Annotated in this window: 46 protein-coding genes and 1 pseudogene; 17 read left to right on the forward strand and 30 right to left on the reverse strand. The window is 42.1% G+C overall.

The window, feature by feature from the left end:
- Nucleotides 1-572: 572 nt before the first annotated feature.
- From RMY32_RS17990 to RMY32_RS18000, 3 genes are all read right to left on the reverse strand, one after another.
- Nucleotides 573-1,199: a nucleotidyltransferase family protein gene (locus RMY32_RS17990; protein ID WP_322712854.1), complete on the reverse strand. Its 627-nt coding sequence runs from the start codon at nt 1,197-1,199 to the stop codon at nt 573-575.
- A 5-nt stretch (nt 1,200-1,204) separates the two neighbouring features.
- Entirely contained in the window at nt 1,205-2,362 is a 1,158-nt protein-coding gene (locus RMY32_RS17995; protein WP_322712856.1) for an XdhC family protein, read from the reverse strand.
- Between the two features lie 466 nt (nt 2,363-2,828).
- Nucleotides 2,829-3,191, reverse strand: coding sequence for a hypothetical protein (locus RMY32_RS18000; protein WP_322712858.1), 363 nt, complete (start codon nt 3,189-3,191; stop codon nt 2,829-2,831).
- 424 nt (nt 3,192-3,615) lie between these two features.
- Between RMY32_RS18000 and RMY32_RS18005 the strand changes: the two genes are divergently transcribed.
- From RMY32_RS18005 to RMY32_RS18035, 7 genes are all read left to right on the forward strand, one after another.
- Nucleotides 3,616-3,915 carry a metalloregulator ArsR/SmtB family transcription factor gene (locus RMY32_RS18005; RefSeq protein ID WP_322712859.1) on the forward strand — a complete coding sequence of 100 codons (300 nt, stop codon included), beginning with the start codon at nt 3,616-3,618 and terminating at the stop codon, nt 3,913-3,915.
- A 29-nt stretch (nt 3,916-3,944) separates the two neighbouring features.
- Nucleotides 3,945-4,793 (forward strand): phosphate ABC transporter substrate-binding protein, encoded by an 849-nt coding sequence (locus RMY32_RS18010; RefSeq protein ID WP_322712860.1) that lies wholly within the window; start codon nt 3,945-3,947, stop codon nt 4,791-4,793.
- Entirely contained in the window at nt 4,750-5,628 is an 879-nt protein-coding gene (gene pstC, locus RMY32_RS18015) for a phosphate ABC transporter permease subunit PstC (protein ID WP_322712862.1), read from the forward strand. The genes RMY32_RS18010 and pstC overlap by 44 nt, the downstream gene beginning before the upstream one ends.
- Complete coding sequence (gene pstA, locus RMY32_RS18020) at nt 5,621-6,475, forward strand: phosphate ABC transporter permease PstA (RefSeq protein WP_322712863.1); 855 nt, start codon at nt 5,621-5,623, stop codon at nt 6,473-6,475. Before pstC ends, pstA begins: the two co-directional genes overlap by 8 nt.
- Nucleotides 6,472-7,266 (forward strand): phosphate ABC transporter ATP-binding protein, encoded by a 795-nt coding sequence (locus tag RMY32_RS18025; RefSeq protein WP_322712865.1) that lies wholly within the window; start codon nt 6,472-6,474, stop codon nt 7,264-7,266. The genes pstA and RMY32_RS18025 overlap by 4 nt, the downstream gene beginning before the upstream one ends.
- A 28-nt stretch (nt 7,267-7,294) precedes the next feature.
- Nucleotides 7,295-7,912, forward strand: a complete 618-nt coding sequence (locus RMY32_RS18030; RefSeq protein ID WP_322712867.1) for a flavin reductase family protein — start codon at nt 7,295-7,297, stop codon at nt 7,910-7,912.
- Between the two features lie 246 nt (nt 7,913-8,158).
- Nucleotides 8,159-9,325, forward strand: coding sequence for a calcium-binding protein (locus tag RMY32_RS18035; protein ID WP_322712868.1), 1,167 nt, complete (start codon nt 8,159-8,161; stop codon nt 9,323-9,325).
- Nucleotides 9,326-9,369: 44 nt separating this feature from the next.
- On the opposite strand, the gene RMY32_RS18040 is transcribed toward RMY32_RS18035, so the two are convergent.
- The 4 genes from RMY32_RS18040 to RMY32_RS18055 form a co-directional block, all read right to left on the reverse strand.
- Complete coding sequence (locus tag RMY32_RS18040; RefSeq protein ID WP_322712869.1) at nt 9,370-10,941, reverse strand: MFS transporter; 1,572 nt, start codon at nt 10,939-10,941, stop codon at nt 9,370-9,372.
- Nucleotides 10,942-10,959: 18 nt separating this feature from the next.
- Complete coding sequence (locus RMY32_RS18045) at nt 10,960-12,276, reverse strand: Gfo/Idh/MocA family oxidoreductase (RefSeq protein WP_322712870.1); 1,317 nt, start codon at nt 12,274-12,276, stop codon at nt 10,960-10,962.
- A gap of 531 nt (nt 12,277-12,807) precedes the next feature.
- Complete coding sequence (locus RMY32_RS18050; RefSeq protein ID WP_322712872.1) at nt 12,808-13,485, reverse strand: DUF4142 domain-containing protein; 678 nt, start codon at nt 13,483-13,485, stop codon at nt 12,808-12,810.
- A gap of 287 nt (nt 13,486-13,772) precedes the next feature.
- Nucleotides 13,773-13,862, reverse strand: coding sequence for a twin-arginine translocation signal domain-containing protein (locus tag RMY32_RS18055; RefSeq protein ID WP_409883347.1), 90 nt, complete (start codon nt 13,860-13,862; stop codon nt 13,773-13,775).
- A 349-nt stretch (nt 13,863-14,211) separates the two neighbouring features.
- Between RMY32_RS18055 and RMY32_RS18060 the strand changes: the two genes are divergently transcribed.
- On the forward strand, nt 14,212-14,784 hold the full coding sequence (locus tag RMY32_RS18060) for a DUF3611 family protein (protein WP_322712873.1): 573 nt from the start codon (nt 14,212-14,214) through the stop codon (nt 14,782-14,784).
- A 337-nt stretch (nt 14,785-15,121) separates the two neighbouring features.
- On the opposite strand, the gene RMY32_RS18065 is transcribed toward RMY32_RS18060, so the two are convergent.
- Complete coding sequence (locus tag RMY32_RS18065; protein WP_322712875.1) at nt 15,122-15,514, reverse strand: DUF6632 domain-containing protein; 393 nt, start codon at nt 15,512-15,514, stop codon at nt 15,122-15,124.
- Between the two features lie 615 nt (nt 15,515-16,129).
- Here RMY32_RS18065 and RMY32_RS18070 point away from each other — a divergent pair.
- On the forward strand, nt 16,130-16,501 hold the full coding sequence (locus tag RMY32_RS18070; protein WP_322712916.1) for a hypothetical protein: 372 nt from the start codon (nt 16,130-16,132) through the stop codon (nt 16,499-16,501).
- Nucleotides 16,502-16,641: 140 nt separating this feature from the next.
- On the opposite strand, the gene RMY32_RS18075 is transcribed toward RMY32_RS18070, so the two are convergent.
- From RMY32_RS18075 to RMY32_RS18100, 6 genes are all read right to left on the reverse strand, one after another.
- Nucleotides 16,642-17,121: a cation diffusion facilitator family transporter gene (locus RMY32_RS18075; RefSeq protein ID WP_322712918.1), complete on the reverse strand. Its 480-nt coding sequence runs from the start codon at nt 17,119-17,121 to the stop codon at nt 16,642-16,644.
- Nucleotides 17,103-17,573, reverse strand: a complete 471-nt coding sequence (locus RMY32_RS18080; RefSeq protein ID WP_322712877.1) for a cation diffusion facilitator family transporter — start codon at nt 17,571-17,573, stop codon at nt 17,103-17,105. The genes RMY32_RS18075 and RMY32_RS18080 overlap by 19 nt, the downstream gene beginning before the upstream one ends.
- 316 nt (nt 17,574-17,889) lie before the next feature.
- Entirely contained in the window at nt 17,890-20,103 is a 2,214-nt protein-coding gene (locus tag RMY32_RS18085) for a xanthine dehydrogenase family protein molybdopterin-binding subunit (protein WP_322712879.1), read from the reverse strand.
- The gene (locus RMY32_RS18090) at nt 20,100-21,083 is read right to left on the reverse strand and encodes a xanthine dehydrogenase family protein subunit M (RefSeq protein ID WP_322712881.1); all 984 of its coding nucleotides are present in this window, start codon (nt 21,081-21,083) and stop codon (nt 20,100-20,102) included. The genes RMY32_RS18085 and RMY32_RS18090 overlap by 4 nt, the downstream gene beginning before the upstream one ends.
- Nucleotides 21,070-21,693 (reverse strand): (2Fe-2S)-binding protein, encoded by a 624-nt coding sequence (locus tag RMY32_RS18095; protein ID WP_322693204.1) that lies wholly within the window; start codon nt 21,691-21,693, stop codon nt 21,070-21,072. Before RMY32_RS18095 ends, RMY32_RS18090 begins: the two co-directional genes overlap by 14 nt.
- 502 nt (nt 21,694-22,195) lie before the next feature.
- Nucleotides 22,196-22,456 (reverse strand): hypothetical protein, encoded by a 261-nt coding sequence (locus tag RMY32_RS18100; RefSeq protein WP_322712919.1) that lies wholly within the window; start codon nt 22,454-22,456, stop codon nt 22,196-22,198.
- An 11-nt stretch (nt 22,457-22,467) separates the two neighbouring features.
- Between RMY32_RS18100 and RMY32_RS18105 the strand changes: the two genes are divergently transcribed.
- Nucleotides 22,468-23,316: a hypothetical protein gene (locus RMY32_RS18105; protein ID WP_322712882.1), complete on the forward strand. Its 849-nt coding sequence runs from the start codon at nt 22,468-22,470 to the stop codon at nt 23,314-23,316.
- 652 nt (nt 23,317-23,968) lie between these two features.
- On the opposite strand, the gene RMY32_RS18110 is transcribed toward RMY32_RS18105, so the two are convergent.
- The 7 genes from RMY32_RS18110 to RMY32_RS18140 all read right to left on the reverse strand — a co-directional run bounded on the left by RMY32_RS18110 (nt 23,969) and on the right by RMY32_RS18140 (nt 30,719).
- The gene (locus RMY32_RS18110) at nt 23,969-24,310 is read right to left on the reverse strand and encodes a cupin domain-containing protein (RefSeq protein WP_322712883.1); all 342 of its coding nucleotides are present in this window, start codon (nt 24,308-24,310) and stop codon (nt 23,969-23,971) included.
- A 20-nt stretch (nt 24,311-24,330) separates the two neighbouring features.
- The gene (locus tag RMY32_RS18115) at nt 24,331-25,515 is read right to left on the reverse strand and encodes a Gfo/Idh/MocA family oxidoreductase (RefSeq protein ID WP_322712885.1); all 1,185 of its coding nucleotides are present in this window, start codon (nt 25,513-25,515) and stop codon (nt 24,331-24,333) included.
- A 138-nt stretch (nt 25,516-25,653) separates the two neighbouring features.
- Nucleotides 25,654-26,823: a zinc-dependent alcohol dehydrogenase gene (locus tag RMY32_RS18120; protein ID WP_322712886.1), complete on the reverse strand. Its 1,170-nt coding sequence runs from the start codon at nt 26,821-26,823 to the stop codon at nt 25,654-25,656.
- Nucleotides 26,824-26,986: 163 nt separating this feature from the next.
- Nucleotides 26,987-27,376: a hypothetical protein gene (locus tag RMY32_RS18125; RefSeq protein ID WP_322712888.1), complete on the reverse strand. Its 390-nt coding sequence runs from the start codon at nt 27,374-27,376 to the stop codon at nt 26,987-26,989.
- Nucleotides 27,377-27,438: 62 nt separating this feature from the next.
- Nucleotides 27,439-28,608, reverse strand: a complete 1,170-nt coding sequence (locus RMY32_RS18130; RefSeq protein WP_322712890.1) for a zinc-dependent alcohol dehydrogenase — start codon at nt 28,606-28,608, stop codon at nt 27,439-27,441.
- A 125-nt stretch (nt 28,609-28,733) separates the two neighbouring features.
- Nucleotides 28,734-29,432 (reverse strand): SRPBCC family protein, encoded by a 699-nt coding sequence (locus RMY32_RS18135; protein WP_322712892.1) that lies wholly within the window; start codon nt 29,430-29,432, stop codon nt 28,734-28,736.
- A gap of 189 nt (nt 29,433-29,621) precedes the next feature.
- On the reverse strand, nt 29,622-30,719 hold the full coding sequence (locus RMY32_RS18140; protein WP_322712893.1) for a DJ-1/PfpI/YhbO family deglycase/protease: 1,098 nt from the start codon (nt 30,717-30,719) through the stop codon (nt 29,622-29,624).
- Nucleotides 30,720-31,198: 479 nt separating this feature from the next.
- Here RMY32_RS18140 and RMY32_RS18145 point away from each other — a divergent pair, with 479 nt between their 5' ends.
- Nucleotides 31,199-31,597: a DUF6335 family protein gene (locus RMY32_RS18145; RefSeq protein ID WP_322686197.1), complete on the forward strand. Its 399-nt coding sequence runs from the start codon at nt 31,199-31,201 to the stop codon at nt 31,595-31,597.
- On the opposite strand, the gene RMY32_RS18150 is transcribed toward RMY32_RS18145, so the two are convergent.
- Nucleotides 31,598-32,017 carry a response regulator gene (locus RMY32_RS18150; RefSeq protein ID WP_322712894.1) on the reverse strand — a complete coding sequence of 140 codons (420 nt, stop codon included), beginning with the start codon at nt 32,015-32,017 and terminating at the stop codon, nt 31,598-31,600.
- 917 nt (nt 32,018-32,934) lie between these two features.
- Entirely contained in the window at nt 32,935-33,738 is an 804-nt protein-coding gene (locus RMY32_RS18155; RefSeq protein ID WP_322712897.1) for a peroxiredoxin-like family protein, read from the reverse strand.
- A 264-nt stretch (nt 33,739-34,002) separates the two neighbouring features.
- On the opposite strand from RMY32_RS18155, the gene RMY32_RS18160 reads away from it, so the two are divergent.
- The gene (locus tag RMY32_RS18160) at nt 34,003-34,200 is read left to right on the forward strand and encodes an NblA/ycf18 family protein (protein ID WP_322712898.1); all 198 of its coding nucleotides are present in this window, start codon (nt 34,003-34,005) and stop codon (nt 34,198-34,200) included.
- Nucleotides 34,201-34,596: 396 nt separating this feature from the next.
- Here the strand turns inward: RMY32_RS18160 and RMY32_RS18165 are convergent, their stop codons facing one another.
- The 3 genes from RMY32_RS18165 to RMY32_RS18175 form a co-directional block, all read right to left on the reverse strand.
- Entirely contained in the window at nt 34,597-35,028 is a 432-nt protein-coding gene (locus RMY32_RS18165; RefSeq protein ID WP_322686557.1) for a GFA family protein, read from the reverse strand.
- 249 nt (nt 35,029-35,277) lie between these two features.
- Complete coding sequence (locus tag RMY32_RS18170; protein ID WP_322712899.1) at nt 35,278-35,646, reverse strand: hypothetical protein; 369 nt, start codon at nt 35,644-35,646, stop codon at nt 35,278-35,280.
- Nucleotides 35,647-36,068: 422 nt separating this feature from the next.
- Nucleotides 36,069-36,617: an AMP-binding protein gene (locus RMY32_RS18175; RefSeq protein ID WP_322712900.1), complete on the reverse strand. Its 549-nt coding sequence runs from the start codon at nt 36,615-36,617 to the stop codon at nt 36,069-36,071.
- Between the two features lie 367 nt (nt 36,618-36,984).
- Between RMY32_RS18175 and RMY32_RS18180 the strand changes: the two genes are divergently transcribed.
- The 3 genes from RMY32_RS18180 to RMY32_RS18190 all read left to right on the forward strand — a co-directional run bounded on the left by RMY32_RS18180 (nt 36,985) and on the right by RMY32_RS18190 (nt 39,267).
- The gene (locus RMY32_RS18180) at nt 36,985-37,965 is read left to right on the forward strand and encodes a helix-turn-helix domain-containing protein (RefSeq protein WP_322712902.1); all 981 of its coding nucleotides are present in this window, start codon (nt 36,985-36,987) and stop codon (nt 37,963-37,965) included.
- 355 nt (nt 37,966-38,320) lie between these two features.
- Complete coding sequence (locus tag RMY32_RS18185) at nt 38,321-38,800, forward strand: hypothetical protein (protein WP_322712904.1); 480 nt, start codon at nt 38,321-38,323, stop codon at nt 38,798-38,800.
- A gap of 86 nt (nt 38,801-38,886) precedes the next feature.
- Nucleotides 38,887-39,267, forward strand: a complete 381-nt coding sequence (locus tag RMY32_RS18190) for a DUF423 domain-containing protein (RefSeq protein WP_322712921.1) — start codon at nt 38,887-38,889, stop codon at nt 39,265-39,267.
- 240 nt (nt 39,268-39,507) lie between these two features.
- Here the strand turns inward: RMY32_RS18190 and RMY32_RS18195 are convergent, their stop codons facing one another.
- Nucleotides 39,508-40,269: a DNA polymerase beta superfamily protein gene (locus RMY32_RS18195; RefSeq protein ID WP_322712906.1), complete on the reverse strand. Its 762-nt coding sequence runs from the start codon at nt 40,267-40,269 to the stop codon at nt 39,508-39,510.
- Nucleotide 40,270: 1 nt separating this feature from the next.
- Here RMY32_RS18195 and RMY32_RS18200 point away from each other — a divergent pair.
- Nucleotides 40,271-40,360 (forward strand): annotated as a pseudogene (locus RMY32_RS18200) (class II glutamine amidotransferase); the annotation flags it as partial.
- Between the two features lie 502 nt (nt 40,361-40,862).
- A complete protein-coding gene (gene egtD, locus RMY32_RS18205; protein ID WP_322712908.1) occupies nt 40,863-41,897 on the forward strand; it encodes an L-histidine N(alpha)-methyltransferase in 1,035 nt (344 codons plus the stop codon).
- A 1,173-nt stretch (nt 41,898-43,070) separates the two neighbouring features.
- On the opposite strand, the gene ilvB is transcribed toward egtD, so the two are convergent.
- The 3 genes from ilvB to RMY32_RS18220 form a co-directional block, all read right to left on the reverse strand.
- A complete protein-coding gene (ilvB, locus tag RMY32_RS18210) occupies nt 43,071-44,966 on the reverse strand; it encodes a biosynthetic-type acetolactate synthase large subunit (protein ID WP_322712911.1) in 1,896 nt (631 codons plus the stop codon).
- A gap of 126 nt (nt 44,967-45,092) precedes the next feature.
- The gene (locus RMY32_RS18215) at nt 45,093-46,355 is read right to left on the reverse strand and encodes an MFS transporter (RefSeq protein WP_322712913.1); all 1,263 of its coding nucleotides are present in this window, start codon (nt 46,353-46,355) and stop codon (nt 45,093-45,095) included.
- A gap of 190 nt (nt 46,356-46,545) precedes the next feature.
- On the reverse strand, nt 46,546-47,118 hold the full coding sequence (locus tag RMY32_RS18220; RefSeq protein WP_322712914.1) for a hypothetical protein: 573 nt from the start codon (nt 47,116-47,118) through the stop codon (nt 46,546-46,548).
- Nucleotides 47,119-47,473: the final 355 nt, after the last annotated feature.

Raw genomic sequence — 47,473 nt, forward strand, 5'->3', positions numbered from 1 at the left:
TCATACTCCAGACCAATTAACCGCTTTGTTCTTTTAGGATTCTCTTCAATATGATTCAGTATGTCGCTCATGTTTCTGTGTCAAAAAAGCTATTTAATGTTCTTTTACCACAGAATGTTACTATTTTGGAGATGTCTAATATATTTGTAAAAAAAATTCCAACCAATTTGAGTAATTTCTCGATATTTCCAGTTATTAGCTGTTTTTCTTGGTAATTGCTTTAATATTGATGAGGAATATTGCAATGTTGATGATGAATATTGCAATGTTGATGACGAGTATTGCAATATTTATGAAGAACGTTGCAATGTTGATGAGGAACATTGCAATGTTGATGCAAATACAACCGACAAAATCTAGAAGTACAAAGTGCAAAACTCAGATACAACGTTTGCAGCCAGTACAAGGGACTTCCAAATAAAAAAGTAATCAATCGTTTTGGTAAGCTGTTCTTGAGCATGGGAGGCAGGGGGCAGGGGGCAGGGGGTTTGGGAACTAGAATCAAAGTCCCCCAATTTATCGGGGGATTGAGGGGGATATAAGTTCGTTTTTAGCGTTCTTGTTCAAGATGCTTAATAAATTCCTTTAGTAATTGATAGCAATTGTTCGTAATCCGTTGGTGTATCAATATCTATATCCCCTAATGGAAACGGAATAGAAAACACTTCATTAAGGTGATGATTAATAACTTTTTTCGCTCCTGAAGTTTCTTTTAAAGCGACAAGTTCTGAAAAAAATGTCTGACTGAAGAGAGCAGGTACACCTAATGTATCTCCATATTCACAAGCAATAATCGGTTTTTTTGTCGAATAATATGTATCAACAAGTTGATTGATAATTTGGGTAGAAACAAATGGCTGGTCGCAAAGTGTAATAACTACTGCTTCTATTTTTTGCGGAAGATTGTTTAACAATTCAATACCACTCTTGATTGAGGTACTCATTCCACAAGCCCAATTGGAGTTTTTAACTACTTTAACGGGAAGTTGTTTAATTTGGGGATGAATCTGTTCTGCATTGGCTCCAAGTACTACTACCACAGGTTGACAAACTGAAGCGATCGCAATGTCTGTAATATATTGTAAAAAACTACGCCCTTGGTAAAGTAATAGTTGTTTTGGTGTACCCATCCTAGTAGATGCACCAGCAGCAAGAATCATAACGGCTATGGTTGATTTCTCGTTGTCTGTAGCAGTCATAAAAACTATGGGGTAAGTAGCAAGTTTGAGTTGCTTTCATCGTATTGGTGAATCGGTTGATTGCGATTTTTTAAAAAATTACCATTGCGGTTTGTTAGCACTGCTTGAATTTCTGCAATAATCGCGATCGCTATTCCTTCAGGTGTATCTGCTCCGATATCAATCCCAATCGGGCCATGCAATCTGGTTAATTGTTCAGTAGTATAAACTATTCCTTGCGAACCTAAATCTGCAAGCAATCTTTCAGTACGTGCTTTTGGGCCTAAAACCCCTATGTAGCGTGCGGGAGATGGCAGCAATGTTTTCAAAATTTCCAGGTCATCAAGATAATTATGCGTCATCACTACGGCAACTGTCTTGGCATCTATAAATACCTGTTTTTGGACAATTTCTCGCTGAGTCAGAATCACGTCACAAGCTATCGGAAATCGCGCTTTAGTTGCCTCATTAGCCCGACAATCGACTACAGTAACGTCCCAACCTAATGCTTGAGCAAACTGTGCTACGGGTACAGCATCATAACCTGCACCAAATATTACCAAAGGTGTGGGTGGTTGGATAACTTCAATAAAAACTTCTGCACTGCCTAAAGGTAACTGATAGTTTTTTACACTAGACTTTTGATTCGTAAAAGCTGCTTGAGTATCTACTTGCAAAGATTGAATTAAATTTGGATCTTTGATGTCAGCAATAATTTTACCATCAGGATACAGCAGTAAACGCGACCCAAGTTTCACATCTACGTCGCCTTCAAAGGCAAAGACTGTAGCAATAATACCCAAATGTTTTCGCTCGAAGCACTCCTGCATAAAAGCGATCGCATTTGGTGAACTTTCTTTTTCCAGACGTTCTATCAGAACTTGCACTGTCCCATTGCATCCCAAACCAAAGCCCCAAAGAATATCTTCCGAGGCGGTGTTATCGTAAGTAACAACAATTGATTCGCCGTCCGACATTCGTTGTTGAGTATGCTCAAATACATCATTTTCCAAGCAACCAGCGCTGATTGTTCCGATCGTCCGACCTGTATCTGTCATCAACATTTTGGCACCTGGTCGGCGATAGGTTGAACCTTGAGTTTTGACTACAGTAGCAAGAAAAGTAATTTCACCATTTTTTTGACTTGACTGGAAGCCTTCTAAAATTGCTTGTAATTCGTTCATTTGTTTCTGTTTCTAGCAGTTTATGAAGTTGAGTAGGTAGTCTCAATGCAAACAATGCGATCGCTGTGCCATTGTGCATCGCTGCTAGCGTCAAACACTCCTTAAATTTGCTGCCTTTTAGCGATTACAGTATATAGATTAGATTGAGGTGCGTTGTTTACCGCCGCAGGCATCGCGGTGTTGTGCTATCCAAGATAAACGAAAACACCACTGAAATCATGCCCCACAGGATAGTTGTCAACTTTAGTCATTTATCTATCACAAGAATTAGCACGGAATAGTAATTTTCCCTAAATTACAGTTTTGGCAGAGGACTTTAAACTTATTCCAAAAGTTTTAATTTGAGATTCTTTATTTTTATAAGAAGTCTATTCTGTTTAGTTAAAATATCTATCTACAGCTTCAGGAGCTTGGCAGTACTCACAACGATGGTTGGCACGCCCAGCGATCGCAGTATAGTACGGATTCATGAATTCTCTGGCTGCATCAACGCAGCAGTACGGGCTGTCGCCGCTCTCAATTCAGCCTCAACCAAGTCATCCAGCTGTGCCTGTTGTTCTGGTAGCAATTCTTGTCCCCGATCCCGTGCCGATCGCCATAATCTCATCAACTCTGATAACCGTTCTTGTTGCTGGGCACTAAAGAATGTGTTAGGACAAAAGCTTTGAATGACTAGTAGCGCACTAAACTCAGTCTCACCCAACTGGGCAGTTAACGCATCTAAAGCTTGCCCCGCAGTTTTGCCAACCGAATGTTTATCTCCTGCAATCGCACGATAGGATTTCTCACCACTAGCGTCTCTTGTTGGTAAAATTGCTACAGTAGTCATACTTCTAGCCTCAAGTGCTGCCTCAAATTATAGTTTTCCACCACACTTTAGCTGATATCAAATAAATTGCGATCGCGCATAGACGCTGATTTTTATCGCAGTATGTAGCGGGTATTATCTTCTTTTTTGTTCTCCATATTTAAAAATACGGGGTTTATACCTTTTGGGGAAAAGTTTTTTCTTTTTCCTTTATCCGCAAATCCATTCCCCTCTTCTTCTTGGTAAATAGGATAAACATTAAGCTTTGGTTAAAAAATATAATTTTAATTGTAGAGCGTGACACTTTCTACCTTAAGATATGAATCGAATTTCATATGAATTGCTATTTATTTGCGAGAGCAGCAGTTGTTAATCTTCGCTGAACACGAGAGCGTTCGCTGCAACCTAACTTCAAAAACAAGAAAAACCTATTCCTTTAAAGGCAATGAAAAATAGCAGCGAGAAGCAAGTTGACTGCGTAGAAAAGCTGAAGGTACTGGCAGATGAAACTCGTCTAGCAGTATTAGAACTCTTAATCGACAGTCCCAAACACGTGGGAGAGATGAATGAAATTTTGGGCTTGGAACAAAGCCTACTATCCCATCATTTACAAGTTCTGCGTCGCTCCCAGTTGGTTGTGCGATCGCGTAATGGAAAAGCAGTTCTCTACCGTCTGGCTCCAGAAGTGGAAATAACTACAGGCAAAGCTTTGAACCTTGGCTGTTGTGTCCTCTGTTTTAATTAAAAACCCTAATTCGGGTTGAAAAGTAACTAATGAAAAATTCTCAAATTTTACCTCTGGCGATTGGGTTGGCTACCTGCATTTGGTTACAAGGCTGTTCATCAGCGAATCGAGATGCAAATAATCCAAATCAGCTTCAGGGAAAACTAGTACTTACAGGCTCCAGTACCATTGCACCGTTGGCGGCTGAAATTGGCAAGCGTTTTGAATCTCAGCATCCAGGTGCGCGAGTTGATGTGCAATCAGGGGGATCTTCGCGTGGGGTTTCTGATGCTCGTCAAGGTGTCGCTAATGTTGGCATGGTTTCCCGTGCATTGAAGCCAGAAGAAAACGATTTAAAAGCATTTTCTATCGCTCGTGATGGAGTGACGGTAATTCTTTACAAAGACAATCCAGTAAAATCGCTCAATGACAAGCAAGTTGTAGATATTTACACAGGGAAGGTAACGAACTGGAAACAAGTGGGAGGTAAAGATGCAACGATTACAGTTGTTAACAAAGCCGAAGGACGTTCCACTTTAGAATTATTTACCCATTATTTCAAACTGAAAAATACAGACATCAAAGCCCAAGTAGTAATTGGTGACAATCAGCAGGGAATTAAGACAGTAGCAGGAAACCCGAATGCAATTGGTTATGTATCGATCGGGTCAGCAGAAAATAGTGCAGCTAATGGAGTAGCTATTAAGCTGCTACCTGTAAATGGGATAGCTGCAACAACAGCTAACGTCCAGAATGGGACTTTTCCGATTTCTCGTCCACTTAATTTAGTAACCAAAACCCAACCTCAAGGATTGACAAAAGCATTTCTTGATTTCGCGCAATCACAACAGGTAAATGACATTGTTCAAAAGCAAAACTTTGTCGTCGTCTCCAAATGACTTTTGGTTAATTTGGATACTGCGTTTTCTAGGGGTAATAGCAGGGGCGATCGCACTTTTAATTATCGTCTTTCTGATTCTGGAGTCTCTACCAGTCCTCAATCATGTCGGAATAACACGTTTTTTTACAGACTCTTCCTGGAACCCAACCGCCGGGTTATACAATCTTTTCCCGATGTTATTGGGTACATTTTTGGCAATGGTTGGCTCAGTAGCGATCGCTACACCTGTAGGAATTCTATCTGCGGTTTTTTGTCAATTCTACGCCCCACCCACAATGGCTCGGTTATACCGTCGCTTAATTGAACTCTTAGCAGGAATTCCTTCTGTAGTCTACGGTTTTTGGGGATTAGTGGTGCTGGTTCCGATAATTGGTAGGATACATCCACCGGGGCCAAGTTTACTCGCGGGTATTGCCATTCTCACAGTGATGATTTTGCCAACAATAGCGCTTGTAGCCGATGCTAGTTTAGCGAAAGTCCCAACTTCCTATCTTCAAGGAGCAGCAGCTTTAGGATTATCCCGTTGGGCAACTATCTCTAGAATCGTGCTTCCTGCTGCCAAATCTGGATTATTCACAGGCTTAATTTTAGAAACAGGTCGAGCAATTGGCGAAACAATGGCTATTTTGATGGTGTGTGGCAATGTAGTCCAAATGCCAAAAAGTATATTTGACCCCATCCGCACGCTGACGGCTAATATTGCTTTGGAAATGGCTTATGCCACAGCAGACCACCGTTCGGCGTTGTTTGTTAGCGGTTTAGTTTTGATGGGAATGATTGTGCTGTTAGTTGCGGTTGCGGAAGTCATCAGTCAAGGAAAAATATATGGGTGAACCTGTTGTAAGTCCTAAAGATTGGTTGCCAACAATCATTGTTTGGACAACTGCTGCCCTAGTTACTGGTATCTTTCTTTGGATACTCAGTGATATTCTTTGGCATGGTATAGGACACTTGACGTGGCAATTCCTAACAACTGAACCAGAAAATGCTGGCAGAGAAGGGGGAATTTCCAGCATTCTGGTTTCCACTTTTCTGATTATGGCAGTGTGTATGGCGGTTTCTATCCCTATTGGTGTTGGTACAGCCGTTTTACTGGCAGAATTCACCCCCGTGGATAGTTGGTTTGGTGGGTTGGTGCGGCGTAGTTTAGATGTACTGGCAGGAGTTCCTTCTATAGTCTTTGGGTTGTTTGGCAACGTCTTCTTTTGTCAAGTTTTGGGGCTGGGATTTTCTATTTTGTCGGGAGGATTGACCTTGGGGTGTATGGTGTTACCAATCTTGATTCGCTCTACAGAAGAAGGATTTCGCGCTGTTCCCAATGAGTATAGATTGGGAGCCGCAGCCCTTGGTTTTTCCCGCACGACAACGCTATTTCAACTGTTGTTACCTGCTGCTGTCCCTGGTTTGGTAGTGGGATTAGTGCTGGGTATTGGTCGAGCGATCGCCGAGACTGCGGCTTTAATTTTTACTAGTGGTTACGTAGATAGAATGCCAGAATCACTGCTGGATTCCGGGCGTGCCCTCTCGATTCATATTTTTGATTTATCAATGAACGTCTCTGGGGGGGATGCCAATGCTTACGCCTCAGCATTAGTCTTGCTGGTATCACTGCTGGTGATTAATGGTACAGCAGCATGGATTGCAGATCGTTGGTTGCACAGGAGAATTTTTTCTGGATGAAATCGGCAAATATCGCTACTGGAATTGTTGCACCGTTGATTGAAACGGAAAACTTAACTCTGCAATACGGTCAAAAAACTGCATTTGCTAATGTCAATTTGAGTGTGAATCTGGGGGAAATTTTGGCGTTGGTGGGGCCTTCTGGTTGTGGAAAAACTAGCTTTTTGAGTTGCTTAAATCGGTTGACAGATATGATTCCCCAGTGTCGAGTCCAAGGGCGGATTCGTATAGGTAGTTTAGACGTGCTAAATGCCAAAACGAATGCGAACGCGCTGCGGCGGCAAGTTGGGATGATTTTCCAAAAGCCCAATCCTTTCCCTTTATCAATTTGGAAAAATCTGGAATTACCTCTGCGAGAACATGGTATCCGTAAAGAACAAATCGATGCGATCGTCGAGACAAGCCTGAAAGATGTTGGACTTTGGGATGAAGTCAAAGACCGATTGCAAACCTCTGCTTTAGCACTTTCTGGCGGACAGCAGCAAAGGTTGTGCATAGCTAGAGCCTTGGCTTTGCAACCAGAAATCCTGTTATTCGATGAACCTTGTAGCGCCCTCGATCCAATTGCCAGTGGAATAGTTGAAGACTTAATTACTAGTTTGCGTCAGCGTTATACCTTGCTGATTGTCACGCATAACCTAGCGCAAGCCAAGCGTATCGCTGATCGAGTTGCTCTATTCTGGGTACAGTCAGGTGTTGGACAATTGATTGAGTCAGGTTCAGTGCAGCAAATTTTTGAGTACCCCCAACATCCCTTGACAGCAGCTTATGTCACAGGTGCAAGGGGTTGATTTAAAAAATATAGAAATAGAGAATTTTATGTTATCATTCGTGCCGCAGGAAATGAAAGACCCTGCTCCTTACCATCTATTGACAAGCATTGTTGCTCCTCGCCCAATTGCCTGGGTATCTACAATTAGTGCCTCTGGAATTGCCAATCTTGCCCCGTATTCCTTTTTCAATGCAGTAGCAGGTTTTCCACCAACTATTATGTTCTCAGTCGCATATCGTAGACATGAGCCAAAAGAAAAAGACACGTTACGCAATATTCATGAAGTTGATGAATTTGTGTGTCATGTGGTGGATGAAACATTGTCTCAGGCAATGGCTCAAACCGGAACAGAATTTCCCTATGGAGTTAACGAGTTTGAAAAAGCAAACTTAAAAGCTATTCCTGCTACAGATGTCCGACCATTGCGGATTGAAAGCTCACCAGTGGCAATGGAGTGTAAAGTTACACAAATAGTTGCAGTGGAAGGAACCAATAATGTGATGGTATTAGGTCGAGTGTTAAGATTTCATGTGCGTGAAGACTTATACCGCCAAGATTTGGGGTTAGTTGATACTGTAAGGATGCAGCCGATTACGCGCTTAGGTGGCCCAGTTGAGTATACAAAGATTGGGAAACTATTTGAGATGACGACTCCAAAGGTATAAGCTGATGTTAATTAACAGGAGTTGCACGTAGGTTTTTTGTAACTTGTAAAATTCACCCTTGACTTATATTCATTATCCATTAGATATTGTTTTGGATAACGAATGAAATATCATCGATATAAACACTGAAAAGCCCTGATCATCGAGTGAACTCAGTTTCATCTTTATTTAGTATCTTGCGGTTGATAACATGTTACCATCACATTACTATACAGCAGTTGACTATTAAACACATCAAGCAAGATTATGGCACTAATTATAGGGACTGATGGAGACGACATTTTAGTTGGAACTGATGGAAATGACACATTTATCGGCAGTGCAGGTAATGATACCATTACTGGCAAAAAAGGTAACGATATCATTGATTACAGTGGCTTAGAACAACCGATAATAGTCCAGCCAGTGGTTATCAAAAAGGGTGCAGTTGGGAATGACACCTTTAAAGATTTCTTTGAAACTGCGATCGGTGCTACAGGACAGATTAACATTATTGATGCGACTTCTGACAGCACAAATGTATCAATAATAGCTGACTTATCTAAAGAAAGACTAGAAATCAGAGTTGTAGGTTCGCCGCCAATAGTAGTCAATGTGAAGAATTTTGTAAATATAATTGGTACAAATCAAAATGACGTAATTACTGGTGATGCTAAGGATAATGAATTATCTGGCAGTGGCGGCAATGACATTATTAAAGGCAGCGCAGGCAACGATACCTTAAATGGTGGAGATGGTACTGATACGGCTGATTACAGTAAATTGGGTCAAAACTCTACCATATTCATTGATGGAACTCTTAAAAAAGGTGGTGGACTAGGTACAGATTTACTTGGTAATTTTGAAAATCTTATTGGTGATGCTAATGCTGTAAATAACACTATAGACGCCTCAATGGCTCCTTCAATACCCTTTTCATTTTTATCCGATCTATCAGTCAACGCCAACCTTGAAACTCAAAGTTTCCTAGTGAATAATCTTCCTGGCGGAAACACAGCTAAGTTCACATTTATAAACTTTGATAATGTCAAAGGTACAAATCAAAGTGACACCATTGTTGGAGATGGGCAAAATAATTTTTTATTTGGTAATGGTGGTGACGATACACTTTCTGGCAAAAGTGGCAATGACATACTCACTGGTGGAAATGGTAACGATACTCTCACTGGTGGAGTAGGTGCAGATAAATTTGTTTTTACCAACGTATTAGAGGGTGTTGACATTATTAAAGACTTTAAGCCTACTGAAGGTGACAAAATTCAGGTTTCTCAAGCAGGTTTTGGCGCTATTTCAATCAGTGACTTTAGTTATGATGCCTTGACTGGTTCTTTGTTCTTCCAAGAATCTAGATTCGCTATTGTTGAAAATAAGCTTATTGGTTTTCAAGCCAATCTAGACATTCAACTTGCTTAAGAATATCCTGTTTTCAGTCTTTTTTAAGCTCGTGCTTCTTGGGATTAGCGAGCATAAATCATGTGAGAAATAACTGGGGGTTCATCGCCTTGATGAAAGGCAAAAACCCTTTCACGAATTTCTCGATCTGCCACCGTAAACCGCTCATATTGACGTAAATGATCTACCCAAGACTCGACGATAAATGTTTCTAAGTAGCGATTTGGCACAGATGTATCGTGAAAGATGCCCCAGCGAATCGCACCATCTCGTAGCCGCACCACGCGCAAAGCATGAATTGCTGTAATGAATTCCTCTGCTCGATCTGGGTCAATACAATATTCAAATGTGACTAAAACTGGCCCTTCTTCTGGTTGCAATTCAATTACTACCAGTGGTTCTGCTCGCCGTAATGCCGGGCCTAAATCAAGTTTTCCTGATAGCAAGCGGTAACGCCGCGCTGTGAACGTTCCCCCTACTAAGCCGATCGCAGCAACAAATAAGGCAGTCCGCATACCCCAATGCTCTGCTGCTACACCCCAAACAATACTACCAATTGCTGAACCTCCTTGAAATACCATCTGATAAGTTCCTAGTGCCCGCGCCTGCACCCAAGCCGGAACCGCAAGCTGCACTGTAATATTCAAGCTGGATGTCATACTTGTCCAGGCAATTCCCCCCGCCAGCAAAGCCAGCAATACCAAAGGTACGTTGTGAATGAATGCCAGAATTAAGGTCGCAACTGCAAACACCAGAGTTCCAGCAATCACAACTCCATCGGCTGTGAGATGTTGACGCACTCGTGGCAGCAAAATCGCACCGAAAATCGCCCCCAATCCAAAGCAGCCGAGTAGTAAACCATACCCACCTGCTCCTTGTCGCAAATCTTGTTGTGCTACCAAAGGCAGCAAGGCTAACAAAGCACTCGTGCAACTAGTTAAAACTGCGGCTCGAATTAACACGGCTTGCAGGGCGGGAGAAAAACGGACATAGCGAATACCAGCTCGCACAGAACCCAATGCTCGCTCTGCGGGCAGGGCGCTTTCATAAAGCGGTTGGCGCTGCCAACGATAGAGGATGTAAATCACCCCGATAAAAGAAAGGGCATCAATCAAAAAGACGACTCCCGCATTTGCCGCCACCAATATAAAACCTGCGATCGCCGGCCCAACTGCTCTGGCAATGTTAAACCCAGCACTATTTAATGCGATCGCAGCCATCAGTTCCGATCGCGGTACTAATTCTGGTACAATTGCTTGCCAAGCTGGGCCATTCATTGCCGCTCCCAAGTTAAGCAAAAACGTCAGCGCCAGCAGCGACCACGGTGTAATCTTACCTGCAAAAATCAATCCACTCAAAATCAGTGCCGCAACCAGCATCCAGACTTGCCAAAACAGCAGTAACCGACGGCGATCGAAAATATCTGCCGTTGCTCCGGCTGGTAATCCTAACAACAGCACTGGCAAAGTTGCGGCTGTTTGCATCAGTGCCACCAACAGAGGAGAGGTGGTGAGAGAAGTCATTAACCAAGCTCCCGCTGTGTCCTCCATCCAACCGCCAATGTTGGAGACAATCGAGGCAATCCAGCGATCGCGAAACAAAGATTTACGGAGCGGACTCCAAGCAGAGGTTGTCATGACTGCGGTATGCACATATTACTTCAGCATTCGCGGAGCGGGGCCACGAGTGGTATCTAATCTTGAGACACGAGGTAAGGTAATCGTTTTGCCTGTTTGTGCCGCTTCGTAAATTAACGCTATCAGTTTTTGGTCTTGCAAACTTTCTTCACCAGGCGTATGGGGTTGTTTATTTTGAATCACACAATCCGCCATGTGATCGATTTCTAAAGCGAACTGATTCTTCTCACCTATCCGCACTTCGCTAATGTTTTCTGCCATGCTGTTGGTTGGGGATTTGCGGGAAATCATCATTCGCAAACCGTTGTAGGAGAACGCCGGATCGAGTTGTCCCCAAGCATCAGAGCCGAAAACGCGAAACCGCCGCCCTTCGTGAAAGCCGTAGCTAGTGGAGCAAATCCCTAATATGCCACTGGGAAACCGCAGCTGGAAGGTGACACTTTCTTCAACTTCTTTGAAGCGCGGATCGCCGGGAGTACTAAAGATTTGGGCGCTAATTGCGATCGGTTCCTCTCCCGTTAAATAGCGAGTTGCATTCAAGCAATAAATTCCCACATCCGGTAAAGAGCCACCTCCAGCTAAGGCGCGTTTCAATCGCCACTGATTTAAGTCACCTCCCTGATTTTGTCCGTTATCTGCCTGAATCACCTTCACAGTTCCCAATTCTTTGCTACGGATCATCGCAATCATGGCGCGATGGTGCGGCTCATATTGGCAGCGATAAGCAATCATCAGCTTGCGATTCGCTTGTTTGCACGCGTCGATCATTTGTTGAGCATCTTCGACTGTGGTTGCCATCGGCTTCTCACACAGAATATGCTTTCCAGCTTTCGCACCCCGCACCGTATATTCCCGGTGCATACTGTTGGGCAGTACAATATAAATCACATCAACGTCTGGATTGTTGCGGAGATTGTCGTAATTCTGATAGTTGTAAACGTTCTGCGGTTTAATACCATACTGCTGGGCAACAAGATTGGCTTTGGCAGCATCACCACTAACTAATGCAGTTGGCTTTGCTAGTTTACATTCTGCAAACGCAGGCATGATTTCTTCTAATGTCAGTCTGCCAAGTCCAACGATCGCAAATCCTAAGCGTCGCTCTGGAGGTAATGCAGTTGGTGGGCCACCCGTATCAACCTCAGTTTTTTCTGAGATGGGTGGAAACTCAATCTGTGGCGGCAACTCGCCTCCGCGGGGAGTGGTTTGTCCCGTTGGCTGTTGGGCAGTAACCTCTTCGCCCATACTACCAATTGCGGCGGCTGAAACGGCTCCTAATCCAGTTGTAGTTAGAATCTGACGACGAGAAATTTTTCCTTTAAACAATTTAGACATCGTGGTTCCTTAAAATTCTCTTTAATGATGTAATTTTGGGCTTCCAGCAGAAATCATGTATTTGAACCACATCTGTCGTCGGGGCACATCATTGCTCAAACGCTCTCACAGTAAGATTGACTGGTTCCCTGCCTCTAGGCAGGGAACCCATTCTGGGAGGCTCCGCCTCCAGTAGATTGATCAGAGGCAAAGCCTCTAAGAATACATTCCCAGCCTGGAGGCTGGGAACGAGACTACACAAGCTTAGGACTTACGCAAGTGTCACAAAAAAATCGGATTTTTAGTTTGTAGTAAGCGGCTCTAGCCCTTATTTTGAGGACTAAAGTCCTCTCTGCGAGACGCTACGCGTAGCTTGCTTCCCCGGAGGGGTACACTACGAACTGAAAATAATATGCCAGTTGCGTAAGTCCTGAAGCTTTCGAGCTTTTCTTAGTACCATTCGTGTATAACCAATCTGTAACGCTCGTAAAAAGTACTCTTATTTGCCTCTTTACTCCCCCTCCTCCCCCTGCTCCCCCTGCTTCCCCTGCTCTACGGGGTAGTGGTTGGAGTTGGGGTGCTAGTTGGAGTTGGGGTGCTAGTTGAACTTCCAGGATTAACAAGGGAACGAACTTCTTGCAGGTGGTCTTGGAGAATTGGTAAAGTTTGACCCGCAAATGTTTTCACGTCTGCATCTTGTCCTTGTTCAGCTTCAGTTTGGAATAGAGAGACATCTTTTTCATGATCTTGAAGCATCTGATTCAGATATTGGCGATCAAAGTTAGCACCAGAAAGTTTGGATAAACGTTGCTTTATTTGCTGATTTTTGGGGCCAATAGTAGTTGGCAGCGTTACACCTTTTTGAGTCGCCAACTGTTTGAGTTGATTATTTGCTAGGGTATGATCTTGAACCATACGCTGTCCATACTGTTTTACCGCATCGCTAGTTCCACGTTGTGATGCTAGTTGTCCTAGTTGGACTTCTGCTAAACCACCTTGAGCGGCTTCAGTTATGAACTGTCTGTCTGCCGAACTGAGGTTATTTTGCCCTGATGGAGTTGATGAGGTAGTTGGTGAGGTAGTTGGGGATGGACTCTCAGTTCCTTGTACAGGTACAGCAACTGGAGCTTCAGATGTAGTCTGGTCGTGCGGAGTAGTCGGGGTACAACCAGTCGCCAGAGATAAAGCGATCGCTACTATACCAGTAGAAAATATTTTAAAGTGAGACATAATTAGTGTTCTCCTTGGATAAAGCTATATTTTGAAACGTTGAATGAAAAACTAAGAGCGATCGCACAGTTGAGTAAGCTACAAACAAAGCCGATTAATGTGAAGTAGATGCCGCTGGTACTGGGTACTGGGTACTGGGGACTGGGAAAAGTTTTTTAAAATTTGGTGCTGGGTAATGAGCAACTACCATAATTCGATTTGACACCCAATCCCTAATCCCCAGTCCCCAGTCCCTTTTACGATTTCTTGCAGGGATATCATCTGATTGAGTTCTGTTTTGGCGAGGATCAGTTGCAAAAATCCTTCCGAAACTGTAATGCTGCCACTAATCCCGAAGCAGAAGCAGTTTTTAACAAGCTGCGTCTACTGATTTTCATAATTGTCTCCTACAAGCACCAACAGGAATGAGCCGTATAATATCACTGCTATCTGGCACAGAAACTCTAGCTAAGGTGTGCTTTTAAATATATTCCGCAAGATGCATTTGCAATGCAAATCGATGCATTCTTAATGCAAGCCAATGCATTTACAAGGGTAAACAAAAAAAGGTGTGGGAGAATAGTTAGTGGACATTATCCGCTAACTATGCTCAAGGTGCTAGGCATAGTGACTTTGGCACTGCCGTAGACAATAGAGTAAAAGCCTTCTTCGATAAGTATCTACGTAGGCAGCGCGTAGAGGGTTCGATTGCAACGATCAATTGGCGTAAGTTTTAGGAGAACTAAGATGACAAATGACCTAAATTCATACTTACCTGTACCAACTAAACGAAAATTCGCAGCCACTTTCGGTGTAGTAAGACCAATTAGCTTTTGGGTACAGTTAGCATTAGGCACTGTTTCTATCTTGGCTTTGTTACTGGCTATATTTAGCCGTAACGTCATTGCCCAAACAACGACAAATTCGGTTATGGGTTTTGGAGTATTTTTGGGAATTATTGGAATTTTAGTGCTGTGTTTCCGACTCTACTGGATGAATCGCTACAGGCGTTTAAACAAACTTTTACAGTTGCCTAATCGAGAATTACATCCAAGTAAACAGGACGTAATTCAAGTATTACAAATTGGGTTAATTGTCAGTTTTATAGGGCTATTTTTAGCTTTTTTAGCATCTGAAGTGACTGTTATTGCTGTATTAGCGAAAACGCTAGCTCTGCCTCAAACAATAGGAGTCTATAGACCTGAAAATGTCATTCGGTCTCTAGATATTTTTGTGGTTTTGGCCAATGTCAATCTGATTGGCGCTCACTTTGTCGGAGGCGCTACTTCACTTGGGCTGCTTAACTGGTTAGAGCAATAGTCACCAAAGCAAAAAGTCAGTTGCGATGGCGTAACCGGCTGCTAGAAGGGATCGCAAGTTATCAACTTAATTGAGTTTAGAAATTAGCGATCGCCAATCGTATGATTGAGGTTTCATCGTTTCGGCGATGCCTACGGTGGTCACTGAGCTTTGCCGTTGGCGCAGCCTATCGTAAAGAAGTGCTGGCTACGCTTACGCATTCGCAGTATTTGGCGTTGCAGTTTATGAGAGATGCGATCGCTCCCTCTTCTATCTTCCTTTGCGCTCTTTGCGGTTCGATTCTCATGCCCCCTCATATCTAAAGTACAGTAAAGAATAGAGCGTAGGGGTAGCCAGTTTATGTGCTTGACACTACTTTGCGGGGTGCTAAAAAGCCAAGGACAATCGCTACCAAGAACAATGCTGGAACATCACCAAACAGGTGTCCCTGTTCAACAGGGTCAATTACTGCATGTACCGCCATGATCAGCCCGTGGACTGCACTTGATATGACGGTGAACCAGATTAAACTGAGGTGAGCTTCTGGTTGCCTTGAAGCTAACAGCAAAAAAACACCAAGCGTCGCATAAACACCAATAATCATCTGTTCGTATTCGTGCTGACCTGGTTGCCATAACCAGCCTGATGCCCAGACCTGAGTTAGCGGATATATAAGTAGAAAAGCTATGCCAACAAGAACCAGAGCGATTTGTAAGTAGCGATCGCGCCCATCCATTGCTTTAACCTCCACTATTTTCTAGTGCAGTTTTTATTAAACAAAACTGTATAATTTTTTGATTATATTCCCACTAGTGACACTTCAGCTTTAGAGTGTTAGAAATTTTAATGCTGCTTGTGGTTTTTAGTGGAATGGCACTAAGTTCAAGGGGCGACAATCGCCTATGACTGGTTCCCAGCCTCCAGGCTGGGAATCCATCCTGGGAGGCTCCGCCTCCAGTGGCTTGACTAGAGGCAGAGCCTCTGGGCAATACATTCCCAGTCTTCAGACTGGGAACGAGGCGAAACGAGGCTACATAAGCCTTTGGGCTTTTCTTAGTGCCATTCGGTTTTTAGTGTCGTCTTACGGTTTTGTAATTGCATCGGTCTGTTATGCCAATACATCGGTCTGTTATGCCAATACATCGGTCTGTTATGCCAATACATCGGTCTGTTATGCCAATACATCGGTCTGTTATGTTAATACATCGGTCTGTTATGTTAATACATCGGTCTGTTATGCCAATACATCGACCTGTTATCCTAAACTATCCTTTCTAAGCTTGCCCGATCGAAAAATTTCATCTTACTGATAGCTTTTTTTGTTGTAATGGGTACATTAAATGTACAAATTACTAAGTATGCATATATGCCTCCCCAAAATACAACAAACCGTTTGCGTCCTCTACTGATTAGTCAAGATATTGACTCATTCCACGGTTTACAAACCGTCAACACTTACAACACAACTCGTGCTGATGCCTCATCTGCTAATTTACAGGAAGCTTATCAGGCAATGTTGATTTCTCAACAAACCGAAACTGAGAAACTAGCTTTATACCGTGCGGCAGCTGATGCTGCTCGATTAGCAGAGTGGGAATTTCATAATGCCGTATTAGCGATGAAAGAAGTTGTACGCGGGCAATATGGCTCAGATAGCGATCAAGCTCAAGCTGTGGGATTGAAGAAAAAATCAGACCGCAAACGTCCTTCGCGGAAAAAGACAGTTGCGATGGCGTAACTGCCTGCTCGAAGCGAGCGCAAGTTAATCAACTTGATTGAGTTTGAAAATTAGCAATGCCTACGGCTGGCTACGCCTACGCATTTGCAGTATTCGGCGTTGCAGTTGATGTAGAGATGCGATCGGCAGCAATTAATCTCTTATTTCATATCTTGCATTTGCTGATTGCTCGATCGCTCCAACTCCAAATCTTCCCAAGAAACTGGATCTTCTACAGGTTCTAAATGAGTTGTAACGTGGGTTGAAGGTAGCACTCGAACAATGGCAAGCTCAATTGCCTCGCATAAATCATGGCCTTGTTGCACTGTCCAAGATCCAGGTACAAGAACATGAAAGGAAACAAAGCGACGGATTCCAGCAGTACGGGTTCGCAAGGCATGAAACTGAATGTCTCGGTCTTTGTACTCGTCAAAGATGCTCTTAATTGCGTCAATTTCTTTTTTAGGCAAAGCTGCATCCAGTAAGGCGCTACTAGTTTCTTGCAGCAAACGAAATCCTGTCCAAGTAATATTTGCTGCTACTATCAGGGCGACAATTGGATCGAGTACGAGAGTGCCTGTTACTTTGACGAGAAAGATTCCAACTACTACACCAGCCGAAGTTAATACATCGGTAAACAGGTGATGAGCATCAGCTCTGAGTGTAAAATGGAACGCAACCGTTGCCCTGCTCGTAACAAGATAAAGGCAACAACGCCGTTGATTGCGGTTGCAAAAAGAGAGAGCGCCAACCCTAATCCCAGCTGTGTTAATGGTTCTGGATGCAGCAAGCGTCCCCAAGCTTCAACAGCAATGCTAATGGCTGCCACTATAATCAACGCACCTTCTGCACCACTGGAGAAGTATTCGGCTTTAGAATGTCCAAAAGCGTGTTCGGCATCGGCTGGTTTATCAGCATAGGTCAATGCCCATAGAGCAACCAATGCTGCCACGAGATTTACAATTGATTCAATAGCATCTGAGAGCAAACCTACTGACCCGGTTAGCAGGTAAGCGCCAAACTTTAAGGCAATAGTAATGATTGCTGCTGCAATCGATAAGAAAGCGTAGGATTGGGCTGTTCGACTACTCATCTCGGTCGCGGACGTAATTACAGTGATTCCGAGCTAAGAGTACCAAATTTTACTTGAGCAGTCATCAGTCCTGAGTCTTCTACTGATTAGACTTCTTGGCATTTGTCGGGAAAAGGGGAAGGGTAAAAGGGTAAAAAAACTCAAAATCCTTTCCCTTTAACCTTTACCCTTTCCCCTAAGAGTGCAAAAATATATTTTTGCAAGAGGTCTATTGGTATTTCAAGACGCGATAAATCGCGTCTCTACAAGTGTATTGACACAGGGTATCATTGCTGCGTATGAACTTCTTGCTCATATTATGTTGCGATCGCCATATCTACAGCAGTTTGTCTAAAGTAATTGGCAAATCGCGGATGCGCTTACCTGTGGCATGATAGACAGCATTAGCGATCGCTGCCGCAGCTCCGGTAATCCCAATTTCACCAATTCCTTTGACACCAAGCGGGTTGATATGTGGATCTTGTTCATCGACAAACAACACCTCAATATCAGGAATGTCTGCATTCACTGGTACGTGATACTCAGCTAAATCATGGTTGACAACGCGTCCTCGGTTCGGGTCTGTTAGCGTGTGTTCCATTAACGCCATGCCGATGCCATAAATAATCCCACCGATCATCTGACTGTTGGCTGTTTTAGCGTTGAGAATGCGTCCCACGCCAAAAGTTCCTACCCAGCGGGTTACTCGCACTTCGCCCAAATCAGGTTCAACGCGCACTTCGGCAAACTGCGCTCCAAATGAGTGCATTGAGAACTTCTTTTGTTCCTCTCCGGGCTTGGCATCTGCACGCGCTTCGATCGTTTTCTTTCTATGTCGTGCCAAGATTGCCTGATATGTTTCGCTTGCAGACGATTTATTTTTTAAGAAAAAGCTGCCATCTCGCGCAATCACATCCTCAGCCTTTGAACTATAAAGGGGCGATTTTGGATCGGCAAGTGCTAGTTGCAAAAGCTGACTGCGTGCTTGATTTCCCGCTAAATGTACGGCTGAACTGACACTGGCAGCAGTTTGGGAACCACCAGAAATAGGGGTTTGTGGCATCTTCGTATCCCCTAGTTCAAACCGAACTTTCTCAACTGGTAAACCGAGTGCATCAGCTGCAACTTGAGTCATGACAGTATAAGTTCCCGTACCAATATCTTGCGAACCACTTCGCACCACGGCTGTACCATCTGCCATAATTTGAGCGATCGCTGATGCTGGGGAACGGTTAGTAGGATAAGTAGCTGTCGCCATCCCCCAACCAATTAAATAATTACCGTCGCGCATTGAACGGGGCTTGGGATTGCGCTTTTGCCAGCCAAACTTTTCTGCTCCCAATTTGTAACACTCTCTCAGTGACTTGCTCGACCAAGGGAGTTTTTTACTAGGATCGACTTCAGCATAGTTACGCAGACGCAGTTCCACCGGATCGATGTTGAGCGCATAAGCTAGTTCGTCCATTGCCGATTCTAAAGCAAACGACCCAGATGCTTCACCTGGGGCCCGCATATAAGTTGGTGTTCCTTGATCGAGCTGAACCAGATGATGGCTAGTTTCGATATTCGGGCTAGCGTAAAGCATCCGGGCGCTTTTACCAACAGGTTCGATAAATTCATCGAAAGTTGAAGTCTGGGAAGTGCCGGCGTGTCGCAGAGCAGTCAATTTGCCATCGCGGGTTGCGCCGAGAGAAACCTGTTGAATTGTCTCCGGTCGAAAGCCCACAGGCCCATACATCTGTATGCGTCCCAGAACTAATTTTACTGGGCGCTTAACTTGCTTTGCGGCGATCGCCGCTAGCGGCACGTGCGACCAAGCCGACCCTTTGCAACCGAAGCCACCGCCCACATAGTAAGACATAATGCGGACTTTCTCAGGCTCAATTCCTAATACCTCCGCAACTTTTTTTTGAGTCGAAAAAATTCCCTGAGTTGCGTCATACAGCAGCAGTTCATCGCCTTGCCAAACTGCTGTTGTGGCATGAGGCTCCATTGGATTGTGATTTTCCACTGGGGTGGTATAGGTTTGCTCGACGCGGACAGCCGCCGCCGCTAGTCCCTGGCTGACATTGCCATGCGCTAAATCGGGCGGCTCATCTCTAGGGATTTTACCTTTAGGTAAGTATGCCTTTGTGAGATTCTCCCGCATATTAATGGTTGGTTTCTCTTCCTCATAGCGAACTTGTACGAGGGAAGCAGCATACATCGCTCGTTCAAAGGTATCGGCAACGACGACACCAATATGCTGACCGCTATACAGCACAATGTTATCTTGCAGGACTTGCACCTTATGACCGCCGCCCTTTTCTCCAGACGCTTTGGGCGCGTTCAGGTGGGTAATTACTGCTAATACACCCGGTACTTGTTCCGCCGCCTTGGTATCGATTTGGGCAATTTTACCTTTGGCGATCGCACTTTGAATTGTCACGCCATAAGTCATTTTTGCTACCGGAAACTCAGCCGCGTAACGTGCGCCACCAGTTACCTTCAGGTAGCCATCAACTCGATTGAGCGGTTTGCCGACAACTATATTTTTATCTCCTGTATTCATGCCATCCCTCCCACTGTTGTCAGCGCCTTAACAATTGTGCGTTTAGTCAGTTCGACTTTAAAACCGTTGTATTTTTGAGGTTTAGCGCCGGCGATCGCAGCGTCCGCGGCTGCTTGAAATGTTGCCTGGTTTACAGGCTTGTTCAAAAGTATTTTTTCTACTTCCAAGGCATGCCAAGGCTTTGTGCCCACGCCACCAAGGGCAATCCGTGCCGCGCGAATGATACCATTTTGAATATCTAATGCAGCTGCAACCGATGTCATCGCAAAGGCATAGGAGGCGCGATCGCGGACTTTTAAATAGTGCGATCGCCTTGCGAAGTTTAAAGCAGGTAAATCAACCGCAACGATTAACTCTCCGTGTTCTAGAACCGTTTCTCTTTCTGGAGTTTCGCCAGGTAGAAGATGAAAATCTACCAGTGGAATACTGCGCTCTCCCCTCGGCCCGCGGGTTTGCACAACGGCATCGAGTGCGATCATTGCCACCGCCATATCAGAAGGATGAGTGGCAATACAGCGATCGCTACCGCCAAGAATCGCGTGAATCCGGTTGTAGCCCTCAATTGCCGCACAACCTGAACCGGGAACGCGCTTGTTACACGGCATCGAAGTATCGCGGAAGTAGTAACATCGGGTACGTTGCAGCAAATTTCCGCCCACTGTTGCCATGTTTCGCAGTTGCGGTGATGCCCCAGACAGCAACGCCTCTGATAGCACAGGATAACGCTCTTGAATCAGCGGATTATAAGCAACATCGCTATTGCTTGCCGTTGCTCCAATCCGCACACCGTTACCCTGTACTTCTATCTTGCTCAGTGGCAGTGGGTTAATGTCAACCAACTCTCTTGGGTTCTGGACATTCAGCTTCATCAAATCGATGAGGCTAGTACCACCAGCTAGATACGAGGCTTGAGCATCTGGAGTAACCAAAGCCACAGCATTTTCTGCTTGTCCTGCTTTCTTATAGCTAAACGGCTGCATCTTTTTTTCCCTCTAAGACATCGCGGACAGCAGCCACGATATTTGGATAAGCACCGCAACGGCAGATATTGCCGCTCATTAGTTCGCGAATGTCGGCATCCGATTTAGCGTGTCCCTCGTTCACCAAACCCACCGCCGAACAAATCTGTCCTGGCGTGCAGTAGCCGCACTGAAACGCATCGCGGGCAACAAACGCGGCTTGCATCGGGTGCAGATTATTTCCTTGTTCCAACCCTTCAATAGTTGTAATTTTTGCGTCGGTGTGCATAATTGCAAATGTCAGGCAGGAATTAATTCGTTGCCCATCAACCAGCACCGTGCAAGCACCACACTGACCATGATCGCAACCTTTTTTAGTACCAATTAATCCTATGTATTCCCGAAGTGCATCAAGTAAGGTAACACGCGGTTCAATTTGCAAACTATGAGGTGTTCCATTCACTTGTAGCGTCACCTTCACAGTTTCAGAAGTGGAAGTTGCCAGCATTGGGGTAGTTTTTTTTACTTGAGTTTCTGCTACAGCTTTCTCTACAAAATTAGCGATCGTCGCCGCTACTGTGCTGAAGACCATTAATTGACCCAGCTTGCGGCGTCTTAAGACAAACCTCATTTGTTCGCTCCATTCTGTTTTGTTAAAAATATTGAGTAATTATCTCTACTGAAATTATTGATAGAAAACCAGACTTGCCAAAAAGCATTTTCTCTAAAAAGACATTGTTAATAGAATACAATTTCGTCTTGTGATGTCTCTCTATCAGAAGATTTATGCCATAAGAGGTTGTTTGAAAAGTCATAGTTGATGTATTAAATATTTTTTACCCCACCTAACCCTCCCCGTATGTATCTACGGTGTATACACAAGTCGGAAAAAGCTCGATTTCCCATTGTTCTCTCGCTTCTCGTCTTCTCGTTCCCAGGCGTAGGTTGGGTTTCACTTCGTTCAACCCAACCTACAATTCTAAAACCTTTATTTTTCAATACTTTTATCAATTTAGGCGTAGGTCATCCGTGAGAGGTTAAGATAAAGTGCATTTTGTCAACCAGTTAAAATACTCAAAATAGTTTTATTGAAAATGATAATCGTGTGGGGAAGAGGGATGATCTGCGATCGCCTACATCCATTCCGTTTCTAAATTACCTAAAACGTGAGATTGATTCGTACGTGTATCCCATAGTAAAACGGTGTGGCTATCACTGGCACTAATCAAGGTATGATAATTTTGGGTAAATATAACTGACCTCACCCAGTCTGTATATCCGCGCCAGGTTTTCAGGCATTCTCCTGTACTTACATCCCAAAGTTTAATTGTGAGATCGTGACTGGAGCTGGCTAAATAATAATTTATATAACTGGGTATAATTTTTAGGTAAATGAGTGTAGATTATGATAGATCCCACGATAGTTTCCAAAGAATTTAATAAGTTAATAAATTCTACAGAAGATGAATATTTTAATATATTAAATGAAGTTCTTCCTTTTATTATTTCTAGTCTTCCATGTGGAGAAAAAGCATTAAAAATATGTGAATCTTTATCTAGATTCCAAAACGCAGAAATTAAGGCATTTCTTTTGGAAACTGGTAATCAAGATATTAGAACAGCTATCAAAATTATTACTGATGACTTGAATGAAAAAAACTTTGAATATGAATTAATACAAGCTTTGACACTTTTGAAAAGAGGCAGGGATACTTTTTTATCTCTTATAGATAAAGAATACTCAAGCTGGGGATTATTCAGAATGATTCCAAAAATTCGAGATAATTATACTAGAGCTTTTATCGCAAGTAATTTTATTGCCTTTTGCTATAGACTGCTAAATGATGACACAAAATCGAATAAGGCTTTTGATGAATCTCAACTATATTTTTACTATCGCCTTTATCATTATTCAGAACGAGCAACAGAAAAAATAAAAGGAGATACAATAAAACCCGCAGAATTTGTGATTGAGGGCAAACCGATTATTGTTAATGTTGGTGCAAGTTTAAGAGAAAGAGAACAAGCTGAAGAAGCCGTTGTATCATATTATATGATGATACAAGCGGAAGAAGAAAACTTTATCAAAATGTCTAAAGCCATATTTGGAAAAAATTTAGCTAAAAAACTTGGTAATAACCCTTTCAAAACAGAAACAGAAAGAAAGGGTGGCAAAACTCTCGGAGGAGTATATGGCAAACTTTATACACTTTGGGAACCTCCCATAACTAATAAGGGCTTGCTGAAAAAATAAAATTTAGTCCACGGGCTAATTAGGTGGATGCCTAAGCCAGGAAGTCACCCTCTGAATTAGGCATCCACGAACCTATCCCACTAATAAAATCCGATTAATCCAAATATGAATTGTACCTAGAGAAAGAAAAGCGTTAAAGCCCTGCGAAAACCACTCTCCATCCTCATCCGTGAGAGGTATTTTGTCAACCCGTTAAAATACTCAAAATAATTGAAATAAGAATGGGTTGAGGAACGAAACCCAACATCCGAAAATCAAGGTAAATGTTGGGTTTCACTTCGTTCAACCCAACCTACAATTATTTTTCTTTCCCCAAAATGATAAAACAGGATTAGTTATGATTCCCCCCCAGTCATTGCACCCCACCCTCCCCTTATAAAGGCTACGGTGTACACACAAGTCTTTTAAAGTTGCTATGTAACGTAGGGTGGGTTAATTTTTGTAGGTCAATGCAATAAAGGTGCAGGTCGAGAGACTTATGTGTACACCGTAGCCTTATAAAGGGGAGGGAACCATTCAGCCAAACACTTTTAAAACAACCTCTAAGCTGCAAAGCACAGTAAAAAGGAGAACAAGAATATTGTTCTCCTACGAATGCTTTATATTCCATGTCATTGAAAGCGGCTATAGGTTTTTAGCGAGCGATCGCAAATCAGTTTTCGTCTCGCCCGTGAACTTGAGCAGGTGGACTAGTTGCTTCAACAGCAGTAAATGATTCTAAAATTTTATAGGTGTGACTAGCTCCTTTTGCTACTACCCAAGAACTCCCAGGTTCTAGTAAAATCGTTTGCCCTTCAAGATGCAATTCTGCACGACCAGTAATTACATAACCAACAGTTTCATATTCCCGTGCTGTTGGCTCTTTAGGTTCGTTCGGTTCCTCATTTTCCCATAGGCGCATGGAAATGGTTTTGCCAGATGCAAGATATTTCTGACCAAGTTGGCCTTTAGGAGAATTGCTAGAGTCTACTTTGATAACGGTTGTATCAGACATATTTTTTGCCTCTTTTACTTTTAAACTTTGATTGTTTTGCCAGTGCGAGCTGCTTGGTAAATTAGTTGCATCAGCCTGACATCTTGCAAGCCTTCCTCACCGGGAGTTTTGGGCTGTTTATTCGCCATGATGGACTCGGACAAATGATCCATCTCTAGGGCGAATTGGTTCTTTTCCTGAATATTCTGTTCTTCACTACTGTTTTTGCGTTTGATTGTCAAGCGATGTTGGTAGTAGTCGGTAGCTGGATCTAACTCTAAGACTGCATCTGAACCAAAAACTTGGATACGCTTGGTATCTGCATAGCCGTAGCTAGAGGTACAATTAGCAAGCACACCACTAGGAAAACGCAAAACGAAGTTGACATTTTCCTCGACTTCCCGAAAGCGGGGGTCGCCAGGGGTGCTGTACATCATGGCGCTAATTTCTTGTGGTTCCTCGCCTGTGATATACCGCGCCGCTTGCAAGCTATAAATCCCAATGTCATAAAGGGAACCGCCGCCAGCTAGTTTTTTTTGTGCCCGCCAACGATCTGCTGGGTCTTTGGGGTCGAGGTTGCGTCCGTGGTCGGAGGTTATAGCTTTTAGTTTACCAAGTTTGCCACTTTGTGCCAGTTCGATCGCAGCGAGGTTGTAAGGTTCATATTGAGCGCGGTAAGCAATCATCAATTTGCGATCGCCTTTTTTGGCAGCATCAATCATTGCTTGGCATTCCTCGACAGTAATAGCCATTGGCTTTTCGCACATGATATGCTTACCAGCTTGGGCACCACGAATACTGTATTCGGCGTGTAACCCATTAGGTAAAATGATATAAATAACATCAACCTCCGGGTTATTGCGGATGGTATCGTAGTTCTGGTAATTGTAGATATTTTTCGAGTTAACCCCGTATTGCTGGGCTATGCCTTCAGCTTTGGCGCGATCGCCACTGACTAACGCTACCAGCTTTGAACGCTTACATTCACCAAACGACGGAATAATCTGTTGCGTAGCAAATTTTCCCAAGCCAACAATAGCCCATCCTAACTTTTTTTCAGGAGGCATAGATGGTTCTTTGCTTGGTGCTGGCCCAGCTTGGGCTAAGGTACGATTAGGTTTAAAAATAGTACCTGCTACCCCAAAAGTACTGAGTGTAATTAACCCAAAACCTGCTTTGTGTAATATATTACGACGCGTAAATTCTGATTTTAGTAAATCAAACATGGAAGGTTAGGTGTTAAGTGTTGGGGCACTGGGCATTGGGAAGAGGCACAGGGGTAGGGTGAAGTTTGCAGAGGGGAAAGAAGGTAATTTTGTATTCTCCCCCTTGCTCCTTGCTCCCTGCTTCTTCCCCGTTCCCCACTACGGTTTGAGTACTACTTTGATGCAGTTATCTTTCTTGTGTTTAAAAATTTCGTAGCCGTGCGGCGCTTGTTCTAGAGGTAAAGTATGGGTGATAATAAACGTTGGATCGATATCACCGTTTTGGATGTGTTCTAGCAAAGGTTTTAGATACTTGTGGACATTCGTTTGTCCCATTTTGAAGGTTAATCCCTTGTTCATGGCAGCACCCATCGGGATTTTATCTAAAAAGCCACCGTACACACCCGCAAGTGATACGTGACCACCTTTAGCAGCAGATACTATTACTTGCCGTAATGCTGTCGGACGGTCTGTTTCGAGACGTACTGCTTGCTTTACCTGGTCGTACATCGCCATAGAATCTGTACCATGTGCCTCCATTCCCACTGCATCTATGCAAGCATCGGGGCCACGACCGCCAGTCATTTCTTTGAGTGCTTCGCCTATATTCACTTCTTCGTAGTTGAGAACTTCAGCTTTGCCATATTCTTTAGCCATTTGCAGACGTTCGGGAACCCGGTCAAAGGCAATTACCCGTTCTGCACCTAGCATATATGCGCTTCTGATCGCGAATTGTCCGACAGGGCCACAACCCCAAACAGCGACAATATCACCGGGTTTGATGTTGCAGTTTTCGGCTGCCATGTAGCCTGTGGGGAAAATATCTGTTAAAAATAGTACTTGCTCATCCGTTAAACCATCGGGAATTTTGAACAAGCCGACATCAGCAAATGGTACTCGTGCATACTCTGCTTGACCCCCAGCGTAACCGCCGAATAAATGAGAGTAGCCAAATAGACCTGCTGGTGAATGTCCCATTTGCTTTTCTACTAACCAAGCATTGGGGTTAGAGTTATCGCACAATGACCATAAATCCCGATTGCAGAAAAAGCAGCTACCGCAAGAGATGGTGAAGGGAACAACGACGCGATCGCCTATGTTAACATTTTTAACTGCACTTCCCAGTTCTACGACTTCCCCCATGAATTCATGACCAAGGATATCGCCCTTTTGCATGGTGGGAATGTAGCCGTTGTAAATATGCAAATCTGAACCACAAATTGCCGTAGAAGTAATTTTAACAATGGCATCGCGTGGGTTGATAATTTTCGGGTCGGGAACTGTATCAACCCGCACATCGTTTGCTCCATGCCAGCAAACTGCTTTCATAATATTTAGTCCTTAGTTATCATTTCTGGCTCGTTAATATCAAGATAAATCGATGATTTATCTTAATTTTGAGACGCGATAGTTATCGCGTCTCAATAACTGCTAAAAAGTTATTCAAGTATTCGACTCAAGATTTACTAACCGTTTAGCTGCTATCTCTGAGTTAGTTACTAGAAGGAGTGCGATAATAACCTTCTCTACTTCCTTCGTATGATGAAGTATTATCTCCGCTTCTATTTGTACTAGGATCAAAAAACTCTTTTGTAGCTTCAGGAGGTTTTTCGTCCAAGTTTAACTTTTCGCGGATATTATCAACAGCACCTTTTATTGGATTTTGTGATTTCTGGGTATTATTGATTTGGGTATCGTTTCTAATTTCACCTTGCTCATTTGGTACTCCTTTGTAATAAGTACCCTCTGGAGTGTTAACATTAGCCAGTGCAATGTTAGTGTAGCTAAAAGCTTGACCTAGTAAGAACATAAATCCTACGAGGAAAACTACAACGATTTGGGAAATGCGAATATTCCGCAGCCATGAAATTACTCGATTCATAAAAAACCTCATTTGCATTATGTTGGGTATACAATTCAAAACCTTAAATGACTATTGATCGTTCAGGGTTTAAGAACAACTTTGATGCAGTTATCCTTTTTTTGTTGAAAGATGTGGTAGGCGTGAGGTGCTTGTTCTAAAGGTAATTGATGGGTGACAACGAAGGAAGGATCGAGTTTTCCATCCAAAACCATCTGCAATAACAAATGCATATATTTCTGTCCATGCATTTGTCCCATTCTAAAGGTTAGGCCTTTATTAAAGGCTGCACCCAATGGTATTTTGTCTACAAAACCACCATAAACACCCATAATTGAAAGAGTCCCGCCTTTACGACAGGCGACCATCATTTCCCGCAAAACGTGGGGACGGTCGGTTTCCAATCTGAGCTTTTGTTTTGTCTGGTCGTAGAAGTCTTCTAAACCAACGCCGTGTGCTTCTAAACCCACTGCATCGATGCAAGCATCGGGGCCACGACCACCAGTCATCTCTTTCAACGCTTCGCCAGCATTAACTTCTTCGTAGTTAATCACTTCTGCTTTGGCAAACTTTTTCGCCATTTCCAGGCGTTCGGGAAAGCGATCTATAGCGATCACTTTTTCGGCTCCCATCATGTAGGCGCTAATCATCGCAAACTGTCCAACAGCACCGCAACCCCAAACGGCTACAGTATCACCCGGTTGGATATCGCATAACTCTGCACCCATATAACCTGTGGGGATAGCGTCGGAGATGAATAACAACATCTCATCCGGCAAATCTGGCGGAACTTTAACGACACCCACATCAGCAAAGGGTACACGGATATATTCTGCTTGTGCCCCTGCATAACCACCTAACATGTGGGAATAGCCATAAATAGCTGAGGTGATATTGCCAAATAATTTTTCTTGAATCCAGCCATTGGGATTGGAATTATCGCACAATGACCACATATCACGTTGGCAATAATTGCAATTACCACAGCCAATTGTGGAAGGAACAACAACGCGATCGCCTATTTTTAAATTGTTGACTCCTCTACCAACTTCCACGACTTCCCCCATGAATTCGTGACCAATAATGTCACCCTGTTGCACCGTGGGAATATAGCCGCCATAAATATGTAAATCGGAGCCACAAATCGCCGTGGAAGTAATTTTAATAATTGCGTCGCGGGGGTTGAGAATTTTCGGGTCTGGTACTGTCTCCACCCGCACATCATTAGCACCGTTCCAGCAAACTGCTTTCATAATTATTAGTCCTTAGTCATTGGTCATTAGTCATTGTTCACTTGTACTGAGCAAAGCCGAATTATTAGTCATTGGTCATTCGCTTTAGGCAAAGGACAAATAGACAAAGGACAAAGAACAAATAACTAGCTGCGTCCAGAAGGTTGACCTTCGGTGGTGGCAATTTCACCTGCTTCCATTAGCATTTTGAAGCGGCGCAATTCATCACCAATTTGCTGTTCTGGTTCTTCGCCAAAAAGTTTAGCTACGGTAGCTGCTAATGCTCCACCTGGTGGGTTATACTCCAAAACAACCTTGACTTCCGTGCCGCGATCGCCTGGTGCTTTTTTAAAGCGAACAAAACCAGAATTATCAACATCTGCACCTTCTACAGAAGCCCAAGAAATAAATTCATTTTCTCGGTCTTCGAGAATATCTGCATCCCATTCTACCGTATTATCCAAAGGTGCATTGGCAATCCAATGAGAACGTTTTTCGTTGTACACCTTGACAGATTTAAGATGCTTCATAAATGTAGGCAAATTTTCAAAGTCGTGCCAAAAGCGATACAATTCTTCTGCCGATTTATTGATAGTTACCGTCTTTTCAACTTTGATAGGCTGGTTTATCCCGATTGCTTCCTGTGCTTTCTGGATTGTGCTTTGCTTGGTTGCACCTTGATAAAGCAAACCGCCACCAGCTAAAGCCGTCAGCGCTCCTCGCAATGAACCTTGCCTTAAACCCATCAGCACCATCGCACCGCCGCCGATAAGGGATGCCCAACGCTCTACTTCACTAGCTTCTGGCTGGTTTGTACTTGATTTATCCCCTGATGTTGAACTCACTTTTTATATCTCCATCACACTAATAAGAATCGTGCAAACAATAACCTAAAAAAAGATTTTCACGTAAAGTCAATTCAGAAATTACCCTAACAAGTTCAGTTTTGCGACAGTAAAAACTTTGCAAACCCCCACTGATAGCACGAACATCTTGTAATTACGAATTACGAATTACGAATTACGAATTACGAATTACATTGACACAGCAGCCCCTGTAGTCGGCTTAGGAGGCTGTATCTGAGCGCCTATCCGCGCCCGATACAATTCGACTAATTGCTGTTCGTATTTAAATAAATCGTGGTAAATTTCTTTGAAAATAGCAGTTGCTACTGGGTCAGTGAACATTACAGACAAATTGCCAATATCACCGATACCAGTTTGCACATCTCCCAACGCAGAACGTAACTGATATATATCGTCACTTCCTGTCAAGGCAGTTTTTACCTTGGCATACTGATTAGCAATATTTGCCCCTAAAGACGGTTTTTCACCCAATAGCTGAAGACAAGTTTCCAGTTTTTGAATGTGGCGCTGTTTATTAGCAATTATTTCTTGAAAGACTGAGTTAACTTCGTTATCTGATTCCTTTTGCAAGTAGTTTTCAAATGCTTCTAGCGAATAACGTTCACCAGTAAGGGCAGTATTTAAACCTTTGGCGATCTCACCTTTAGTTGAGCCACCCCAAGCATCAGCCAGCTTCCACCATTGGGCACTTGTGTCTTTTTCATTTGGTAATGCCGCATCTTTGCCACCATAACCCAAACGGCTTAATATAGCTGTGGTGAAAATTGGCAAGTCTCCCGGTTCGCGAGATGTAATCAAATTTCCGTCAACTACCAATGGCTCATCTAAATATTTTGCGCCTGCGTTAATCATGTCTTTGGCAATAGCGCTAAAGCCAGTGGCTTGTTTACCTTTGAGCAAGTCGCCTTCAATTAAAACTTGTGGGCCGTGACAAACAGCAGCGACTAATTTTCCTTGCTGGATAGCTTCTTGGACAAAACGTACTGTGTTGATGTTCCGCCGCATTTGATCGGGAGCCATCCCACCGGGAATTATCACCGCGTCGAATTGGGCTGCGATCGCTTCCGTTGTGGTACCGTCGGCTTCTATACTAAGTTTGCCTTGTTTACCCTTATATTTTTCATTCATTCGGGAACCAAGGACTACTACCTCCATTCCTGCTTGTTTTAATCCATTATATGGAACTGTAAATTCTGCATCCTCTACTGCTTGTTCGATCAGGATAGCAACTTTTTTATTACCGGGGTTATTGTTATGTTCAGTCATAAAATGGGATTTTTTATTTATCTAGTCTTTCAACTAACTACAACAAAAGTTAAATAATCAGATTAATTATTGAATAAATAATTTTGAATTACTTATCAATCATCCGATCTGCCTTCACTACTCAAATAATTTTGAGATTTCAATTGGTTGTTTAGCATTTAGGTATTGAAAAAGTATGAATACGAGTTAAAATGCTAAACTCCTCATCAAAATTTAATTTCTGGCTGCCTATTTTTGCCAAACAAGAAATAGTTATGAGTGAAAAGTTCGCCAATGGATAATTTCGGTTTGATAACTTTTCACTCATAACTTCAACTACAAGTTCCTTGACCATGAATTCATAGCTACAATTTTATGGTGCGATCGCTAGTTTAGCGTCGTACCCAAGGGATAGATTATTTTCTTAGCTATACACCTCTAGTTAGACAAATTTGTAACAAAAAAACGTTATTGTGAGAATGCAAAAGAGGGCTAGTATTATGGCAGAAAAAAATCATAATGACAAAATTAAAAGTAATGATTTGCCACAAGAGATTACCGAATCCTACGGTACTGGTGTGAAAGACTTGCCAGGATACAATATTGGCGGACGCTCTATGCAGGATGAAAGAGACGAGTACACAGAAACTAGTCCTGAACTGACTGGTGGGGATGTCGATGCTTATTGGCAAGATGCAGATGCAGTTGGAGATGAAGCTGTTGGTGGTAGTACTTCCACTCCCGATCAAAATGTCACAGAAGACCTAGAAGCAGCAGTGGGGCTAGAAATGGCTGATTCGGAATTTCTGCATACCAACGATATTTTAGAGGATCGTGATGGCGATCGCTGGGAGTTAGATCCAAAGTCTTCTGAAGATTATCAAGACCGCAGAGAATAATTACCAATGACAAGAAGCAACCAAATTAGCCACTATCTCAACTAGTTCTTCTGGAGCGATCGGTTTAGATATATGAGTGTCAAAACCAGCTTCCAAAGCACGGATACGAGCCTCACTATCAGCAAAGGCTGTTAAAGCAATAGCCGGGACTCGTCCACAACAATTATTTGCTTTAAGCGCCCGGAATTTGGAGATGAAAGTGTAGCCATCCTCCCCAGGCAACCCGATATCACTAATTAAAACATCGGGTTGCAATTCAGACAATACATTGCGTGCATCTGCTGCTGATATCACTGCTATAACTGTTGCTCCATCCATTTCCAAGACAGTAGTGATAAAAAAGCGAGTATCATCATCATCCTCAACGACTAAGATATCTAAACCAGTAAGAGTTCCAGAAGTTTGCATAATAAATGACATTTTATCTATCCTTACTTGCTATATTCGTAATTCGTAATTAAGAGAGTACAGAGCAAGCAGTGATTACAACTACGAATTACGTTAGCGAGTCCGCAAGCGTCATTATCAATTACGAATCATTTTTTACACCCATTAGAGCTTCTTTTAGAGCAGATTTTAGATTTACAAAAGTAGATTGATGTGCTCGGAATATTGATGAGATACCGAAGCAGGCTCTTTTAACAAAAAATGATTTAACACCATAATTTCAAACATATAGCTTGATGGTTACTACTCCTTTATCTATTTTCCTACTGGAAGACCACTTCGTACAAATGAAATTCAAGCGTCTTTAGAAAGTCTTTACTTATCTCAATTTTCAGCATAATTCAGAATTCAGGAGTCAAAATTCATTCTGAATACTGATTGACAAAATGCGCTTTATCTTATTATACTCTCACCGATGCCCCATACTACAGTCGGTTTTCACCCCAACAAACTGCTTGTCTTCTTTAACCGAAGATTCGGTTATCAGTCTTCTCGATTCAGCATCAATCGCTTGATAATAATATTTCCTTATTTGATTTTGCGATGCCTTGCATCCGACGATTGTGACCTCCCAGATCCAGCAATTAGGAGAAACCGATTTGTCTTTGTCTACGGCATATTCAGACCATTTCACAAAGCGTTTAGAGATGGTAACAAATGGATATCTGACGCCAGTAACTAAAACTAACTGGTTTATCAGTTCTTCTTTGGATCTATAACTATTGTCAGGAAAATCATATTGGGGAATAGATGCGATCGCAGGATAAAATAGTGAGGTTACGATTGATCGGGATAGAACAATTTATTTAAGCATACAAACAAAAAAAGCCAATAATATTATTATTGAAGAGGTTTTCAAATATGCTGATACTGTAAAACTACAGCAGAGATTAAAATTGATTGCCAAGCCCAGCTAATTCCGTTTCGAGCGAAGATAAAAATGATAAGGGCTGACTCATATTAGCAGCAAAACCTAAAATTCCTGGATCTCGATGTTCGTAAAGTAACTGGCCTTTGGTATCAAACAGAAAAGTTCCACCACGCTGAGTTAAGTAAGCAGAATTAGGTACATAAGTCTGCCAATTGCTGAGAACTTCAACCATATTCCGTAGCCGTAGAGTAGCCAATTCAAAGGGACGTTGAAACCCACTTCCGCCAGCTAATTGGAAAAACGAGCCTTTAAAAGCAGGTAGAGGAGTACCTTGAATAATTTCATCATCTTCAATGAGTTGAGGGGCTTGACGATCTCCCCTGTATCCCCGAAAAACTTCTCTTAGCGTTCCAGGACTTCCAAAGCCTGCACACATTAACACTAGATTTAGCCAAGCTTTCTGAGCAGGAGAAAGTCCAGGGAGAGAAAAATTGAGACCTGAATAAAGTTTGAGTTGGTGATGTAGTTCTCCATTAGGTTCAACAAATAAATTTTCCGGTGGAAATCCTGTATATTCACAAAATCTGATTCCAGAAGCGCGATTACCAATTCCTACTGCACGAATAGCGAGTTTTTCATTTGACAATTTTTTAGCTTCGCGCTGTAACCACCACGCATATTCAAGACTATCAAAATCCCCAAGTTGGGGCCAGACTAAAACAAGGATATATGAGGCAGGCTCGCAATTTTCTAGTAGGGGGCGGGTCATGCCATCACTAACACGCTGAAGTCCTGTCTGATTAAGGATAGTGTAAGGATTCATTACAAATGATTACTCGGATATTTGGGGTATCAGTAACACAGGATGTACTAAAGCATTAATATGCTATCATCTCAGGTTTGTGAATATTTTGTTATACTAGTTAACAGAAGTTCATATTTAGTTTGATACCGCTAAGTAAGGCAATACTCAGTAGGTCGCTTGATGAGTGTATTACTACTAACAGCAGCTAGGTATGAAAGCTTCTTCTCAAGATTGTCAACATTGACCCTTTAGTTTTCGCCTAGTTGGGCGATTGAGCCTGCGATGAATCAACCCATTACATTATCTTTAGAACAAGAATTTCGCCTTAGAACTTTTGCAGACGTTGTGCAACAGATGTCCCGCGAACAAGCTCAAGAGTTTTTGCTTATGCTCTATAAGCAGATGATAATTCGGGAAAATACTTACCAAGAATTGCTCAAACATCAGCTGGAACTTGATTCAGATTCAATTTTGGGTTAAAGCATACAAGCAAATAAATGTTTTTAATTTTTAGCAGCGACAAAGAAATATTGGTAGAAATGCTGTGTTGCTGCGAGCTTGGGAGAGTCTTGGAATACACTAGCAGAAATCCTTTTGTACTCCAATAGGCCTGATGTCTGCGTAAAAGTGAGCTTACAGCAGAAATCATGTATTTGAACCACACCTGTACACCTGTCATAGGGGCGCAAGGCCTTGCGCCCCTAGCGCCTGCTCTATTGGCAATCTTTCCAGGACAAGGAGCTGAACTGTATCAAAGTCTAGGAATATGCCTTAACCGGAGGTTTAGCATTTTCTACAAGTTAAGGCATTTACCAAGGCTTTCCTGACAATAATTGCTCAGACAATCACAGATATGCTAAAAAGTAACTCCAATCTTTACTGCTGTGATTGCGGTGCAAACTGTGCAAATACCTCCGCCCCTGTTAGGTTCTTGGTTTCATTGGCAAAACAGTAATATTTGGGCTTTTCATCTATGAATATCTGACGCTCGAAAACAAGACCTTCACAGCTATCGAATAGTCCAACGGGTATGAAATGCTGGTTATTTTGTTTGAATTTGTAAAATAGATGGCTACCACACTTCTTACAGAATGCACGCTCTGCCCATTCTGAAGATTGATAAACTTCGATATATTCTTCACCAGAGAAGCTAACCTCATTTTCACAGTCAACTACTAACAAAGGTCCTCCACCCCAGTTGCGACACATACTACAATGACATGCTTCTACCCGATCGCTCATACGGGTTGTAGAAACGTTTACTACTCCGCACAGGCAGCTACCTTTTGCAATGTTCACATTAGACATATTGTTTCTCTGCTCCCAAAAATGCGCTTCAATTTGACATTCTTTTTTGTTTTATGCTGGAAGTCTCTGCACTATTGAGTTTAGAGGCTGATACAACTAATCTAGTCGCTTCTTGACGCTGATTTAAATCAACATTGATGTTACATCTCCAATTTAAAAATATGGAGTTTTGCGTCGATCGCGTGGACTGTAACTCAATGGATGGGCTTAGTACCTCAGCCCATCCTACCGTGCTTGAGTGCAAACGTCTTATTTCAGTTTGCAGCTTGCAGTAAGTTCTAGATTGTAGAAAGTCCCTGGTTTGGGATTAATTGAACGCAACTGCTGGACAAAAGCATTAAATGTTGCATTGCTGATGCCGAAGCCAGCTTCAGCACAAGCAGATAAACCTCCTTCGATAGGAATAGATCCAGCCCTGGGACTATATACAATGAATTTATCGACGGTACTAGTGCCGACAGCAGACCCGATAACCTGACGAACTGTTCGCAAAGCAGCATTATCTAAGGAACCACCAATACTGCCAATACTGATATTAACGGCACGACTTTCAGCCACAGCCGGCGCACTAATCGACAATACTGCCCCCACAATCATCAAACAGCTGAACTTCTTCATTTTCCTCTCCTTCAAAAAATTGAAAAACTAATAATTAGGTTTCGACATGGATGAAGTACATCAGAGACTTTACCATGTAAGGTTTTCAGACACTAGAGTGTGTGTAAACTACAAAATCTATGATTCTGAACTTTTGGGTATTACTTCAGCATTAGGTCTTTCCTTTTCTGAAAAATGTTAATTTCTTAAAAATTCTTGATAAAATCGCCTTTGCAGGCCCTAGCTGTCTAATTGGTGTTGGTTACAGGAAAGCTGAAAAAACATCTAGCAACAGCTATCCCAGCCTGAGACTGACTAACTCAATCTCAATGTAGAACAGACCAGCGCTGTGGAGCCCTTGCCTGATTGATTCGCAACTTCAGCCGCTTATATCCTTCAATAACAATATCAGGTAAACTTGGCAGTGAATTTAGATATCGCAACTAACTGCCATAAATCCTCTTTTCATAACCTATCCATTCTTTTTCTCGTAAAAGATACTTTTGAATTTTACCAGTACTAGTTTTTGGCAGAGTAGTAAATTCAATTGTCCTAGGGCATTTAAAACTAGTATCGCTGATATTGATTATATATTTAACAGTTTTAAGACTATTTTGAATAGGTCGAATTATATTTGTTAACTCTGTATCAATAAAAAGAAATTTAGCACCGCAATCATTTAAGATATAAGCAACTTCCTGAGAAGCCAAACGAGTATTAATAGATACGAGAATTCCACCTATTAAAGGCACAGCAAAATGGGCTTCTAGCATGGGTGGAGTATTGAAACAAAAAAAAGCGACGCGATTGCCTTTTTCAAGTCCAGCATGATGGAGTGCTGAGGCTAGACAATTGATCCGCTCTGCAAATTCCCTGTAAGTGAAGCGTTTTTGATTATATATAATAGAAACTTTATGACTATAGACTTTAGCATTACGTTGAATAAAAGTTAGAGGTGTGAGAAAGCTGCGGTCAAGTGCTTCAGGGTTCATGGCTAATGCTAACAGTAATTATTTACTGCATGAGCATACCATACGGTCATAAAGCACTACATGATTTTTACAGTACTTAGTTACCGCGATCGCATTCAATTAGACTAGACTCAGAGGCAGGCTCAGTCTACCTTGAGATTCCGGTTACTTGCAAATGGTACGCACTCAAGGTTTTTTCTCACAGAGATGCCAGTATCATTTTTACGATGGTGACTGCATTTATTATGGCTTTGTTCCAGTGTTGACGATCGATTAAAAAATTTAAATTATACAATTAACATCCGGAAAACCAAGGTGAAGTTAGGAAACAATAGTGAAGATATGATTGTAAATTTCTTTGATTGAGTTAATATAAAAGGTTTTCACAATGCTTACTACTCCTGTACACTATTTGCAAATTCTGGGCAATCCAAATATTGAAATTTCTCAAGATGAGTTGCGATCGCTTTTAGGAGAAATAGAAGCACAACTGCATCGTAGCCGAGTTTATCGACGTGCTTTAGCGATTGTGCAGAAGTTAATAGGTGAAGAAACAGATCGAGCTCAAGATTTATTAAAAGCTGTAGGTAGAGAAGCGATCGGTTTAGCATTTCGACAATTTGCCCAACAAAATCAAAAAGTTGAAATAGCTACAGATACGAAGCAAGCCACGGAAACAGTCAAATCTTCATCAGAAATACAGCAGGAGTGTTGCACTCAACAGGAGCAATCCTCTAAAAACGCAGCAGAAAATTCGCTGTGGAAAAAACCACTACAATTTCTGAATCATCAGAGAATTTCTCAAGCAGAACTTACCTTGCAAGCAGACCAACAACGTATGGTGTGCCTACATCAAATCGGGCAACAACTCCAGAAAACCCGTTTGTCCAAAGGGTTTTCTTTGGATCGCATCCAGCTTTCCACTCATATCCGAACCGAGCTGATAGAGGCATTAGAAAACGGCAACTCGAAAGAATTGCCAGATGACATTTTTTTACGTGGATTTATCCGACGTTATGGAGATGCTTTAGGACTTAATGGTGTTGCTTTAGCTGCTTCTTTGCCAGTACAAGCAGCTATACCAGTAACTCAGCCTCTTTCGTCCCAATCTAAAAAAGGAATGGGATTAGAAATTCGTCCGACGCATTTATATGTAGGTTATACAGCTCTTCTTGCTGGTGCAATGGGAGGATTAGCTTTGATGTCCCAGCAACAAGCAAATACCAATATATCAACTGAGCAAGATAACTCTTCTTCTGTTTTACAATCGTTAAAACAACAATCCCCTACTGTTAAACCGGGGATTAAATCTACTAATAGTGGTATGGCTGTCGGATCTGATATTTCCCCGCCAGAAGGATCGTATTAACGAACTGCACCACAATCCAATTACATCTTAATGCCGTCCTCGCCACTCCATTCCAATCTGAGTGGTGAGCATAGTCTGCGTAGGCAAAAAATATTGTGTAAAAGCTAAAAAACTGTAACTAGGAGTTAATTGATCTGACTTTTCACGGTATCTGAAAAACCTCTCTTCTATTTCTCTCTCCTAAAAGGAGAGAGACTTTGAATTTTCCCCCTTACCGACGCGGTAAGGGGATTAGGGGGTTAGGTTTTTGGTGGACTTTTCCACATAACGTGAAAAGTCAGGTTAATTGATATATTGGAACCTTTATGAAAGTCAGGTTAAAATCGCAAGCAAAGTGTAAATCTGAAGTGAAACTATGAAAACTGCTGAAAAATTAGCTGCCGGTTGGCTACTGACACTCGGATTCATGTTTGTAACTCTATCAGCAACAGCGGCACTAGAAAAATTCGCTACACCTAAAGCTATTTCAATACCGGCGGGGGAGTATGACTTTAACGCACCGAATGCTACTTATGAAGATAATAATGCTGCTGTTGGTGGTCTAATTTTTGGTGTCCCTACCCTAACACTGGGCACGTGGTTAGCATTGGGATTGTACCGTCAAAGTCGGCAGGAGAAAAAGGCAATTAATCAACAAGTTAGCGATCGCCTGCAATCGATTTTTTATGAGATGCTACAAGAAAATCACGGGCGCGTAACTGTTTTAGGCTTTGCCATCCAGTCACAATTACCCGCAGCCCACGCCAGACAATATTTAGATGAAAAAGCTAAAGAATTCAATGCAAATTTTAAGGTAAACGAAGAAGGGGCTGTATCATATCATTTTGATGTCTAATTGTCATTAGTCCTTTGTCATTTGTCCTTCGTCCTTTGTTATGACTAATGACTAATGACTACTTTACAAACTTACGGCTAGGTCTCATGACGCAGATTTTTTTGAGCGTAGCTGCCATTTTAGGCGGTTTGTCGGTTGCTGCTGGTGCTTTTGCTTCCCATGCTTTGCGAGATAAGATTAGTGAGCGATCGCTAGAAATTTTTGAGACTGGCGCTCGTTACCAAATGTATCATGCTCTGGCACTTTTTCTAGTAGCAATACTAATTAGTCGTACCGAGTTGCCTCAACCCACACTCGTAGCCAGTGGATGGCTATTTATTATTGGCATTGCTATTTTCTCAGGTAGCTTGTACGCCCTTAGCATAACCGGTATTAAATCCTTGGGAGCGATCGCACCACTAGGCGGCACAGCCTTTCTCGCAGGTTGGGGTGCTTTAGCTTTTGCTGCTTGGAATTTGAAGTTGTAAAAAAGTTAGGAGTTAGGAGTTTTTAACTCTTAACTTCATTTTTTATAGGCTCATTTATCTTGTCTTTACAGCATATTTTCAACAAAAATATTTTCCAAAAACTAAAATTTATCAATTCATAAATCATAATTTTCACAATGTGCATACAAATAAATTAATCCCGTTATTTATAAATAACGTAGAATTTTAAATTTCTAAATTTATCTTGTTTAAAAAGGCTAGTAGTGAGGAGTTAAAAGCTTATAATTTATAGCTTTTTGTTCTCAGGCGTATTAACAAATTATCCAAATCTGCATTAGCTGAAGGTGCTTCAGGTAATGAGCTAGATTGATATGCCTCCTGTAATTTATTATGCAGACGTTCATATTCTCTTTGATAAAAAGCTACATTAACATCTGACAAAACAGACTTTTCTGTACCTGCTAATTTTTGGGCGATCAAATCAGAAATATAGGGTAAATTAAAAACTTCATTTAGCTTAATTAAATTAGACTCAACTACTCCTGTTTGCATTAGATAAATCCCAGTTAATAGAACTCGATAAACATAAAGCAATGGTTTAATTCGATGTGTATGTTCTTTCTCAAAAAGTTTCCATTGTGTTGCAGCAAAACCAATATAATGGTAACTATGATGACGGGTAATACAATTTCTAGCAATAATTTTCAATTCCTCATGCTCAGGTGAGGTGATTAATATTAAAGGAGAATACAATTGTTCCAACACATAACCATTCTTTTTAAGTAGCATCAAAAAGAATTTTTTGACATCATGAGTTACTAGATCAATTTCTAAAGATTCGCGAACTTCTGAAACTTCAATAGTTTCATTTCTAGTCTGTAATCCCACTACTTCTTGAACTGGTAAAATATGCACACCACGCAAGTCATAATCAGAATCGGGTGAGGGAAAGCCATATAAGTGGGAACCACTAATGATGGCGAATAAAAACGGGTAAGGCTGTTGCCTAATAATTGTGTTAAGAGAAGTTGGAATATTCATAATGTGCTGTTTACTTGTTTACCTCGGTTCGCCTATTTATTTAGAACATATTCTATATAAACCAGAACACTCACTCATCGTCCAGAGTTTCATTAGTGTCGGAGCAGATTGTGAGATTCAAATTGAGTAAATCTAGTGTGAAAAAGGCTATTGCTCCAGTCTACGATGAATATCGCTCGAAAACTTTTGCGCTATTTCAGGATATGACGAAGCCACATTCTTTAGTCAACCTCATTCTGACCAAAACAGACTCATGGTACAGAGCAACTAAATTTATTTATGGGGATAATAATTTTGAATTTTGAATTTTGAATTCCCCGTTCGCGTAGCGTCCCGTAGGGAAGGGGTTGACTCGATCCGCTATTTGCTGGTAATTGGGGCATATTGCTGATATCGAAATCTTTATCGCTGCGAGAACATAGCACTTAGACACTTACTTGCTACTATTTTAATGGGAAAATGCGGAAAAATAGCTTGAAAGCTTGAGCTATATTGCTCAAACATGATTTTATTAACTATGGCTATGTGTTTCACTGATTGGAGTAAAGGTCTGCTATCAAAGTAACCGATTACGCCAAGCAAACGGAGGTTTCATGTCGATATCTAAAGCTGTTAACAGCAAGGTTACTTCTCAAAGCAGCGTTGAAAAACGCTTGGAGATAGAACGTTTGGTAGGAGCAACTCAAATAGTTGCACCTAGTGCTGGGAGTGATGTAGTAAAGGGATTAACTCAAACACCTAAATCTCTACCCCCTTGTTACTTTTATGATGACCGTGGTTCCGATCTGTTTGAGCAAATCTGCGATTTACCAGAATATTATCTTACACGCACAGAAACAACGATTTTACAACAGTATGCTGGTGAAATTGCCAAGATAACTGGCGTTTGTGAATTGGTAGAACTTGGCAGTGGTAGTTCTAGTAAAACCCGCATTTTACTAGATGCCTATCAGCAACTAGGCTATCCTCTGCATTACCTACCAATTGATGTGAGTGCAGGTATGTTGGAAAATAGTGCCAAGCAGTTATTGGGAGATTATCCTTTACTCCAAGTTTATGCACTAGCGGGAACCTATGAATTAGCCCTTGCAAAACTCCTACCGACGCAATTACCCAGTCGGATGATTTGTTTTATTGGTAGCAGCTTAGGTAATCTTACCACCGATGAGTGTGATGTGTTTTTCTCTCAAATTACCAATGCTCTACAAGTAGGTGAGTATTTTTTATTGGGGATAGATTTACGAAAGCCAAAAGAGATTTTAGAACCAGCTTATAACGACAGCCAAGGAGTGACAGCTGCATTTAACCTCAATATGCTAGAACATTTAAATCAGCGGTTTGAGGGTAACTTTGACACCACCCAGTTTGAACACCGAGCATTTTACAATGAAAGCGAGCATCAAATAGAAATGCATTTACGCAGCTTGCGATCGCAAATTGTAGAATTACGCGCTCTTAATCTTAAGGTTAATTTTGCACAAGGTGAGACTATCCTCACCGAAATTTCCCGCAAATTTGACCTTGATCTTATCAAAGAGCAACTAACTGCACAAGGTTTACTACCTCTTCATGTGTGGAGAGATCCAAATCAATGGTTTGGGTTAATCCTCTGTCAGCTGCAAGCATAAATCAAATCAGAGTATGCCTGATATATATACTGGTTCTCAGTGAGTCCAATATATAGCTAACAAAAACAGCCCTTCCCTACAAGCATTAGGGAGTAACAATTCAAAGCCTCTCTCCTTAAAGGAGAGAGGTCAAAATGTATGAATGCAAATTTTGATCGACCTAAGCAAGTAAACTAAATGTTTAATCGCTAATTATTGCTGCATCGAAGGTGTAGGAAAAATTCTGCTGAATATAGGAACCCGTGGACGAGGTTTATTTGCTGTTATATTGGTATTAGTAGCAGAAGAGTTATTAGTTACCTCAGAAAGAAGAGATGGTTTGCTATTAGTAGAATTGGTAAAATCACTTAATTGGGTAGCCGAAGGTGAACTTGAAGATATGGAAGTAACATTCTTAGGATTTTGATTGTTGGTTTTTACCAGAGTTTGAGCTTGAGATGGAGTAACAAGGAAAGTTGAACTTGTTCCTAATACCAGTACGAGCAAATGAGAAATATATTGTTGCATAGGGATTGGAATTGATTATATGCGTTGAGAAGTATTCAGAGCTTAAAGAAGTTGTGTTTGTTCTCAGTTAGAAATAAAACTGCAATTTTTCCATATAGTCATAACGCTGTTGTCCAATAAACTTGAACACAGCGATTTCAAATGAACAGACTATTAATGCTTAGTACATTAATTCGCTAACAACAATCTACTTTTCTCAATCAATAGGAAGCTAAACTCTCTTTTATAATAAGAAAGAGAGCAGTTATTTTAAGACTACTGAATCTGTCTGAAAAAAGTTAGCAAATAGATACACCTGGAATAATTGACGTTTTTTAATCAACTAAGCCAGCACAACTTTTAATATTGTATTTATATTTAACTTTTTAATAAAAGAGGAATGTTACTGAATTTTAAAAAAAAACTGATTTATCTAAAATCAACTCTCACTCGCATATTTAACTAACTAAAGCAAAAAGTATATGAATTTTTAATAAAACTAAGTTTGATAAAGTAGTTTTCAGAACGCTTTGCTGCAATTAAAACAGAAATATAAATAACATCATTAGGAAGATTAAGGGATGCCTACGTAAGAGGAAAGGGGGCAAGAATTAGGGAAATTACAGCATCTTGCTTCCCTTCTCCTTGCTCCCCTATCTCTCTAATCTGAATTATTATCAAAAAGCTTTACAGCTTAGTGCCACACTCAGCGCAAAAATTGTGAGTGGGAGCGTTTTTGGCATTGCAATGGCTACAATACACTGGCTCGGCTGCCGCTTTCGGTGGTTGCTTCTGTAAGCCGACCATTTGAGCGTTGCTCTTACCAGGGGCTACCATTGGATAGCAGTTTTCGTCTCTGGTGACGTGGACATTTAAGATTACTGGCCCTTTGTGTGCCAGCATTTCGGCGATCGCATCTTTTAATTGACTGCGAGCGCTAATTACCATGCCCTTAATGCCATAAGCTTTTGCCAATAACTCTACGTCTGGCATTCCTATTTCCATGTCGGAGCATGAGTAGCGTTCACCATAGAAGGCTTGCTGCCACTGGCGCACCATCCCTTGCCAGCCGTTGTTGATAATTATTGTCTTGACATTTATGCCATACTGTGCTGCTGTTCCTAGTTCCTGCAAACACATTTGGAAACTAGCATCACCGCTAATACAGATGACTTCTTCATCAGGAAACGCCACTTTCGCGCCAATTGCCGCAGGTAAGCCAAAACCCATAGTTCCCAAACCAGCGCTAGAAATCCAGCGCCTTGGGCCATTCTTCAGGAATTGTGCTGCCCACATTTGATGCTGTCCGACATCTGTGGTGTAGAAAGCGTGGGGTGCTTGGCGATTGACTTCTACAATTACTTCTTGGGGTGAAATGCTGTCGGAATGCTGCGGCACTACCAGAGGATACTCATCGCGCCAACGGTTAACTAGATTTAGCCACTCTTGGTTTTGATTAGGTGTAGCTTTAATCCCTGCTTCTTTGCAGCGACGCAACAAGTCTACTAAGACGTTCCGTACATCGCCGACGATGGGCACTTCGGGAATACGGTTTTTGCCGACTTCTGCTGGATCGATGTCGATATGAATTACTTTGGCGCGGGAAGCGAATTCGTCTAACTTACCTGTAACGCGATCGTCAAATCTAGCGCCAACGCAAATCAGTAAGTCACAATCACTAACAGCAAAGTTAGCGTAAGCAGTGCCGTGCATCCCTAACATTCCCAAAGCGAGGGGATGATGTTCGTCAAATGCACCGATCCCCATTAAGGTTGTGGTGACGGGGATATCGAATAATTCAGCTAGTTGTTTGATTTCTTCATGAGCACCAGCTGCGATCGCACCACCACCCACATACAATAGCGGACGGCGACTTTCAGTAATCAACTGAATCGCGGCATGAATTTGCCGCGGATTTCCTTTCACCGTGGGACGATAACCGCGTAACTTGACTGAACCTGGTTTTACAGGTATATAGTCAAATTCTTCTAAAGCGACATCTTTGGGGACATCAATTAAAACTGGCCCCGGACGCCCAGTGCTAGCGATATGGAAGGCTTCGGCGACAATTCGCGCCATATCTTTGGGATCGCGCACCACATAGGAGTGCTTGACGATTGGGAGGGTAATTCCGTAAATATCAGTTTCCTGAAACGCATCTGTACCAATCGACGGACGTGCTACTTGTCCCGTGACTACAATCATCGGGATTGAATCCATGTAGGCGGTGGCGATGCCTGTCACCAAGTTAGTTGCTCCTGGGCCAGAAGTACCAAAGCATACTCCTACTTTGCCTGTAGCACGGGCATAACCATCAGCAGCGTGGGCTGCGCCTTGCTCGTGTCTCACGAGAATGTGCTTCATAGCACCAGTTGCTTCCACCTTATATAGGTCATCGTAAATTGGGAGAATTGCCCCACCAGGATAACCAAAAATATAATCAACGCCGTGGCGATGAAGGCTGTCAAGCAGAGCAAAACCGCCAGATGCACGTTTGGGCACGACTGGCGGACTAGAAGCACGAGACTGTTTGTGATTCTCGATTTGTGGGAGACTAATTGGGGAAAGCGATCGCACGGTCAAACCTCAGACTATAGCTAAAGTTAATGCTGAATTCTGTAGTTAAGATTTCATTTTAATGGAAAAGTCCAATTAAATTCTGAGAATTTTATATATTAGATATAAAGCTAGATTATTAGCCTACATTAATTAAATTACGTCTTGCAAGACATTGCGGGTATTTTTCCAAGCCCAAACACCGACAACCACGACAACAATACTCATTCCTACTAGTATAAATCGCAAGCCCAGAGCATCAGTTAATGGGCCAGTAATCGCCAGAGGTAATGCCAGAGCGATGTTGACGGCATGATTTTGAAAGCCAAATACTTTACCGTGCATGGTCGGTGGTGTTTGCTGTTGAATTAAAGTTTGCATGGGGACACCAATTAAGGCAGCACCTACACCCAAAAATGCACAAAGTCCTAGCGCCAGCAACAAGTTGTGCGTAAAAGTGAACACTCCTAAAACTAGTGCGATCATCAAAAATCCAATTAAAGGTAGAGGTTTGCGATGCAATTTATCACCCCAGTGACCTAAAATTGCCGCACCAAAGACCATACCTACTCCTGCTGCTGCCAAGAAAAAGCCAAACTGTTTTTCTTTTAGACCAAACTCCTCAGCTAATCGAATCGTCAGCACTGTTAAGGCTGCAAACACACAATATAAGGTTGTCAGTTGCAGCATAGCGTTCAAGATCAAAGGGTTCTTCCTGAGATAGCGCAGGCTCTCAGTAAATTCAGCCCAAGGGTGATTTGATGCCCGATGTTCCCGGTGAGGTTTGTCTTCTTTAAACTTAATTGGCTGCATAATTGCAGCCGATAATATATATAATCCACCAACCACAAGCTCTTGACCGTATTCTTCTCCCATCCAGCTTTTTGCCAAACTCAAAATCGGCTCTCCAATGGCAAAACCAACAATTAAAGCTCCCATCATCGTGCTGCTAAACAGCGCATTAGCTGCCAACAAATTTTCTCGCTTCACCAACAAGGGAATTGCTGCTTGCTCGGCTGGTGCAAAAAACTGCGTCACCGTGGAAATGGCAAAAGTCAGGATTAACAAAATCAGGAATTGTCGAGGTAACAAGGGAAGACACAGCGTTAATATTCCCCGCACGACATCTGAGCCTACCATAATCAGCTTTTTTGGCAAACGGTCAACAAAGATGCCACCAGCAGAGCCGAACAAAATTGCTGGGATTGTAAAGGACAGCATCAAGGTTGAGTACATTGAGTTTTGTGCCAACCCAGGAAGCGGTGGGTAGTTCTCCAGCAGAGCAATCAGCAAAACGAAGAAGACCTTATCTGCTAACTGGGACAGAAGTTGCCCAATCCACAGGAGCATAAAACCACGGTTTTTTAGCAGTGCGCTAAACCCGTTATTAACAGCAGCTGGTTCAGTTGGAAACATTAGATACTTTGGGTAGATGGGGCATGGGGCATGGGGATAAGGTATGGGGCATGGGGCATGGGGCATGGGGCATTAGACAGAGGGGAGAATAAATGTTGATTCCAAACTCCAAACTCCAAACTCTTAACTCCTAACTTCAAACTCCAAACTCCTAACTCCTAACTCCTAACTCCTAATTCTGTTGTCCGGATTAATTTGCTTCATAGTGCTTTAACAGCATAAGCAAAAATTCAGCTGCTGTCAGACGACCTTTGGGTGGAATAATCTCGATGGATGAATCTACCCAGCAGCCTTGTACAGTTTGGGGAGATTTCCAAATGGACAAATGATCAACCCCTGGTTCTGCATAAAAGTTATTTTGCCCGCTACCTAGCAAAGATGAACTCCAATGAGTGAAATAATCATGACTTATCCGATGAATCGGGAAATTTCCCTGTAGTGGTACTCCCCATCCATCTATAGCAATAAACGCTTTCACACGACCACCCAAGAGTTGCCACAAATGTGCTGCCCCTATTGCCCCAACTACGCCAGCACTAAAGCTGATGAATATAATTGGTGATTCTAAAGAGTCGGTCAAGCGATCGCGCAAAAACTGCAAAATGTGCAATGGTGATAAAACCAAAACATCTTTACCAGGATAAACCAGTATATTTGTGGGGTTGTGTGCGATCGCGCCATTAGAAACCATATCTAATAATTCGATTTTAAAGCTTTCAGTTAAATCTGGCTCATGAATTCCAGGGCAAATAATTATACTCATCTGTCTATTCTAATTGGGTATTAGAAGATAAATTTTTGTGCATACACGGTCTGATGTATATAGTACTAGCAGCATTTAGTATTAATAACTTAAATCTGCTATATAGCAATCCTAAATCATTCGTGAAAAGTTAGATTCCCAACTTCTCAAATAAGTATGTATCTAGATCACACTAATTTTAATAAAATAAATGTTTCGTTATTCTTACTGAGCAAATTTACAGCACTTTCGAGGTTTGTGAGGTACATTAAATAATAGTGTATTAAGAACTACAATGAAACCGTACTCAATCGATTTGCGTTCAAAAATAGTAAATGCGTATGAAAGAGGTGATACTTCGGTCAGAAAAGTAGCC

This window comes from Nostoc sp. ChiSLP03a (assembly GCF_034531215.2).
In the GTDB taxonomy this organism is placed as follows: domain Bacteria; phylum Cyanobacteriota; class Cyanobacteriia; order Cyanobacteriales; family Nostocaceae; genus Nostoc.

Bases quoted from the DNA above. Each gene is read 5' to 3' on its own strand.
- RMY32_RS18220 (WP_322712914.1), bottom strand. From the start codon at position 47,118: ATGAGTATAATTATTTGCCCTGGAATTCATGAGCCAGATTTAACTGAA.
- RMY32_RS18190 (WP_322712921.1), top strand. From the start codon at position 38,887: ATGACGCAGATTTTTTTGAGCGTAGCTGCCATTTTAGGCGGTTTGTCG.
- RMY32_RS18080 (WP_322712877.1), bottom strand. From the start codon at position 17,573: ATGAGTAGTCGAACAGCCCAATCCTACGCTTTCTTATCGATTGCAGCA.
- RMY32_RS18010 (WP_322712860.1), top strand. From the start codon at position 3,945: ATGAAAAATTCTCAAATTTTACCTCTGGCGATTGGGTTGGCTACCTGC.
- RMY32_RS18040 (WP_322712869.1), bottom strand. From the start codon at position 10,941: ATGACAACCTCTGCTTGGAGTCCGCTCCGTAAATCTTTGTTTCGCGAT.
- pstA (WP_322712863.1), top strand. From the start codon at position 5,621: ATGGGTGAACCTGTTGTAAGTCCTAAAGATTGGTTGCCAACAATCATT.
- pstC (WP_322712862.1), top strand. From the start codon at position 4,750: ATGACATTGTTCAAAAGCAAAACTTTGTCGTCGTCTCCAAATGACTTT.
- RMY32_RS18025 (WP_322712865.1), top strand. From the start codon at position 6,472: ATGAAATCGGCAAATATCGCTACTGGAATTGTTGCACCGTTGATTGAA.
- RMY32_RS18050 (WP_322712872.1), bottom strand. From the start codon at position 13,485: ATGTCTCACTTTAAAATATTTTCTACTGGTATAGTAGCGATCGCTTTA.
- RMY32_RS18185 (WP_322712904.1), top strand. From the start codon at position 38,321: ATGAAAACTGCTGAAAAATTAGCTGCCGGTTGGCTACTGACACTCGGA.
- RMY32_RS18155 (WP_322712897.1), bottom strand. From the start codon at position 33,738: ATGAATCCTTACACTATCCTTAATCAGACAGGACTTCAGCGTGTTAGT.
- RMY32_RS18115 (WP_322712885.1), bottom strand. From the start codon at position 25,515: ATGTTTGATTTACTAAAATCAGAATTTACGCGTCGTAATATATTACAC.
- RMY32_RS18180 (WP_322712902.1), top strand. From the start codon at position 36,985: ATGCTTACTACTCCTGTACACTATTTGCAAATTCTGGGCAATCCAAAT.
- RMY32_RS18160 (WP_322712898.1), top strand. From the start codon at position 34,003: ATGAATCAACCCATTACATTATCTTTAGAACAAGAATTTCGCCTTAGA.
- RMY32_RS18130 (WP_322712890.1), bottom strand. From the start codon at position 28,608: ATGAAAGCAGTTTGCTGGAACGGTGCTAATGATGTGCGGGTGGAGACA.
- RMY32_RS18195 (WP_322712906.1), bottom strand. From the start codon at position 40,269: ATGAATATTCCAACTTCTCTTAACACAATTATTAGGCAACAGCCTTAC.
- RMY32_RS18105 (WP_322712882.1), top strand. From the start codon at position 22,468: ATGATAGATCCCACGATAGTTTCCAAAGAATTTAATAAGTTAATAAAT.
- RMY32_RS18055 (WP_409883347.1), bottom strand. From the start codon at position 13,862: ATGAAAATCAGTAGACGCAGCTTGTTAAAAACTGCTTCTGCTTCGGGA.
- RMY32_RS18095 (WP_322693204.1), bottom strand. From the start codon at position 21,693: ATGAGGTTTGTCTTAAGACGCCGCAAGCTGGGTCAATTAATGGTCTTC.
- RMY32_RS17990 (WP_322712854.1), bottom strand. From the start codon at position 1,199: ATGACTGCTACAGACAACGAGAAATCAACCATAGCCGTTATGATTCTT.
- egtD (WP_322712908.1), top strand. From the start codon at position 40,863: ATGTCGATATCTAAAGCTGTTAACAGCAAGGTTACTTCTCAAAGCAGC.
- RMY32_RS18215 (WP_322712913.1), bottom strand. From the start codon at position 46,355: ATGTTTCCAACTGAACCAGCTGCTGTTAATAACGGGTTTAGCGCACTG.
- RMY32_RS18175 (WP_322712900.1), bottom strand. From the start codon at position 36,617: ATGAACCCTGAAGCACTTGACCGCAGCTTTCTCACACCTCTAACTTTT.
- RMY32_RS18110 (WP_322712883.1), bottom strand. From the start codon at position 24,310: ATGTCTGATACAACCGTTATCAAAGTAGACTCTAGCAATTCTCCTAAA.
- RMY32_RS18030 (WP_322712867.1), top strand. From the start codon at position 7,295: ATGTTATCATTCGTGCCGCAGGAAATGAAAGACCCTGCTCCTTACCAT.
- RMY32_RS18070 (WP_322712916.1), top strand. From the start codon at position 16,130: ATGCCTCCCCAAAATACAACAAACCGTTTGCGTCCTCTACTGATTAGT.
- RMY32_RS18125 (WP_322712888.1), bottom strand. From the start codon at position 27,376: ATGAATCGAGTAATTTCATGGCTGCGGAATATTCGCATTTCCCAAATC.
- RMY32_RS18085 (WP_322712879.1), bottom strand. From the start codon at position 20,103: ATGAATACAGGAGATAAAAATATAGTTGTCGGCAAACCGCTCAATCGA.
- RMY32_RS18165 (WP_322686557.1), bottom strand. From the start codon at position 35,028: ATGTCTAATGTGAACATTGCAAAAGGTAGCTGCCTGTGCGGAGTAGTA.
- RMY32_RS18120 (WP_322712886.1), bottom strand. From the start codon at position 26,823: ATGAAAGCAGTTTGCTGGCATGGAGCAAACGATGTGCGGGTTGATACA.
- RMY32_RS18000 (WP_322712858.1), bottom strand. From the start codon at position 3,191: ATGACTACTGTAGCAATTTTACCAACAAGAGACGCTAGTGGTGAGAAA.
- RMY32_RS18140 (WP_322712893.1), bottom strand. From the start codon at position 30,719: ATGACTGAACATAACAATAACCCCGGTAATAAAAAAGTTGCTATCCTG.
- RMY32_RS18170 (WP_322712899.1), bottom strand. From the start codon at position 35,646: ATGAAGAAGTTCAGCTGTTTGATGATTGTGGGGGCAGTATTGTCGATT.
- RMY32_RS18145 (WP_322686197.1), top strand. From the start codon at position 31,199: ATGGCAGAAAAAAATCATAATGACAAAATTAAAAGTAATGATTTGCCA.
- RMY32_RS18150 (WP_322712894.1), bottom strand. From the start codon at position 32,017: ATGTCATTTATTATGCAAACTTCTGGAACTCTTACTGGTTTAGATATC.
- RMY32_RS17995 (WP_322712856.1), bottom strand. From the start codon at position 2,362: ATGAACGAATTACAAGCAATTTTAGAAGGCTTCCAGTCAAGTCAAAAA.
- RMY32_RS18005 (WP_322712859.1), top strand. From the start codon at position 3,616: ATGAAAAATAGCAGCGAGAAGCAAGTTGACTGCGTAGAAAAGCTGAAG.
- RMY32_RS18035 (WP_322712868.1), top strand. From the start codon at position 8,159: ATGGCACTAATTATAGGGACTGATGGAGACGACATTTTAGTTGGAACT.
- RMY32_RS18045 (WP_322712870.1), bottom strand. From the start codon at position 12,276: ATGTCTAAATTGTTTAAAGGAAAAATTTCTCGTCGTCAGATTCTAACT.
- RMY32_RS18090 (WP_322712881.1), bottom strand. From the start codon at position 21,083: ATGCAGCCGTTTAGCTATAAGAAAGCAGGACAAGCAGAAAATGCTGTG.
- RMY32_RS18060 (WP_322712873.1), top strand. From the start codon at position 14,212: ATGACAAATGACCTAAATTCATACTTACCTGTACCAACTAAACGAAAA.